At 72.1% G+C, this 57,671-nt stretch carries 41 protein-coding genes (1 of these 41 running past the window's edge); 19 read left to right on the top strand and 22 right to left on the bottom strand.

Annotated elements, in window-relative coordinates:
- Together ACIREE_RS19840 and ACIREE_RS19835 are read right to left on the bottom strand one after the other, a co-directional pair.
- Positions 1–1,142, bottom strand: the 5' portion of a protein-coding gene (locus ACIREE_RS19840) for a hypothetical protein (RefSeq protein WP_404153459.1). Its footprint begins 229 nt before the window's first position; only the first 1,142 of its 1,371 coding nucleotides appear in the window; it begins with the start codon at positions 1,140–1,142; its stop codon lies beyond the left edge, outside the window.
- Between the two features lie 158 nt (positions 1,143–1,300).
- Positions 1,301–2,281: an NADP-dependent oxidoreductase gene (locus ACIREE_RS19835; protein WP_404153457.1), complete on the bottom strand. Its 981-nt coding sequence runs from the start codon at positions 2,279–2,281 to the stop codon at positions 1,301–1,303.
- Between the two features lie 69 nt (positions 2,282–2,350).
- Here ACIREE_RS19835 and ACIREE_RS19830 point away from each other — a divergent pair, with 69 nt between their 5' ends.
- Complete coding sequence (locus ACIREE_RS19830; protein WP_404153454.1) at positions 2,351–3,340, top strand: GlxA family transcriptional regulator; 990 nt, start codon at positions 2,351–2,353, stop codon at positions 3,338–3,340.
- A gap of 10 nt (positions 3,341–3,350) precedes the next feature.
- Here the strand turns inward: ACIREE_RS19830 and ACIREE_RS19825 are convergent, their stop codons facing one another.
- Entirely contained in the window at positions 3,351–5,393 is a 2,043-nt protein-coding gene (locus ACIREE_RS19825; protein ID WP_404153451.1) for an NAD(+) synthase, read from the bottom strand.
- 114 nt (positions 5,394–5,507) lie between these two features.
- Between ACIREE_RS19825 and ACIREE_RS19820 the strand changes: the two genes are divergently transcribed.
- Positions 5,508–6,578 carry a DUF4037 domain-containing protein gene (locus tag ACIREE_RS19820; protein ID WP_404153448.1) on the top strand — a complete coding sequence of 357 codons (1,071 nt, stop codon included), beginning with the start codon at positions 5,508–5,510 and terminating at the stop codon, positions 6,576–6,578.
- 3 nt (positions 6,579–6,581) lie between these two features.
- Here ACIREE_RS19820 and ACIREE_RS19815 read toward each other — a convergent pair whose 3' ends face one another.
- The gene (locus ACIREE_RS19815; protein WP_404153445.1) at positions 6,582–9,416 is read right to left on the bottom strand and encodes a glycoside hydrolase family 2 TIM barrel-domain containing protein; all 2,835 of its coding nucleotides are present in this window, start codon (positions 9,414–9,416) and stop codon (positions 6,582–6,584) included.
- Between the two features lie 182 nt (positions 9,417–9,598).
- Positions 9,599–10,867: an FAD-binding protein gene (locus tag ACIREE_RS19810; protein ID WP_404153442.1), complete on the bottom strand. Its 1,269-nt coding sequence runs from the start codon at positions 10,865–10,867 to the stop codon at positions 9,599–9,601.
- Between the two features lie 178 nt (positions 10,868–11,045).
- On the opposite strand from ACIREE_RS19810, the gene ACIREE_RS19805 reads away from it, so the two are divergent.
- Entirely contained in the window at positions 11,046–11,726 is a 681-nt protein-coding gene (locus tag ACIREE_RS19805; RefSeq protein ID WP_404153440.1) for a pyridoxamine 5'-phosphate oxidase family protein, read from the top strand.
- Positions 11,727–11,879: 153 nt separating this feature from the next.
- Positions 11,880–13,202, top strand: coding sequence for a radical SAM protein (locus tag ACIREE_RS19800; RefSeq protein ID WP_404153436.1), 1,323 nt, complete (start codon positions 11,880–11,882; stop codon positions 13,200–13,202).
- A 91-nt stretch (positions 13,203–13,293) separates the two neighbouring features.
- Here the strand turns inward: ACIREE_RS19800 and ACIREE_RS19795 are convergent, their stop codons facing one another.
- Positions 13,294–14,328, bottom strand: a complete 1,035-nt coding sequence (locus ACIREE_RS19795; protein WP_404153433.1) for an asparaginase — start codon at positions 14,326–14,328, stop codon at positions 13,294–13,296.
- Between the two features lie 146 nt (positions 14,329–14,474).
- Here ACIREE_RS19795 and ACIREE_RS19790 point away from each other — a divergent pair, with 146 nt between their 5' ends.
- From ACIREE_RS19790 to ACIREE_RS19775, 4 genes are all read left to right on the top strand, one after another.
- The gene (locus ACIREE_RS19790) at positions 14,475–14,933 is read left to right on the top strand and encodes an Lrp/AsnC family transcriptional regulator (RefSeq protein WP_404153431.1); all 459 of its coding nucleotides are present in this window, start codon (positions 14,475–14,477) and stop codon (positions 14,931–14,933) included.
- Positions 14,934–15,206: 273 nt separating this feature from the next.
- On the top strand, positions 15,207–16,301 hold the full coding sequence (gene rsgA / locus ACIREE_RS19785; RefSeq protein ID WP_404153428.1) for a ribosome small subunit-dependent GTPase A: 1,095 nt from the start codon (positions 15,207–15,209) through the stop codon (positions 16,299–16,301).
- A gap of 267 nt (positions 16,302–16,568) precedes the next feature.
- A complete protein-coding gene (locus ACIREE_RS19780; RefSeq protein WP_404154241.1) occupies positions 16,569–17,975 on the top strand; it encodes a DNA-3-methyladenine glycosylase 2 family protein in 1,407 nt (468 codons plus the stop codon).
- Positions 17,976–17,989: 14 nt separating this feature from the next.
- Positions 17,990–18,490, top strand: coding sequence for a methylated-DNA--[protein]-cysteine S-methyltransferase (locus ACIREE_RS19775; protein WP_404154238.1), 501 nt, complete (start codon positions 17,990–17,992; stop codon positions 18,488–18,490).
- On the opposite strand, the gene ACIREE_RS19770 is transcribed toward ACIREE_RS19775, so the two are convergent.
- The 7 genes from ACIREE_RS19770 to ACIREE_RS19740 all read right to left on the bottom strand — a co-directional run bounded on the left by ACIREE_RS19770 (position 18,487) and on the right by ACIREE_RS19740 (position 25,877).
- Positions 18,487–19,164 carry a 4'-phosphopantetheinyl transferase family protein gene (locus tag ACIREE_RS19770; RefSeq protein WP_404153426.1) on the bottom strand — a complete coding sequence of 226 codons (678 nt, stop codon included), beginning with the start codon at positions 19,162–19,164 and terminating at the stop codon, positions 18,487–18,489. The two genes, ACIREE_RS19775 and ACIREE_RS19770, sit on opposite strands and share 4 nt — an antisense overlap.
- Positions 19,165–19,167: 3 nt before the next feature.
- A complete protein-coding gene (locus ACIREE_RS19765) occupies positions 19,168–19,812 on the bottom strand; it encodes a response regulator (RefSeq protein ID WP_404153424.1) in 645 nt (214 codons plus the stop codon).
- The gene (locus ACIREE_RS19760) at positions 19,803–20,948 is read right to left on the bottom strand and encodes a sensor histidine kinase (RefSeq protein ID WP_404153421.1); all 1,146 of its coding nucleotides are present in this window, start codon (positions 20,946–20,948) and stop codon (positions 19,803–19,805) included. Before ACIREE_RS19760 ends, ACIREE_RS19765 begins: the two co-directional genes overlap by 10 nt.
- Positions 20,949–20,959: 11 nt before the next feature.
- Positions 20,960–21,643, bottom strand: a complete 684-nt coding sequence (locus ACIREE_RS19755) for a DedA family protein (RefSeq protein WP_404153418.1) — start codon at positions 21,641–21,643, stop codon at positions 20,960–20,962.
- A 185-nt stretch (positions 21,644–21,828) separates the two neighbouring features.
- On the bottom strand, positions 21,829–24,171 hold the full coding sequence (locus tag ACIREE_RS19750) for a glycosyl hydrolase family 95 catalytic domain-containing protein (protein WP_404153414.1): 2,343 nt from the start codon (positions 24,169–24,171) through the stop codon (positions 21,829–21,831).
- 138 nt (positions 24,172–24,309) lie between these two features.
- Positions 24,310–24,792, bottom strand: a complete 483-nt coding sequence (locus ACIREE_RS19745; protein WP_404153411.1) for a DUF456 domain-containing protein — start codon at positions 24,790–24,792, stop codon at positions 24,310–24,312.
- A gap of 104 nt (positions 24,793–24,896) precedes the next feature.
- Positions 24,897–25,877, bottom strand: coding sequence for a helix-turn-helix transcriptional regulator (locus ACIREE_RS19740; protein WP_404153408.1), 981 nt, complete (start codon positions 25,875–25,877; stop codon positions 24,897–24,899).
- A 203-nt stretch (positions 25,878–26,080) separates the two neighbouring features.
- Here ACIREE_RS19740 and ACIREE_RS19735 point away from each other — a divergent pair, with 203 nt between their 5' ends.
- The 3 genes from ACIREE_RS19735 to ACIREE_RS19725 all read left to right on the top strand — a co-directional run bounded on the left by ACIREE_RS19735 (position 26,081) and on the right by ACIREE_RS19725 (position 33,166).
- Entirely contained in the window at positions 26,081–29,908 is a 3,828-nt protein-coding gene (locus ACIREE_RS19735; RefSeq protein ID WP_404153405.1) for a S8 family peptidase, read from the top strand.
- A 158-nt stretch (positions 29,909–30,066) separates the two neighbouring features.
- Positions 30,067–31,356, top strand: a complete 1,290-nt coding sequence (locus ACIREE_RS19730; RefSeq protein WP_404153403.1) for a protein phosphatase 2C domain-containing protein — start codon at positions 30,067–30,069, stop codon at positions 31,354–31,356.
- 64 nt (positions 31,357–31,420) lie between these two features.
- Complete coding sequence (locus ACIREE_RS19725; RefSeq protein WP_404153401.1) at positions 31,421–33,166, top strand: pyruvate dehydrogenase; 1,746 nt, start codon at positions 31,421–31,423, stop codon at positions 33,164–33,166.
- Between the two features lie 44 nt (positions 33,167–33,210).
- Here the strand turns inward: ACIREE_RS19725 and ACIREE_RS19720 are convergent, their stop codons facing one another.
- Complete coding sequence (locus ACIREE_RS19720; protein WP_404153398.1) at positions 33,211–36,273, bottom strand: alpha-mannosidase; 3,063 nt, start codon at positions 36,271–36,273, stop codon at positions 33,211–33,213.
- 324 nt (positions 36,274–36,597) lie between these two features.
- Between ACIREE_RS19720 and ACIREE_RS19715 the strand changes: the two genes are divergently transcribed.
- Complete coding sequence (locus tag ACIREE_RS19715) at positions 36,598–36,972, top strand: ATP-binding protein (RefSeq protein WP_404153395.1); 375 nt, start codon at positions 36,598–36,600, stop codon at positions 36,970–36,972.
- A gap of 51 nt (positions 36,973–37,023) precedes the next feature.
- On the opposite strand, the gene ACIREE_RS19710 is transcribed toward ACIREE_RS19715, so the two are convergent.
- Positions 37,024–38,115, bottom strand: a complete 1,092-nt coding sequence (locus tag ACIREE_RS19710) for a DUF2637 domain-containing protein (RefSeq protein ID WP_404153393.1) — start codon at positions 38,113–38,115, stop codon at positions 37,024–37,026.
- 220 nt (positions 38,116–38,335) lie between these two features.
- Entirely contained in the window at positions 38,336–39,190 is an 855-nt protein-coding gene (locus tag ACIREE_RS19705; RefSeq protein ID WP_404153390.1) for a (2Fe-2S)-binding protein, read from the bottom strand.
- Between the two features lie 158 nt (positions 39,191–39,348).
- Here ACIREE_RS19705 and ACIREE_RS19700 point away from each other — a divergent pair, with 158 nt between their 5' ends.
- Positions 39,349–40,131 carry a GntR family transcriptional regulator gene (locus ACIREE_RS19700; RefSeq protein ID WP_404154236.1) on the top strand — a complete coding sequence of 261 codons (783 nt, stop codon included), beginning with the start codon at positions 39,349–39,351 and terminating at the stop codon, positions 40,129–40,131.
- Between the two features lie 81 nt (positions 40,132–40,212).
- Here ACIREE_RS19700 and ACIREE_RS19695 read toward each other — a convergent pair whose 3' ends face one another.
- Together ACIREE_RS19695 and ACIREE_RS19690 are read right to left on the bottom strand one after the other, a co-directional pair.
- Positions 40,213–40,986: a hypothetical protein gene (locus tag ACIREE_RS19695; RefSeq protein ID WP_404153387.1), complete on the bottom strand. Its 774-nt coding sequence runs from the start codon at positions 40,984–40,986 to the stop codon at positions 40,213–40,215.
- Positions 40,987–41,124: 138 nt separating this feature from the next.
- A complete protein-coding gene (locus ACIREE_RS19690) occupies positions 41,125–42,801 on the bottom strand; it encodes a PucR family transcriptional regulator (protein ID WP_404153384.1) in 1,677 nt (558 codons plus the stop codon).
- Between the two features lie 272 nt (positions 42,802–43,073).
- On the opposite strand from ACIREE_RS19690, the gene ACIREE_RS19685 reads away from it, so the two are divergent.
- The 5 genes from ACIREE_RS19685 (at position 43,074) to ACIREE_RS19665 (ending at position 49,791) form a co-directional block, all read left to right on the top strand.
- A complete protein-coding gene (locus tag ACIREE_RS19685) occupies positions 43,074–43,970 on the top strand; it encodes an FAD binding domain-containing protein (RefSeq protein ID WP_404153381.1) in 897 nt (298 codons plus the stop codon).
- The gene (locus ACIREE_RS19680) at positions 43,970–44,554 is read left to right on the top strand and encodes a (2Fe-2S)-binding protein (RefSeq protein WP_404153379.1); all 585 of its coding nucleotides are present in this window, start codon (positions 43,970–43,972) and stop codon (positions 44,552–44,554) included. The genes ACIREE_RS19685 and ACIREE_RS19680 overlap by 1 nt, the downstream gene beginning before the upstream one ends.
- Before the next feature lie 4 nt (positions 44,555–44,558).
- Positions 44,559–46,961 (top strand): xanthine dehydrogenase family protein molybdopterin-binding subunit, encoded by a 2,403-nt coding sequence (locus ACIREE_RS19675; RefSeq protein ID WP_404153376.1) that lies wholly within the window; start codon positions 44,559–44,561, stop codon positions 46,959–46,961.
- Between the two features lie 181 nt (positions 46,962–47,142).
- Positions 47,143–48,597 (top strand): NCS2 family permease, encoded by a 1,455-nt coding sequence (locus ACIREE_RS19670; protein WP_404153373.1) that lies wholly within the window; start codon positions 47,143–47,145, stop codon positions 48,595–48,597.
- Between the two features lie 45 nt (positions 48,598–48,642).
- Positions 48,643–49,791, top strand: coding sequence for an XdhC family protein (locus tag ACIREE_RS19665; RefSeq protein WP_404153370.1), 1,149 nt, complete (start codon positions 48,643–48,645; stop codon positions 49,789–49,791).
- On the opposite strand, the gene eccCb is transcribed toward ACIREE_RS19665, so the two are convergent.
- Together eccCb and ACIREE_RS19655 are read right to left on the bottom strand one after the other, a co-directional pair.
- The gene (gene eccCb / locus ACIREE_RS19660) at positions 49,780–54,081 is read right to left on the bottom strand and encodes a type VII secretion protein EccCb (RefSeq protein WP_404153367.1); all 4,302 of its coding nucleotides are present in this window, start codon (positions 54,079–54,081) and stop codon (positions 49,780–49,782) included. The genes ACIREE_RS19665 and eccCb overlap by 12 nt on opposite strands.
- Positions 54,044–54,493 (bottom strand): hypothetical protein, encoded by a 450-nt coding sequence (locus tag ACIREE_RS19655; protein ID WP_404153364.1) that lies wholly within the window; start codon positions 54,491–54,493, stop codon positions 54,044–54,046. Before ACIREE_RS19655 ends, eccCb begins: the two co-directional genes overlap by 38 nt.
- Positions 54,494–54,762: 269 nt before the next feature.
- Here ACIREE_RS19655 and ACIREE_RS19650 point away from each other — a divergent pair, with 269 nt between their 5' ends.
- Positions 54,763–55,899, top strand: coding sequence for a glycoside hydrolase family 6 protein (locus tag ACIREE_RS19650; RefSeq protein ID WP_404153361.1), 1,137 nt, complete (start codon positions 54,763–54,765; stop codon positions 55,897–55,899).
- A 6-nt stretch (positions 55,900–55,905) separates the two neighbouring features.
- Here the strand turns inward: ACIREE_RS19650 and ACIREE_RS19645 are convergent, their stop codons facing one another.
- Entirely contained in the window at positions 55,906–56,946 is a 1,041-nt protein-coding gene (locus ACIREE_RS19645; RefSeq protein ID WP_404153359.1) for a saccharopine dehydrogenase NADP-binding domain-containing protein, read from the bottom strand.
- 132 nt (positions 56,947–57,078) lie between these two features.
- On the bottom strand, positions 57,079–57,510 hold the full coding sequence (locus tag ACIREE_RS19640; RefSeq protein ID WP_404153356.1) for an SRPBCC family protein: 432 nt from the start codon (positions 57,508–57,510) through the stop codon (positions 57,079–57,081).
- Between the last annotated feature and the right edge of the window lie 161 nt (positions 57,511–57,671).

Here is a 57,671-nt window from a genome sequence, read left to right as displayed (position 1 = left end):
CCGCCGAGGGTGCGCGGGGAGCAGCCGGACGGCACACCGGTGACCGTGGTGCCCTCGGGCACGATCAGCCGGACCTCGGCGGCCGGGTCGCCGGAGCCGAGGTTGCCGAACCAGGCCGGGCCGTTGTTCTTGAACGTGAGCTCGGCCGTGGCCGTCTCGCCCGCCGCGCCGGAGATCGCGTCGCCGGTCACGGAGAAGTCCGCGTTGTTCTCGGCGCCGATCTGGAGGGCCACGTAGTCGTTCGTGGAGTCGAGGTCCTGCGCGCCGTCGCCCGGCTCGACATCGATGTCGAGCCGCTCGTTCAGCGCGTGCGGGGCGATGCGCACCGTCAGCGGCTCGGGCAGTTCGAAGGAGTCGCCCGGCGCCAGCACCTGGTCGAAGGTGCAGACTGCCTTGTTCGACGGTGCGCCGTCGTTGCCGTCCGTCGTGGTGTACGCGCAGGCGTCGTACCGGGTCAGATCCGTCAGGCCGTACGAGGCGTACAGCGTGACGGAGACCCCGTTCGCGCTCTTGTTGCCGTTGTTCGTGACCTTGAACGGGATCGTCCGATCGTCACCCGGCCGAGCGCCCTCGATGTCGGCGACGGGGGCGATGGCGAGGTCGGGCCCGGCGCCGACGGTGAGCGTGGTGTCGAAGCTCTCGTGCGGCGCGGTGAGCGTGCCGTCGGGACCGCCGGTGGCCGTCGCCTCGTAGGTGATCCTGCCCTGCGCGCCGGCCTCGGCGCCGTCGGCCGCGCGCACCGTAAGGAACACCTGACCCTCGTAGTCGCCCCCGATCGTGGGCACCGTGGGTATGTCGCACACCGCGCTCGTGCCGCTCGGCGCGCAGTTGTCGGGCCAGGTCACCTCGGCGACCCCGGCGAGGCCGGAGATGTCGACGGTGAGCCTGCCGTCGGTCACCGTGAAATTCTCGTTGTCGTGGTAAATGCCGACACCGAGGGTGCGGGACTGCGGCTGACCGCCGTCGGTGCCGAGCGGCAGCGTCTGCTCGTACGGCTCGTTGACCCACAACTGGTCACTCTGCGGCGAGTCGTCGTCGGCGAGCGCGGGCGCGGCGAGGCCGGCGGTCAACAGACCGGCGGCCACCGCCACGGCGGCGCCGGATCTGAGTCGTACCGGGCGTCCAGCAGAGAACAGTCTCATTGCTACCCCCCAAGGGTGCCAAGGCTTCTGACGCGCCGGCAGCCCCGGCGCACCGGACGGATCATCACACGGCAGGGGGCCCCGCCGCGCCCAGGTTCTCCTGGCCGCGGGGGCCGGGGGCTCAGCAGGTCACAGGCTCTAAGGGGCATCCGTACCGCTCAGGGACGGACCGTGAACACCAGCTTGCCCGTGACGCGGCCCGTCTCGCCCTCCGCGTGGGCCTTGGCCGCCTCGGAGAGCGCGTACGTGCGGGAGACGTGCGCGCGCAGCTGACCGGATTCGGCGAGCGTCGCGACCGCTGTCATGCCCGCCTGGTCGTGCTCGACCAGCATGAACCTGGCGCGCACTCCCAGTTCCTCGGCCCGGTCCCGTACGGCGTCCCACCGGTCAGGGAGGATCGACACCAGGATGCCGCCGGGCTTGAGCACCTCCAGGGAGCGCAGGCAGTTCTCGCCGCCCAGGGAGTCGAGCACCACGTCGATCTCCCGGGCCTCGGTGACGAAGTCGGCGGTGCGGTAGTCGATGACCTCGTCCGCGCCCAGGCCGCGCACGAAGTCGTGCTTGGCGGCGCTGGCCGTGCCGATGACGTACGCGCCGCGCGCCTTCGCGATCTGTACCGCGAGGTGGCCCACGCCGCCGGCCGCCGCATGCACCAACACCCGCGTGCCGGGGCCGATTTGGGCGTTGTCCACAAGTGCCTGCCAGGCGGTCAGGGCCGCCAGGGGCAGCGCGCCCGCGTCCACGTGGCTCAGCGCGGCGGGCTTGGGCACGAAGGCGCGGGCAGGGCCCGTCACGTACTCGGCGTGCGAGCCGGCGCCGTACGGGTACGGCAGCATGCCGAACACCTCGTCGCCCGGCGCGAAGAGGGAGACGCCGAGACCGACGGCCTCGACCACACCGGACACGTCCCAGCCGAGCGTGAACGGCGGCTGCCCCAGGAAGGCGCCGGTCCCGCGGTGCTTCCAGTCGGTGGGGTTCAGCCCGGCCGCGTGGACGGCGACGAGGATCTGGCCGATGCCGGGCTCCGGGCGGGCGAGCTCGGCCACGCGCAGGACGTCGGGGTCGCCGAGGGTGTCCTGGGTGAGGGCGCTCATCGTGTTCTCGGTGCCGGTGTTCTTGGTGCCGCTGTTCTGGGTCATGTGATCAGCCTGCCCCGGCCGCCCGACCTCGGCAATGGCAAGATTGCCATGAACCGATAACATCGTGCCATGGGCTTCCAGGACTTCCAGGACACGCCGGCCGGCCGGCCGCACCGCGTCGTCTCCCTCGCGCTCGACGGCGTCTACCCGTTCGAGCTCGGCATCCCGAACCGGGTCTTCCCGCTGGTGCCGGGCGCGTACGAAGTGCTCACCTGCGCGGCGACGGACGAGCGCACGGTGCGGACCGACGCCGACTTCACGATCACCGTCGCGCACGGGCCCGAGGCGCTGGAGAGCGCCGACACGGTGGTCATCCCGCCCTACGACCTGCGGCGCATCTCGGCGGAGCTGTCCGACGAGGAGCGCGCCGCGTTCGCCCGGATCCGTCCGGGCACCCGCCTGGTCTCCATCTGCACCGGCGCGTTCACGCTGGCCGCGGCCGGGCTCCTGGACGGCCGGCCCGCGACGACGCACTGGGCGCTGGCCGACGCGTTCCGCCGGATGTTCCCCGGGGTCGACCTCGATCCCGAGGTCCTGTTCGTCGACGACGGTGATGTGCTGACCTCGGCGGGCGCCGCGTCCGGCGTCGACGTCTGCCTGCACGTGGTGCGCTCCGACCACGGCAGCGCGGTCGCCAACCGGGTCGCCCGGCACTGTGTCGTACCGCCGTGGCGCGACGGCGGGCAGGCCCAGTACATCGAGCAGCCGGTGCCCGAGGAGGGCGACACCGGTACGGCCGGCACCCGCGCCTGGGTCCTGGAGCACCTCGACCGGCCGCTCGCCCTCAGGGACCTGGCGGTGCACGCGCGGATGAGCCCGCGCACGTTCGCCCGGCGCTTCCAGGAGGAGACCGGCATGAGCCCGGGCCGCTGGCTGATCCAGCAGCGGGTGCATCGGGCCCGGCACCTCCTGGAGTCCACCGATCTGCCGGTCGACCGGATCGCGGCGGAGGTCGGCTTCGCCACGGGCACCTCGCTGCGGCAGCACCTTCAGGCAGCGATAGGGGTGTCCCCGCGCGCGTACCGGCGGACGTTCCGCACTCTCGGCGCGGCCGTCTGAGACAGCCGCACTATTCGGTGGGCCACTCCCAGCGCTCCAGGTCCCGCAGCCACGCCCGCGCGTTGCTGTCGGACGGCGCCCGCCAGTCGCCGCGCGGCGAGAGCGAACCCCCGGCGGAGACCTTCGGACCGTTCGGCATCGCGGACCGCTTGAACTGGGCGAACCCGAAGAAGCGCTTGCAGAAGTACTCCAGCCAGTGCCGGATCTCCGCCAGGTCGTAGGAGCCGCGATCTTCCTCGGGGAAGCCCGGCGGCCACTCACCGGCCTCCTGGTCGCGCCAGGCGTGCCACGCCAGGAACGCGATCTTGGAGGGCCGGAACCCGAACCGCAGCACGTAGAAGAGCGTGAAGTCGTGCAGCGCGTACGGGCCGATCTTCGACTCGGTCGACTGCAGCTCCTCGCCCGGCACCAGCTCCGGGCTGATCTCCGTGTCGAGGATCGCGGTCAGCGTCCGCCCTGCCTCGTCGCCGAACAGGTCGCTGCTGACGACCCACCGGATCAGGTGCTGGATCAGCGTCTTCGGCACCCCTGAGTTCACGTTGTAGTGGCTCATCTGGTCGCCGACGCCGTACGTGCACCAGCCGAGCGCCAGCTCGGAGAGGTCGCCGGTGCCGAGCACGATGCCGCCGCGCTGGTTGGCGAGCCGGAAGAGATAGTCGGTGCGCAGCCCGGCCTGCACGTTCTCGAAGGTGACGTCGTACACCGGCTCGCCGGACGAGAACGGGTGGTCCATCTCCTTCAGCATCAGCCGCGCGGTGTCCGTGATGTCCAGCTCGGCCGCGGTGACGCCGAGCGACTTCATCAGCGCGTGCGCGTTGTTCTTCGTGTGGTCGCCGGTCGCGAAGCCCGGCATCGTGAACGCCAGGATGTCGCTGCGCGGGCGGCCCGCCCGGTCCATCGCGCGGGCGGCGACGATCAGGGCGTGCGTGGAGTCCAGACCGCCGGACACGCCGATGACGATCTTCGGTCCGCCGATCGCGCCGAGCCGCTGCTGCAACCCCGCGACCTGGATGTTGTACGCCTCGTAGCAGTCCTGGGCGAGCCGCTCCGCGTCGGCGGGCACGAACGGGTACCGCTCGACGCGGCGGCGCAGGCCCAGGTCGGCGCCGGTCGGCGGGTCGAGCCGGAACTCCACCGTGCGGAAGTCGCCGGTGCGCGCGGCGTGGGTGCGGCGGTTCTCGTCGAAGGTGCCCATGCGCTGGCGCTCCTGGCGCAGCAGATCCAGATCGACATCGGCCACGGCGGACCGGTCGCCGAGCGGGAAGCGCTCGGTCTCGGCCAGCAGCGCCCCGTTCTCGTAGATCATCGTCTGCCCGTCCCAGGACAGATCGGTCGTCGACTCACCAAGGCCCGCCGCCGCGTAGACGTACGCGGCCAGGTAGCGCGAGGACGCCGAGCTGCACAGCATCTTGCGGTCGTCCGCGCGGCCGACCGTGATCGGGCTGCCCGACAGGTTGAGCAGCACGGTCGCCCCGGCCAGCGCGGCCTCGGCGCTCGGCGGCACCGGCAGCCACATGTCCTCGCAGATCTCCGCGTGCACCACGAGCCCCGGCACGTCCTCGGCGGCGAACAGCAGATCCACCCCGAACGGCACGTCCAGGCCGCCGACCCGGATCGTGCCGCCGCGCTCGTCGTCCCCCGGGGTGAGCTGCCGGCGCTCGTAGAACTCCCGGTAGTTCGGCAGGTACGACTTGGGGGCGATGCCGAGGATCCGGCCGCGGTGCACGACGACCGCGCAGTTGTAGATGTTGCCCCGATGCCGCAGCGGGGCCCCGACGACGAGCACCGTCAGGAGGTCCGCCGACCCCGCGACCACCGCGGCGAGAGCCTCCTCGACCTCGTCGAGAAGGGCGTCCTGCAGTACGAGATCCTCGACGGAGTAGCCGCACAGGCCGAGCTCGGGGAAGACCGCGACGGCGACCCCCTCCTCGGCGCACCGGCGTCCCTGGCGCAGGATCGCCTCGGCGTTGGCGGGCGGGTCCGCGAGGGCGGCGTGGCCGGTGCAGGCGGCGACCCGCGCGAAACCTTGGGCATAGATCGACCGGAAGTTCACCCGTCCATCATGTCAACCGCCCCGCGGCGCTGCGCGCCGGGACCCGGGTCGGCCGACCGGCGGGGCCCGGAAATTCCCTCGCCGACGCGCACCCGCTCCGCCACAGTGATCGCCATGACCGAGACCCCCGCCTTCCTGCCCGGCCTCGAACTGTCCCGGATCCTCTACGAGGAGGGGGTGCGGCCGGTGCTCGACGCCGCGTACCCGGGTCTCGCCTACGCGGCGGCCCGCGTCGGTACGGGCTCGGAGGTGCTCGGCCTCGACACGGCCCGCTCGGCGGACCACGAATGGGGGCCGCGCCTGGATCTCTTCCTGGCGGACGCCGACGCCGCCGCCCTCGCGGAGCCCCTGCGCGAACTGCTCGCCGAACGACTCCCCAAGCACGTACGCGGCTGGCCCACGCACTTCATGCGCGACAGCGGAAACCTGCTGGATCCGGTGTCCGGACACATGACGCCGACGGACGGGCCGGTGGACCACCGGGTCTCGGTGACCGGCGTCGAGACGTGGCTCCGGCGTCAAGTAGGCAACAGCAGAGGAGAGTTGACCTCGTCGGAATGGCTCGCCGTGCCGCAGCAGCGACTCGTCGAGGCGACCGCGGGCGCCGTCTTCCGCGACGGACCCGGCACGCTCACCACGGCCCGCGCCCACCTCGCCTGGTACCCGGACGAGGTGTGGCGGTACGTCCTCGCCTGCCAGTGGCAGCGGATCTCGCGGGAGGAGGCGTTCGTCGGCCGCTGCGCGGAGGTGGGCGACGACCTCGGCTCCGCGGTGGTCGTGGCACGCCTCGTCCGCGACCTGATGCGGCTCTGCCTCCTCCTCTCGCGCACTTATGCCCCGTACAGCAAATGGCTCGGCAGCGTCTTCGCCCGCCTGCCGGTCGCGGCGCGCCTCACGCCGTCGCTCCGGGGCGCCCTCGCCGCGACGACGTACGCGGACCGCGAGCACCACCTCTGCGACGCCTACGAGACGGTGGCCGCGCTGCAGAACGACAGCGGGCTCGCCGAACACGTCGACCCGGCCCGGCGCCCGTTCCACAGCCGCCCGTTCCAGGTCCTGCACGCGGAGCGCTTCGCGCGGGCCCTCGCCCTGACGCTCACGGACCCGGAGCTGCGGAGCCGCCCGCTGACGGGTGCCGTCGACCAATGGGCCGACAGCACCGACTACTTGACGACGGCCCCTTAGCCGTTACGTGAGCTCTCGGAACGTGAAAGTGAACTCGGCCGGCGCGGGCGTCAGCCGGTACTGGGGCAGCACCCCAGGACCGCACGACTGGGAGCCGATGCCCTGCTGGGCGTGGTCGAGGTTCAGCCACACCGTCTCGGAGGGCGTCAGGTCCGTACGGTGCTCGGCCGCGTCGAGGTGCTCCGATGTCCAACGGCGGGCTGTCAGTGCGAAGTTCGGGTCGCCTTCGATGCGCAGGCCGCCGAGTTCCGCCCAGCGGACGTCGGCCCGCGCGCCGTTCTCCTGCGGCCGCACGTACGGCGTCTGCAGCGCGTCCACGTCGGAGTGCCACAGGCCGACCCGGGACGCCGCCCGCGTGTCGGGGTACGCCTCACCGGGGCCGCCACCGAACCAGCGGACGGCGTCGGCGCCGCCGGGCAGCCCGAACCGGACGCCGAGCCGTGGCAGCGGGAGCTGCCAGTCGCCCTCGGGGCCGACGGACACGGTCAGCCGCAGCCGGTCCGCGTCGGCGGTCCAGCGGTAGATCGTCCGCAGCCCGATGTCCCGGCCCGCCGGGGCCACCCGGGTGCGTACGGTCAGCGCGTCGTCGCCCGCCTCCACACCGTCCAGGCGGTGGTGCATCCGGTGCAGCCCGAACCGGCGCCACAGCGGCCCGAGCCGCTCGCCGCTCTGCCAGCTCGCCCCGTCGTCGTTGTCGGTCGGCGCCCGCCACACGTCGAGACGCGGGGCGATCACCTCGACACCGCCGATCGTGCGGAGCGCCCCGGTGCGCGCGTCGAACGCGGCCGGACCGAGCGTGATCAGCCGCTGCCCGAGTACGGGACCGGCATCAAGGAGGCGTGCTCGTACGGCCGTCGGGGCGCCCGGGGCCTGGCCCCACGCGACCTCGCGGCCGTCCGTGTCGAGTGCCCGTACCGTCCATCCCGTCTCCTTGCCGCGTCCGTCGGCGGGCGCGGGCGGCAGCTTCACTTCGGCGTGCTCGCCCGGGGTGAGCGGGGGCAGGGTGAGCGTTCCCGACGCGGCCGGCTCGCCCTCGACGTCGTACGCCCAGGTGAAGGAGAGCCCGGACAGGTCACGGAAGTCGTAGCGGTTGGTGACGCGCACCGCGCCTGCCGGGGCGTCGATGTCGATGCGTACCGGCTCGATCACCTTCTTGAGCTCGACCAGGCCGGGCGACGGCGTGCGGTCCGGGAAGACGAGGCCGTCGCAGACGAAATTGCCGTCGTGCAGCTCCTCGCCGAAGTCACCGCCGTACGCGTATCCGTACCGCTCGTCGGCGATCCCGTGGTCGATCCACTCCCACACGAAGGCGCCCTGGAGCCGGTCGTAACGCTCGAACAGCCGCTGATAGTCGGCGAGTCCGCCAGGACCGTTGCCCATCGCGTGCGCGTACTCGCACAGGATGAAGGGGAGCGCACGACGACGGGACGGGCCGCCGTCGAGACCGCGGCCGATCCGCTCGACCTCGGCGTGATCCGCGTACATCCGTGAATACACGTCCGTGTCACGGCAGTTGATGTCGCCCTCGTAGTGGACGAGCCGCTCCGGATCGCGGTCGCGGATCCACTCGGCCATCGCGGTGAGCCCGCGGCCGGTGCCCGCCTCGTTGCCGAGTGACCACAGGACGACGGAGGGGTGGTTCTTGTCGCGCTCCACCATGCGGGCCGCGCGGTCGAGCAGGGCCGGTGTCCACCGTTCGTCGTCGACGGGATTGTCGCGCCAGCCCTGCTCGACGAAGCCGTGGGTCTCCAGGTCGCACTCGTCGATCACCCACAGGCCGTACTCGTCGCACAGGTCCAGGAAGGCGGGGTGTGGCGGGTAGTGGGAGGTGCGCACGGCGTTGATGTGGTGCTGCTTCATCAACTCGACGTCACGGCGCATGGTTTCGAGGTCGAGGGCGCGCCCGCGCTCGGGGTGCCACTCGTGCCGGTTGACGCCCTTGAAGAGGACCGGCGTGCCGTTCACCTTGATCAGGCCGTCCGACAGTTCCACCGTCCGGAACCCGATGCGCAGCGGGACGCGCTCGCCGCCGGTGTCCAGCGTGCCCGCGTACAGGCGCGGCGTCTCCGCCGTCCACGGCTCGACGGGAACCGTCACCGACTCACCTGACGCACAGTCAACTGCCAACTCGGGCACGGTGATCCGGGCATCGACATCGCTGTCCACGCGCAGCGTGCCCGTGCCGGACGTGTGGTCGTACGAGGAGTGCACGAAGAAGTCGAGCGCGCAGTCGGCGGGCCGGTGCAGCAGCGTCACGTCGCGGAAGATGCCCGGCAGCCACCACTGGTCCTGGTCCTCCAGGTACGAGCCAGCCGACCACTGGTGGACCCGGACCGCGAGCACGTTCCCGGTCGGCTTCAGCAGCCGGCCGACCGCGAACTCGTGGGGCAGACGGCTGCCCTTGAACTCGCCGATGTCCGTGCCGTTCAGCCACACCCGCGCGCAGGACTCCACGCCGTCGAACCGGAGCGTGGCCGCACCGTCCGCGGGCCAGGAGTCCGGCAGGTCGAACGTCCGCAGATGGTCGCCGGTCGGGTTCTCGGTCGGCACGTACGGCGGGTCGACCGGGAACGGGTAGAGGTGGTTCGTGTAGATCGGCGCGCCGTGCCCCTGGAGCACCCAGTGGCCCGGCACCGACACATCGGCCCACTCCCCGGCCTCGGACTCCGTGTACCCCTCCGCGGCGAAGGACTCGTCCTGCGCGTCGGCTGTCGGCGACAGCCGCAAGCGCCACCTTCCGTTCAGGGACAGGGTGGTGGCCGAAGAGTCGGCGTACCAGGCGCGCGGCGGCAGCGCGCCGCTCCCGGGCAGGACATCGTCGACGTACGAGAAGGACACAGGGTCTCCTAGCGACGGGTTCTGAGAAGGAAAGGGCGAAGGGAAGCGTGACCCGTCGAGCCCGGCCGTCGCCACGGCATTGCCACCAATGGTGGCGAAAGTCCAACAACCCACGCGAAAGTCCTGGCAGCGCGTCCAAGCCGGGGCACGAAAGTCCTCGTCCAGAGACAGGTTCTCAGCACTCAGCGGGGCAGCAGCGCCCGCACGAACGCGTTGCTGAACGTGCCCCGCGGATCGAGGCGCCGGGCGAGCGCGGCGAACTCGGCGGCGTGCGGATAGAGGGCGGCGACCCGGTCCGGCGCCGCGGTGAACACCTTCCCCCAGTGCGGTCGCGGCGCGAAGTCCCGCAGCCGGTCCTCGACCAGCGACACCACCGGCAGCACGCGGGGCGCGTCCGCGACCCACGTGAAGTGGAAGGCGACCGTGTCCCGGCCGTACGCGGGGCTCAGCCACTGCGTGTCGGCCGCGACGGTCCGCACCTCGCACACCTGGAGCACCGGCGCGATCCGCTCGCGCACCGCGTCGAGCGCGTGCAGCGCGGCGACCGCGTGCTCGCGCGGCAGCAGATACTCCGACTGCAGCTCGTCACCGCTGCTGGGCGTGAACTCGGCCCGGAAATGCGGCAGCCGCTCATGCCACGGCCCCGGCACCCCGAACTGCTCGGTGCAGTGCACGGCGGACATCCCGGGCACCGGGTGCTGCGCCTCGACCGCGGGTTCGGCCCACGGGAACTCCACCGGCTCGGGCAGCCGCTGCTTGACCCACACCTGGTCGAAGTGCGGCCCGCGCCACTTGGTGAACAGACTCACGCTGTACGCGGCCGAGGAGACGGCCGCGAAGTCAAGGCCCTGGAACGGCAGTTCACGGAACACGTGCTGCGCGACCTCGAAGCCGGGCTCCACGTCGAGAGTCAGCGACAGGACGACCCCGAGCGCGCCCAGTGAGACGACGGCGCCCTCGAACCCGGCGTCGCCGCGCGCGAGCGTGACCGTCCCGCCGTCGGCGGTGAGGAGTTCGATGGCGCGGACAGCCTCCGCGAGGGACCGGTTGTGGACGCCGGAGCCGTGCGTGCCGGTCGCCACGGACCCGGCGACCGAGATGTGCGGCAGCGACGCCATGTTGGGCAGGGCGAGGCCGTGCTTGTGCAGCTCGGCGGCCAGCTCGGCGTAGCGCACCCCGCCGCCGACCCGCACGGTTCGCGCGGCGGCGTCGACCTCGATGCCGCCCGGCAGACCGGCGAGCGACAGGAGGACGCCGGACCGGTCGGCGTCCACGTCGGCGATCCGGTTGAACGAGTGGCCGCTGCCGAGGACCCGTATGTGCGGGCTCTCGGCGATCAGGCCGCGCAGTTCGTCGAGGGAGGCCGGGCGATGCACCTTCGGGACGGAGAAGGTGATGTTGCGGGCCCAGTTGGTGGGGGCGGCGGGTTCGGTGGCGCGGGCTTCGGGCATGGTGTGCTGCCTTCCTGCGAGGGCGGGCTTCCCGCAGATTGGATCACGGCGGATTTGCTGTGCGCCCCGGGGCCCGCTCCTCGATCGCCGGCGGGGGTCGGCCGGTGCGCGCCGGAGGGACCGGGCGCCCAACAGCCGGTGAGGGCCGGGTGATCACGCGGGAGTACTGTTCCGGCGCATGACGCACACCGAGCCGACGAGCACTCTCAGCCCCACCGACCGGACCCGGCCTCGCCGTATGAAGGAGAACGCCAGCTTCGAGCGGGGCGATCTGGAAGCGATCCTCGACGCCGGGTTCGTCTGTCATCTGGGAGTGGTCGTCGAGGGGACCCCCATGGTCGTCCCCACCGTCTACGGACGCGATGAGCGGTACCTCTACGTGCACGGGTCGGTGGCAAGCCGCAGCCTGGCCGCCGACCCGGACGCGGAGATATGCGTCACCGTCACGCACGTCGACGGCCTCGTCCTCGCCCGCTCCGTCTTCGAGCACGGCGTGAACTACCGCTGCGCGATGATCTACGGCGTGCCGCGCACCCTCACCGACGACGCCGAGAAGACCGAGGCGCTGCGCATCCTCACCCATCACTCGGCGCCGGGCCAGTGGGACTATGCCCGCCGCCCCGACCGCAAGGAACTCGCGGCCACGACCGTCCTCGCCCTGTCCCTGGAGGAGGCCTCGGTCAAGATCAGCGCGGGGCCGCCGGACGACGGGCGTTCGCCGGACGCGGAGCGCGGCCGGTGGGCCGGCACCCTCCCGCTGACCGCGCGCTGGGGCGCCCCCACCGCCGACCCGCTCCTGCCGCACGGCATCACCGCACCCGCGCACGTCGTGGCCCGAGCGGGGACCCGCCAGGGCTGAGCGACAAGCGGGGGCATACCGTGAGGTGTCGAACTGTGACTGTCGCAGGGTCGTCGTAGTGGCCGGTCGTGGTGGCCGGCCGTAGATGCACGTTGTAGATACATGTCGTAGAAGCAAGTCGTAGATGCACGTCGTAGAGGCAAGGAGACCGGGATGCAGAGCCGTACGGCACTCGTCGAGGACCTGATGGAGCGCTTCCCGCACGTTCCGAGGGAAGCGGTCTTCAAGGAGGACCTGCTCCGGGGCGGTCTGGCCTTCGACCCGTCGGCGCTGAGCGACAACGAGGACGGCGAGGTCAAGCCGAAGTCGTACTTCATCTTCTCCTTCGACCACGGCACGCTGCCCGAGCTCGGCGAGGCCGCGCTGCGCCGTCCGCCCGAGGAGATCGTCCTCACCGGCGGCCCCTACGACCTGCGCCGCACGGTCGTCTCGGTCCGCGTGAACCCGTCCTCCCCCTACCGGGTCGCGGCCGACGACGCCGGCATGCTCGGCCTCTACCTCGACGGCAAGCGCATCGCCGACGTCGGCGTGCCCCCGATGCCGGAGTACTACCGGCACAAGCTCTCCAACGGGAAGTCGGTCATGGAGGTCGCCCCGACCATCCAGTGGGGCTACCTGATCTACCTGACCGCGTTCCGCGTCTGCCAGTACTTCGGCGCCAAGGAGGAGTGCCAGTACTGCGACATCAACCACAACTGGCGCCAGCACAAGGCGGCGGGCCGCCCCTATACGGGCGTGAAGGACGTCGACGAGGTCCTTGAGGCCCTGGAGATCATCGACAAGTACGACACCGCGAAGACCTCCACCGCGTACACGCTCACCGGCGGCGCGATCACGTCGAAGGTCCAGGGCCTGGACGAGGCGGACTTCTACGGGCGGTACGCCAAGGCCATCGAGGAGTACTTCCCCGGGCGCTGGATCGGCAAGGTCGTCGCGCAGGCGCTGCCCAAGGACGACGTCCAGCGCTTCAAGGACTACGGCGTGCAGATCTACCACCCCAACTACGAGGTGTGGGACGAGTACCTGTTCAAGATGTACTGCCCGGGCAAGGAGCGCTACGTCGGCCGCGACGAGTGGCACAAGCGCATCCTCGACTCCAGGGACGTCTTCGGCGCGCGCAACGTGATCCCGAACTTCGTCGCGGGTGTGGAGATGGCCGAGCCCTTCGGCTTCAAGACCGTCGACGAGGCCATCGCCTCCACGACCGAGGGGCTGCGCTTCTTCATGTCGAACGGGATCACCCCGCGCTTCACCACGTGGTGCCCGGAGCCGACGACGCCGCTCGGCAAGGAGAACCCGAACGGCGCCCCGCTGGAGTACCACATCCGGCTGCTCGAGGCGTACCGCGCGACGATGGACGACTTCGGTCTCTCGTCCCCGCCCGGCTACGGCCCGTCGGGCGCGGGCCGCGCGGTCTTCTCGGTCAGCTCCTTCATGGACAGCCTCGCGCCCAACGAAGAGGCGGTGGAGGTCTGAGGCCGAAGCTCTCAGTGCCGCGGCGCCGCGGCACTGAGAGCCTCGGTACTGAGAGTCGAGGTACTGGGTCCGGGCGCCGGGTGCCTCGGGCTCAGGCGGCCTTCTCCGCGGCAGCGTCGTCCTGGGGGAGCGGCGCGGCGATCAGCCGGCGCAGCAGGTCGGTGCGGGCGGCGGGCGCGGCGTCCGTCAGGAGCGCGGCCAGTACGGCGATCCGGGCCTGGCCCGCACGCAGCGTGCCGGAGAGCACGGCCCCCGCGGCGACCAGGTCGACGGCGCCGCCACCGGTGTAGATCTCGGCGAGCGGCCCGGCCGGGACCCGGGTGCTGACGGCGACCAGGACACCGCGGCGGACGGCGGCGGAGACCGCGTCGACGAACTCGGGTGTCGCGTTGCCCGCCCCCGTGGCGACGAGCACGATGCCCTGCGCGCCCGCGGCGAGAGCAGCCTCGAAGAGAGCCGGGTCGGCGTCGCTGTGATGCATGACGATGTCGACGCGCGGTATGCGGGCCCCGTCCTGCGGCGCGGGCAGCGGGGCCGGGCGCTGCGGCGTGTTGCGGATGTCCACCCGTCCGAAGCCGAGGCGGCCGAGGGGCCCGGCCGACGGGTCGGCGAACGCGTTGGCGGCGAGGGTCTGCGTCTTCACCGTGCCACGCGCGGCGTGCACGCTCCCGTCGAACACGACGAGAACGCCCAAGTCCCGTACGGACGCGGCAACTTGAAGCGCGTCGTACATATTGCCCGGCCCGTCGCCGTCGGTGGCGCCGAGCGGCTTCTGCGCGCCCGTGAGCACCACCGGGCGCGGGTCGTCATGGTGCAGGTCGAGCAGGAACGCGGACTCCTCCAGGGTGTCCGTACCGTGCGTGACGACGATGCCGTCCACGGCCGGGTCGGCGAGAACCTCGCGGACGGTGCGCAGCAGGGTCAGCTGCCGCTCGGTGGTCATCCGCGAGCTGTTCACGTTGAACAGGTCGACGACCTCGACCTCCACCCCCTCCGGCACGGCGGCGCTGGCCAGGACGGTGTCCCCGCCGGCGTCGGCGGCGTAACCGGTGCCCTGCCAGCGGCTGGCGATGGTGCCGCCGGTGCTGATGAGAATGACGCGCTTGGGCGTGCGGATGCGTTCCATGGGGGCTGCCTCGCGTGGGGGTCGGGTGCGGCGCCTGGGCGGGGGCGCATGCATGTTCGATCTACAGCAAGGATAATTCGAGAAGGGCGCAATCGGATTGCGAATCCTGGCCGATGATCGCGCGATGTGTAGCGCACAATTGCGTCATGGACCGGATCGACTTGCATATCTTGCGTGAGCTGCAGAGCGATGGGCGTCTCAGCAACCAGGAACTGGCCCAGCGGGTCGGCCTGAGCCCGTCGCCCTGCATGCGCCGCGTCCGCCAGCTGGAGAACGACGGCGTGATCCTCGGGTACCGCGCGGTCGTGGACCCGGACGCCGTCGGCCGTGGCTTCGAGGTCCTCGTCTCCATCGAGGTGCGCCGCGACCGCGCGACCGTCGAGGCTTTCGAGCGCGCCCTCCAGGACATCCCGGACGTCATCGAGGCCTACCGCCTCTTCGGCAGCCCGGGTTGTCTGCTGCGTATCGCGGTCGCCGACCTGGCCGCGTACGAACGGCTGTGGATCGAGCGGCTCACCACGCTCGACGGGGTGACCGAGGTGAACTCGCAGATCATCATGAAGCGCGTGAAGGAACCGCGGGGTCTGCCGGTCGGACCGGCCTGACCGGTCCGCCTCGGCTGAGAAACCGGGACGGAAAAAAGAAGTGGCGGGCCGCCGGTGCTCGGGACTACCGTCGTCCTCGTTCGCCGGGTGGTCCGCCGCCCGGGGAGACCGACCGAGCGCTGAGAAGTGAGAAGGGGGAGGTGTTGACCGATGACTGTCGCTGCGATGGGCGTTGCCCGCATCCGGAAGTTCGTCACGTCCACCTCCCTGGCCACCGGCTGAGCCGATCCGCTCCCTTCACATCGCCGGGGCCGCCCTTCGAAGGGTCACCCCTTGTCTCTCCACGCCGACCACCCCGTCCTCGCCTCCTACGGCTGGGACCCCCAATGGGCCGCCGAGTTCGCCCCCTATGCCGAGCGCGGCCTCGTGCCCGGCCGGGTGCTGCGCGTCGACCGCGGGCGGTGCGATCTCGTCACGCCCGACGGCACCGTGCACGCCGACACCGAGTACGTCGTACCGCGCGACCCCATGAAGGTCATCTGCACCGGTGACTGGGCCGCCGTCGACCCTGCCGACCGCGACCCGCGCTACGTCCAGGCGTATCTGCCGCGCCGCACCGCGTTCGTGCGGTCCACCTCCTCCAAGCGGTCCGAGGGGCAGATCCTCGCCGCGAACGTGGACCACGCCATCATCGCCGTGTCCCTCGCCGCGGAGCTCGACCTCGGGCGGATCGAACGGTTCCTGGCGCTCGCCTGGGAGTCCGGGGCCCAGCCGCTGGTCGTCCTCACCAAGGCCGACCTGGTGCCCGACCCCGTCACGCTGTCGTACCTGGTCTCCGACGTGGAGACCAGCGCGCCCGGCGTCCAGGTGCTGCCCGTCAGCGCCCACGACGGCGACGGCACCGATGTCCTGCGGGCCGTCGTGGCCGACGGCACATCCGTGCTGCTCGGCCAGTCCGGTGCCGGGAAGTCCACGCTCGCCAACGCACTGCTCGGCGCCGACCTGATGGACGTACAGGCGGTCCGTGACATGGACGGCAAGGGGCGGCACACGACAACCACCAGGAACCTGTTCGCGCTGCCCGGCGGAGGCGTCCTCATCGACACGCCGGGCCTGCGCGGTGTCGGCCTCTACGACGCCGAGGCCGGGGTCGGCCAGGTCTTCTCGGAGATCCAGGAACTGGCGCGGGACTGCCGCTTCCAGGACTGCGCGCACACCGTGGAACCCGGCTGCGCGGTGCTCGTCGCGCTGGCCGACGGAACGCTCCATCAGCGTCGGCTGGACAGCTACCGCAAGTTGTTGCGGGAGAACCAGCGGCTTGCCGCCCGTACGGACGCCAGGTTGCAGAGCGAGATGCGGAAGGTGTGGAAACAGCGAGGCGCGCAAGGCCGCGCCGCGCTGGAGGCGAAGCGGGGGCGCCTCATGTAGGGCCGTCGTTTCGTCGCCGGGCGCGGGCCGGTGGGGACTTCTCGCGCAGTTCCCCGTGCCCCTGAAATGCGCACTGCGTGTGCCATTTCAGGGGCGCGCATCACACGCGCCCCTGGGGCTGCGGCGAAGCCGCATGCTTCAGGGGCGCGGGGAACTGCGCGCTCAGCCCCCACCGGCCCGCAGCCGACCCTACGACCCCCGGAGGGAAACGCCGCGTCCGAAATCCGCCAGCCCCCAGCGGAGCGCAAGCGCACACTGGAGGGCGTGATGATCGACGAGGACACGCGGTACGAAGCCGTGCGGAGCCGGGACGCCCGGTTCGACGGTGAGTTCTTCTTCGCCGTCGAGACCACCGGCATCTACTGCCGCCCGAGCTGCCCCGCGGTCACCCCGAAGCGGCAGAACGTGCGGTACTACGCGTCGGCCGCCGCCGCGCAGAGCAGCGGGTTCCGGGCGTGCCGGCGGTGCCGGCCGGACGCCGTGCCGGGGTCCGCCGCCTGGAACGTGCGGGCCGACGTCGTGGGCCGCGCGATGCGGCTCATCGGGGACGGCATCGTCGACCGGGAGGGCGTCGGCGGCCTCGCCGGGCGGCTCGGGTACAGCGCGCGACAGGTGCAGCGGCAGCTCACCGCCGAGGTGGGTGCCGGGCCCGTCGCCCTCGCCCGCGCCCAGCGCGCCCACACCGCGCGGGTGCTGCTGCAGACGACGCCGCTGCCGGTCACGGAGATCGCGTTCGCGGCCGGGTTCGCCAGCGTGCGGCAGTTCAACGACACGATCCGCGAGGTGTACGCCCGCACGCCCACGCAGCTGCGCACCGACGCGCCCGGCCGCGCCGAGGAGCGCCGCGCCGTCGCCTCCACCGCGGGGATCCCGCTGCGCCTCGCCCACCGCGGCGCGTATCAGGCCGGACCCGTCTTCGACCTGCTCGGGCATGAACTCCTCGACGGAGTGGAGGAGTTGACCGGCGACCGCGGCTCGCGCATGTTCCGGCGCACGCTGCGGCTGCCGTACGGCACGGGCATCGTCTCCGTCGACGAGGCGGGGCACGAGCAGCCAGGGCTGCGGGCCGAGCACCGCGGCGGCTGGCTGGACGCCCGGATCCATCTGACCGACCTGCGGGACCTGACCACGGCCGTGGGCCGGCTGCGGCGCCTGTTCGACCTGGACTCCGACCCGTACGCGATCGACGAGCGGCTCGGCGCCGACCCGCGGCTCGCCCCGCTGGTCGCCGCAAGGCCCGGCCTGCGCTCGCCCGGCGCAGCCGACCCGGAGGAGCTCGCGGTGCGGATCCTCGTCGGTGCTGGGGAGTCCGCGCGGCTGGTCGAGCGGTACGGAAAGCGGCTCGACGCCCCGTGCGGCGGACTGCACCGGCACTTTCCCGCACCGGACGCCCTCGCCGACGAGCCGGGTACGCTCGGCGCCCTCGCCCGCGCGCTGGCCGACGGCGCGCTGCGCCTCGATCCGGGCGCCGACCGCGATGATGCCGAGGAGGCGCTGCGGTCCTTGCCCGGTATGAGTGCGCGCGGCGCGGCGCTGATCCGGTTGCGCGCCCTCGGCGACCCGGACGTGGCCGTGCCCGGTGACGCCGTCTCCGGTGACGGGACCGCCGGTGACGCATGGCGGCCCTGGCGCTCGTACGCCCGTCAACACCTCATCGTAGAAGGACAGTTGTGAGCACACCCAGCGAGATGACGAAGTACTGCACCACCGTCGGGAGTCCGCTCGGTGAGCTGCTGCTGACCGCTGACGCCGACGGGGCCCTCACCTCCCTGTCCGTGCCCGGGCAGAAGGGCGGGCGGACGGTCCAGGGCCTGCCGGACGGATGCGTGCGCGACCCGGCGCGGTTCGCTGAGGTCACGCGGCAGCTCGACGCCTACTTCGCCGGTGAACTCAAGGAGTTCGACCTCAAGTTGCGGGCCGAGGGGACGGAGTTCCGGCGGCGCGTGTGGGGCGCTCTCGACGACGTGCCGTACGGGGCCACCACCTCCTACGGTGCCGTCGCCGCCGCGATCGGCGCCTCGGGCGTCGCCGTGCGGGCCGTCGGCGGCGCGATCGGCGCCAACCCCCTGCTCATCGTGCGCCCCTGCCACCGGGTGATCGGCGCCAGTGGTGCGCTCACCGGATACGCGGGCGGCCTGGAGCGCAAGGTGCGGCTACTCACCCTTGAGGGCTCCCTCCCGCACTTTTAGGCCGGGCCCAGGGCGACCGCTGCCGCGTACCCCTCCGGGACCGCCACGTCGCGCACCGACCAGCCGCCGGGTGCGCCGGGGGAGTCGGGCAGCGTTCCGACGTAGTCGAGGTCGGCGGCGCGGGACAGGCCCGTGCCGATGCCCTTGAGGTACGCCTCTTTGCGGACCCAGACGCGGGTCACGGCGATCCGGCGGTCCAACAGGTCGTCCAGCGCGGCCAGTTCGGCCTGCTCCCGGGGGTGCAGCACGGTCGTCAGGTCCTCGGCGGCCGCCGGGTCCGTCAGCTCCTCCACGTCCACGCCGACCGCCGCCGGGGCGAGGGCCACCAGCGCGAGGTCGCCGCCGTGGGAGAGGGAGAAGTGCAGCTCCGGCGCGTCCGCGACAGCCGGGCGGCCGTGCAACTCGCCGCACCCCGGGCACGGTTGACGCACGAACCGCACCGCGTCCGGCGTACACCCGAGCCGGTCGCCCAGGATGCCGCGCAGCGCCACGTGCGCGGTGATGTACCGCGTCCGGTGCCGGTCGAAGGCGAACGCGGCGGCCCGCCGCCGCTCGTCCGCGTCGAGGACGCCCGCGCCGCCGGAACCGCCCGCACCGTCTCGGGGACCGGCGTCGGTCCGCACCAGCCACAGCCCGACGGGCCCGGAGCTCGGCAACTCCCGTACGTGGTCCATGAGTCACGCCTCCAGATAACGCAGGACCGCGAGGATCCGCCGGTTGTGGGCGGCGGTGCGCGGCAGATCCAGTTTGTCGAAGACCGTGTTGAGGTGCTTCTCCACGGCGCTGAGGGAGAGGTGGAGGCGTTCGGCGATCCCCGCGTTCGTATGGCCCTGCGCGAGCACCTCCAGGACGTCGCGCTCCCGCGGCGTGAGCCGGCCCAGGAGGTCGGTGTGGGAGGAGCGCCCCACCAACTGCCGTACGACGTCCGGGTCGATGACCGTGCTGCCCGCGCGGATCCGCTCCAGCGCGTCCAGGAACTCGTCCACCTGCGCCACCCGGTCCTTGAGCAGATAGCCGATGCCTTCGGCGCCGCCCGCGAGCAGCTGGGTGGCGTAGCGGCGCTCCACGTGCTGCGACAGCACCAGGATGCCCGTCGACGGGCGCCGCCCGCGGATCTCCAGGGCCGCGCGCAGGCCCTCGTCGGTGTGTGTCGGGGGCATGCGGATGTCCACGACCACGACGTCGGGCGTGAGCGCGTCGACGGCGTCGGGCAGCGTCAGGGCGTCGCCGAGCGCGGCGACGACCTCGTGCCCCTCCTCGGCGAGCAGGCGGGCCAGGCCCTCCCGCAGCAGGGTCGAGTCCTCGGCGATGATCACGCGCACGGCAGCTCCGCGATGACGACGGTGGGTCCCCCGAGAGGGCTGGTGACACGCAGCCGGCCGTCGAGCGCCTCGACGCGGCCGCGCAGACCGGCGAGACCGGTTCCGGTGCCCTCCGAGGCGGCGCCGCCGCGCCCGTCGTCCCGTACGGACACGGTCAACACGCCCTTCACCGCGGACAGTTGAGCGGTGATCGTGTCGGCCTGTGCGTGTTTGGCGGCATTCGTCACGGCCTCGGACACGACGAAGTAGGCGGCGGCCTCGACGGGCGCGGGCAGCGGGTCCCGCACGTCGTACGCGAGGCGCAGCGGCACCGGGCTGCGCTCCGCGACTCCGCCGAGCGCCTCGCGCAGGCCGAGTCCGTCGAGCGCCGACGGATACACCCGCCAGGCCACTTCGCGCAGTTCGGTCAGGACGGCCCCCGACTCCTCGTGGGCCTGGCGCAACAGCGCCGCGGCCTGCTCGGGGGTGCGGCCGGGCCTGCGGGCCCGGCCGAGCAGCATGGCGAGCGCCACGAGCCGCTGCTGGAGACCGTCGTGCAGATCGCGCTCGATGCGGCGGCGCTCCGCGTCGACGGCGTGCACGATCGCGGCGCGGCCCGCGGCGAGTTCGTCGATACGCCGCTGGAGCCGCTCGCGCTCGGAGGGGCCGAAGGTGTCGCGGGCCAGGCGGGCGTCGAGGGCGTACAAGGAGAGGAAACCCTGGACGCCGAGGAAGAGGAAGACGCCGCCGAGGGCGGTCTGGCCGAGGAGTTGGGGCACGCCCACGCCACCGTGGGCCAGGGCGGCGACGAGGACCGCCGCGAGCACCGCGCCGAGCGCGAACAGCGCGAGGACGACCGCTGTCAGGAGACCCGCGTAGGTGTGGGCGGCCAGGTAGCGCAGGGCCTTGTCGCCCTCCGGTTCGTACAGTGCGGGGAAGCGGTCGCCGAAGCAGGCGGTGCGGCGGTGCCGGTCGAGCGCGGTGACCCGGCGGGCTCCGCCGGTCAGCGCGTGCCGGGCCCGCGGGCGGGTGCGGCGGACCAGGAGAAAGGGCCCGAGGACGGTTCCGGCGACGGCCAGGTAGCCGAGCCCGGCGACCGCGGTGGCACACCCGATGAGCACCCCGGCCCCTGTGCGCCCCACCCGTTTCGCCCCCACGTCGGCCGAGCCTACCGGCGCTGCCGGGCAGCCGGCCGCTGGTCGCCGTCGCGATGGCGACGGCGGCCCCGCAGGCGTACGGCCAGGTAGGTCACGACCGCGACGATCACCGCGGCCAGCACGATCTTCGAGAGCACGCCGACATATGTCTCCACCAGATCCCATTGGTCGCCCAGCCAGTAACCGGCAAGCACCAGAACCGAGTTCCAGACCAGGGAACCGAGGGCCGTCAGGGAGAGGAACACCGGCAGCGGCATCCGCTCGACGCCCGCAGGGACCGAGATCAGGCTGCGGAAGATCGGCACCATCCGGCCCAGCAGGACCGCTTTCGTGCCGTGCCGCTGGAACCAGGCCTCCGTGCGCTCCAGGTCGGAGACCTTCACCAGCGGAATGCGGGCCCACAGCGCGTACATCCGGTCGCGGCCGACGACGCGGCCGATCCAGTAGAGGATCGCGGCGCCCACGACGGAGCCGAGCGTCGTCCAGAACAGCGCGGAGGCCAGGGAGATCGCGCCCTGGCCCGCCGCGAACCCGGTCAGGGGCAGGATGACCTCGCTGGGCAGCGGCGGGAACAGGTTCTCCAGGGCGATCGCGAGACCGGCGCCGGGACCGCCGAGCACATCGACGAGGTCGGCGGCCCAGCCCGCGATGCCGCCGGTCGGCTCCGCGGCGGCGGCCAGGGTCACGAGAGGCATACGAGGTCTCCAGGCGTGGGCGATCGGATCGTCCGACGCGGCTGCCCCGAACTCCACCCAGGCTAGAAACCGCAGCTCAGCGCCACCACGAGGGTAACCGTTCGGCAAAGTGCGGCTTTCCGTGCCGGTGCCCCCGCGGTTTTCCGCAGGAGCACCGGGAGTCAAGTGATCCCAAAGACAGGCTCTTACGCGGGCATGCCCCAGCGCGCCGCCCGCGCGTTCGGCGTGACCGGCTCGATCCGCAGGTCCGGGCGGTCGCCCGCGGCGGTGACCAGTGCGGACTCGCCCTTGCGGAGCCTGATCCGGATGGCCCCGTCGCCCGTGCCGGCGTCTTCGTAGGAGAGTCGCCGACCGTGCCCGTCGCGCACCTCGACCGGGCCCGCGATGCCGTGACGCACCACACACGGCGCCCCCGCCTCGCTGACCAGGCGCACCCAGCGCGTGACGCCCTTCTCGCGGACCGCGCTCAGCAGGAAGGCGCCCTGGGTGCGGAAGTCGTGCACGGTCAGGTCCGCCCACGTGGCCGGCAGCGCCGGGAAGACCCGGACGACACCGCCCCACGACTGGCACACCATGTCGTGCAGCGACTGAGCCGCCGACAGCGGCGTCTCGATGACGGGACCCGACTCCTTGTACATCGTGTTGGCCTGGATGAAGCGGCTCATCAGCTCGCCCAGGTACTTCAGCGCGTCCTCGCCCTTGCCGAGCAGCGCCGACATCGAGGCCGCGCCCGTGAACGTATAGCCCTGCAGGGCTCCTTCGAAGCCGACCCAGTGGGCGAGGGACTTCTCGATCAGGGCGCGCTCGTCGGCGTCGCGGCCGGTGAGTTCGTACAGCGGGTAGACGGCGAGCATGTGCGAGTAGTGGCGGTGGGACTTGGCGAACGGGATGTCCGCGCCGATCATGAAGCCGTTCCCGTCGGTCGGATACGCGACGCGCTTGGTGAGCACCTCGCGCCAGCGAGGCGCCGACTCGTCCTCGATGCCCAGCAGTTCGGCCGATTCGAGCAGCGTGCGGCAGCCCCAGCTCAGCAGCATCAGGTCGTAGTTGCAGTCGCGGGTATTGCCGCCGTACTCGGGCGAGAACGTCGCGGGCAGGTGCAGTTTGCCGTCGGCGCCCGGCTCCAGGAAGTGCAGGTAGTAGGCGATCGCCTTGCGCAGCAGCGGGTAGAGGGTGTCGCGCAGGATCGACTCGTCCATGGTGTGGCGGTAGCTGAGCCACACGTTGTGCAGCGCCCAGGTGAGGTTGCCGACCTCGGGGGTGGGTGGGTCCTGGCCGGGGATGCCGACGCCGTAGCCCTGGGAGGTGCTGGTCGCGCCGCCGTTGACCAGGCTGACGTCCGTGGTGCGCGGGATGCCGAGCGAGTCGGCCCGGTACGCCGGGGCCATCTCGGCGGTGAGGTTGTCCCGGAACTCGCCGAGCGCCCGGGTCACGGCGTCGAGTTCGAGGTGGTTCGAGCCGTGGATCAGCCAGTACTCCAGCTGCACATTGAGGTTCCACCAGGTCGCGGGCCATGGCGTGGGCTCGAGCCAGGGGCCGCTCGTCGCCATGACGGGGGCGTCGCGGCGGGCGGCGGCGGCGACCTTGTAGAGCTGGATCCAGTAGAAGCGCTGGATCCGGGCGTCCGGCACCGACAGGAAGCTCTTGCGGTAGTACGCGTGCCACCAGGCGCGGTGCGGGACGGCGAGGGCGTCGTAGGGCAGGTTCGACACGAGGCGGACCGTGGCGAGGGCCTTGTCGCGGGCGGTGCTCTTCGGATACGAGTGCTCGACGTCGACGTACAGCGTGCGCGCCGCGCCGCGGGTGCGCTCGCGCCACGCGGTGACGTGCTCGCCGCCGGAGAGCAGCGACTGCACGGACGCGGACACGTCACCGGCGTACCGGCCGACCTCGGCCGGCGGGTTGGCCGTGTAGCCGTCCGGTATCGGCTTGAACGCGGCGCGGGGGCTCGTCGCCTCCGCCGGGTGGAACACCCACCGGAAGCCGCGTTCACCCGCGCTCGGGGTCACCTCGACGGCGAGTACGGACCGGGCGTTGTCGACCTGCGCGCGCAGCGTCAGGGTGCCTTTGTCGGTGGTGAGGGTGCCGGTCAGCTCCGCGTCGCGCAGCCGCAGGCGCCAGTCGAGGCCGGTGATCGTGCCGACGGGTTCGAGGGTGAAGTATCCGATGGGCAGCCGCGCGAGCCCGAAGAGCGAGCCGAATTCGGGGCGGTGGTCCTGCACTTCGGAGTGCTGGATGTTGAAGCGGACCGCGTTCTTCCCTGGCTCCTGATAGATGCCGGAGCCGAGGCGGCCGTTGCCCAGGTACGGGCCCTCGTACCAGGTCGTCGGCATCTTCTGCCAGACGAGGTCGGCGTCGTCGAGCACGCTGCGCCAGGCATCGGCCTCGGCCCGGGGGCCGACGGGGCGCACGGGAGGCTGTTCGGCGGTCGTGGCCGCGGTCGCCTGCGCGGGCAGGGTGCCCACGAGCGCGGCACCGCCGAGCGCGGATCCGGTGGCCAGCACGGTTCGTCTGGACGGGGTTGGCATGACGTCGCCTCCTGGCGGCTCGGCGGCTCAATGATTCTCACGATTCATCGGAGCTATCCCGCGCAGCAAGCTAGAGAAGTGACGCGATCGCGTCAATAGGGAGGGATCAAGCAGAATAGATCCGATGGATCGGCTGGATCAGCCCCAGATCTCGGCCCCGGCCCACGCCCCCACGATCAGCAGGCACGCGAACAGTTCGGCCAGGACGCTGGAGCCGCCCGCCCGCATGGCCGTCCGGGTGGAGGCCACGGCGTCCCCGTGACTGCCGAGCCGCCGCCGCTCCGATACGTAGATGCCGCCGACGAAGCCGGGAAGCGCGCCGATCACCGGGACGACGCAGAACCCGACGAGCGCGCCGACGCCCGCCCAGACCGCGAGCCTGCGGGTCGCCCCCGCCTGCCGCAGCCTGCGCGGTGGCAGCTGCCACCGCAGCACCTGGGCGGCGAGCAGGGTGACGGTGGCGCCGACGAGGACGCCCCAGGCCAGACTGTCGGGGTCGCGCAGCGCCCAGACGGCGACCGCGGCCCACACCAGCCAGGACCCGGGCACACCCGGCACCAGTACCCCGCACAGGCCGAGCGCCAGCACGGCCCCGACCAGCAGGAGTTCCCACGCTCCCATGGCCCAAGGGTCTCCCAGGCACGGCGAACGCGCAGTTCAGGTCGGAGCGAGCCGGAGATCGGGGCGCGGTGAGCCGGAGGCCGGTGCCCGCGCCGGGCCGGGCGTCAGCGGGCCACCCAGCCCCGCTCGTACGCGTGCCAGCCGAGCTGCAGCCGGGTCGTCACCCCGGCCAGCTCCATCAGCCGCTTGACCCGCCGCTGCACCGTGCGCAGCCCCAGGTCCAGCTGCTTGGCCACGCTCACGTCGGTCAGCCCGGCCAGCAGCAGGGAGAGGATCTCCAGGTCGGTGCCGTCGGGCCCGTCGCCGCCGACCTCCTCCACCCGGCCGCTCTCCCCGAGCCGTAGCGGCAGCGCCTGGCGCCAGACCGCCTCGAAGAGCCCGGACAGGGATTCGAGCAGCCCGCTGGCGTGCACGACGAGCGCCGCGGGTTCCGAGGTGCGCGAGGTCAGCGGCACCAGCGCGAGGGTGCCGTCGGCGATCACCATCTTCGTCGGCACGGCGTCCACGACCCGCACCTGCTCGTCGCGGCCGATCGCCGCGGACAGCTCGGTCAGGCCGGTCGGCAGGGAGAGCACCTCCCGCTCGATGACGACGCGGTAGCCGACCCCGCGGCTGACGGCCTGCGGCTCCGCCTCGTTCTCCAGGCCTGTCACGGCGATCGGATTGCCGGTGACCAGGGCGCAGACCTCCGAGGTCGCGCCCAGCTGGATCTGCAGGAAGCGCTGCGAGACGGCCGCGGCTCCCGTCACCACCTCGACCAGGTCGTGCACCGCGGGCTCGGACGCCTGCGCCCGGTACTCCTCCGCGAGCAGCGCCGCGGCCAGCTCCGCCTTCTCCAGCTCGTGCCGGCGCTGGGTGAGCAGCGCGCCGAGAGCGACGCCCGGCGGGGCGGCCACCCACCGGCCGGGCCGCGCCGACGACTGGGCGGCGAGGCCGTGCCGCTCCAGGATGCGCAGGGTGAGCTCGGCGTCGTACTCGGCGAGTGTCAGCCGCCGGGCCAGATCGGACACATCGGCCGCGCCCACCGACACCAGGGCGCGATACGCCGACTCGTGCACCTCGTCCAGACCTATCGCACCCAGCATGCGGCGACGCCCCTCCCGACTAGTCCCACGCAGTCCCTTCCGACACCCCCCGTGGCGGGAACCGGCCACGGCACAAACCCGCCGCGCCCATCTTCCCCGTACCGACCGTCACTCTGCCAATGTGGCGCCACCGCAGCACCAACACCCGCCGGGAATATGCCGTTTGGGCCATATTCACCTGCGCTTTCACTTGGGGGAGAGCGATGCGTCCCACAGCGCGCACGGTCCTAGGGCGTGTCCGCGAAGTCCCGCCCTCCGGGCGGACGGCGGGACTTCGCGGACACGCCCTGGGCGCGGCGATCGCCGCCGTCCTGGCCGTCACCGCGGCCGCACCGGCCGGGGCACGAGAGGGGAGTGCCCCGGCCGACGGTCGGCCACTGGCGGGCAGCGCCGCCGCGGCCTCGGCCGCCAAGGGCACCACCGCCACGGTGACCCTCGTGACCGGCGACCGCGTCCTGGTCACCACCGACGCCAAGGGCAACAGCGCGGCCACCGCCCTGCCCTCCGCGGACGGCGGCACCCCGGCGGTGCTGCAGACCCGGCAGTCCGGCAAGGACCTGTACGTCTACCCGGACGGCGCGCTGCAGGCGATCGCCGCGGGCCGCGTCGACGAGCAGCTCTTCAACGTCACAGGGCTGGTCCGGCAGGGCTACGACGACGCGCACAGCGCGACCTTGCCGCTCATCGCCACCTACGACGCCTCCGTGGACGTCGCGCGCGCAGTGCCCGCCACCCCGCGCGGCGCCGCCCGCGGAGTCGTCCTCGACCCCATCGATGGCGTCGCCCTGAAGGCCGACAAGAAGAAGGCCGCCGACTTCTGGGCCGACATCACCACGCGCCGCTCCCGCGCGGCCGGTGACCTGAAGAAGGTCTGGCTCGACGCCAAGGCGCGGTCGCTGCTCGAGGAGTCGACCAGACAGGTCCACGCCGATCAGGCCTGGGCCGCGGGCTACGACGGCAAGGGCACCAAGGTCGCCGTCCTGGACACCGGCGTCGACACCGAGCACCCCGACCTCAAGGGCCGGGTCACCGAGTCGAAGAACTTCACCGACTCCGCCGACACCGACGACCACCAGGGCCACGGGACGCACACCACGTCCACGGTCGGCGGCACCGGCGCGGCCAGTGGCGGCAAGCAGAAGGGCGTCGCGCCCGGTACCACGCTGCTCAACGGCAAGGTCCTCAACGACGGCGGCTCCGGGGCCACTTCGTGGATCATCGCCGGTATGCAGTGGGCCGTCGACGAGGGCGCCGACGTCGTCTCCATGAGCCTCGGCAACCCTGACGAACTCGACTGCTCCGACCCGATGTCGCAGGCCACGCAGGAACTGGCCCGCTCGGCGAAGAACACCCTGTTCGTGATCGCCGCGGGCAACTCAGGGCCGACCCTCAACACGGTCTCCTCGCCCGGCTGCGTCCCCGAGGTGCTCACCGTCGGCGCCGTCGACAGCGACGACTCCACCGCGAGCTTCTCCAGCCGCAGCCCCGTCCAGCGCACCCACACCCTCAAGCCCGAGATAGCCGCCCCCGGTGTCGGCATCCTGGCCGCGGCCGCGGGCGGCCGGGGCGTGTACGCGTACCAGTCCATGAGCGGTACGTCGATGGCGACGCCGCACGTCGCGGGCGCCGCCGCCCTCGTGAAGCAGCGGCACCCCGACTGGGACGCGCAGGAGATCAAGACGGCCCTCGTCTCGTCCGCCGACGCCGACATCCCCGGCGACGTGCGCGAGACCGGCGGCGGCCGCCTCGACGTGAAGGCCGCGATCGACGGGACGGTGCTCGGCGCCGGCGCCGTCCAGGGCGGCACCTTCAACTGGCCGCAGGACACCAGCGACCGCACCACCGTCGACGTCCCCTACACCAACACGACTGACAGAGCAGTCAAGTTGAGCCTGTCCGTGGACGGCGTCACCGGCAACGACGGCTCCACGGTCCGCTCCTCCGTGGCGAAGCTCGGAGCGCGCACGGTCACCGTCCCGGCGGGCGGCACCGTCCAGATCCCGCTGAAGCTCGACCCCACGGCCTCCCTCAAGGCGGCCCAGTACGGCGACGTCACCGGCCGCGTGCTCGCCACCGGGCCCGGCGGGACGCACGTCTCCACCCCGTTCTCGCTCTACGTGGAACCCGAAACGGTCACCCTGCGCGTCAAGTTGATCGACCGTCAGGGCAAGCCCGCCGACGGCCCCTCCTCGCTCGACGTCATCGGCACCGACACCGCGTCCGGTGAGCGCAGGCCCAACGAGGGCGCCGCCGACCAGACGTACCGGCTGCGCCCCGGCGCCTACTTCCTCTCCAGCTTCATCGGCACCCCGGAGACAGCGGGCACCCTCCTCAACTCCCTTACGTACATGGCCCGTCCGCAGCTCGACCTGCGCAAGGACACCACGGTCGTGCTCGACGCCCGCACGGCGCACAAGCTGAGCGTCAAGACCGACAAGGCGTCCGAATCGCGCGGCGTCACCCTCGGGTTCGCCCGCAGCTGGGACGAGACCTGGCTGCACGCGGGCACCGCGGCCGGCAGCCGCTCGATCCGCTCCTACTACGCCGACGTGGACGGCCGGGCGAGCGACGGCACGTTCGAGTTCGACAGCTTCTGGCGTGCCGCCGCCCCGCAGCTCGCCGAGTTCGCCGTCGCCGGAGGCCCCGCGCTGCACCCGGCGACCGGCTCCACCGGCTCCAACAACCTCGACGGCACCGGCAGGGCGCGGCTCGTCGACGCCGGGTCCGGCACCGCCGAGGAGCTGGCCGCGGCCGGCGTCAAGGACAAGCTGGCCCTGGTCGAACTCCCGGAGGGCGCCAGCACCGGCACCATCGCGAGCGACGCCGCCGAGGCCGGTGCCAAGGCCGTCGTCATCTACCGCGCGGAGGCGGGGCGTTGGTACCCGTCCGCGGGGCTTGTCGGCGGCCCGCTGCCGATGATCGGCCTGGAGACGGCGGAGGGCACGGCGCTCGCCGCGCGGATCGCGGCCGGCACCACCACGCTGCGCTGGAAGGCCACCGCGAACAGCCCCTACATGTACAACCTGGCCTTCCCCGAGACCGGCCGGATCCGCTCGGACCGCACCTACCGCGTCCACGACGCCGACCTCGCCGCGAACAGGGCGACCTACCGCGCCATGGGCACCGCCACCGACTACGTCGACCTTCCCTCGGCGGTCCGGCCCTCCGGCCTCGTCGCCTCCTTCGGGGACATCGACACCGTCGCGGCACCTTCGCGGCGCACCGAGTACTACTCGGCGGCGGGCGGCACCGGCTGGGGCCACCAGGTGTCCAGCAGCTTCCCGTGGGGCGAGTTCATGATCGACCCCGTGCGGACGTACAAGAAGGGCGAGCACCGCACCGAGGAGTGGTACGGCGGCGCCCTCGCCCCGACCACCCCGCTCGACGCCTCCGGCGCACCGACCCTCGCGGCCGAACGTCAGGGCAACCTGATCGGTGTCGCCCCCGGCTTCTGGGGGGACGGCCAACACCAGGGCGTGCAGGGCGGTTTCGGTGACATCGGCGGAATGCAGCTCAAGCGCGACGGCGAGAGCGTCGGCGACACGGGCGTGCCGTTCGGCGTGTTCGAGGTCCCGGCGGACGACGCGGCGTACGAACTCACCCTGCACACCGCGAAGATCGGCTCCAAGGTCTGGAACCGCTCACCGGAGACCCTGACCACGTGGTCGTTCCGCTCGCACCTCGACGAGGACACCTACTCGCAGGGCATCCCGCTGCTCTTCCCGCACCTGACACTGCCGGAGGACGGCCTCAAGACCCTCGCCGCCGACGACGGCCAGGAGATCGGCCTGACGGCGACGGGACACGCCGGGTACGCCCCCGGCGAGCTGACGAAGGCCGCGCTCTCCTACTCGTACGACGGCGGGGAGACCTGGACCGAGGCGAAGACCTCGCGGCACGGCGGCAAGTGGACCGCGACCGTGGACCACGCAGGGGCCACCGGCAAGCAGGTCACACTCAAGGCGGAACTGACCGACTCGAAGGGCGCCTCGGTCACCCAGACCGTGACCCGTGCGTACGACGTGCGCTAGTTCGGCGACGTGCGCTAGTTCGGTAGTTCGACACTTCACCTGATCCGGTCCGCCGGGCGTCCTTCCCGTGGGGGGTGGGGCCGCCCGGCGGACCTATTGCGTGGGGGATTTTCCCGATGCCCCATTTTCGTACGGCCCGTGACGTGGACAATGTGGATATGAGCCAGCAGGGGGAGAAGCCCACCCGTCGCCCGGCCCAAGAGGACGACTGGTGGGGTCAGCTGTACGAAGACGCTGCAGCCGGCGACACCGGACCGGCCCCTACCGCGGACACCCTGGACGACCGGTTCGCCTCGGCCGGAGCGGTGACCGCTCCGCCGGGTCCCGTGCCCGCGCCCCGCGCCCCGGACGGCCTGTCCCGGCTGCCGTGGGAGGGCGTGCCGGGCGCTCCCGGCACGGCTGAGATCCGGGCCTCCAAGCCGTCGGAGCCGGATCCGGAGCCCGACCCCGAGCCCGCCGCGCCGGAGGCCCCCGCCTCCCTCACCGTGTCCTATGTGGGCGACGGCCCGCCCACCTACGACGCCGAGCCCACCGCGCTGCCGCCCGCCGACCCGGACGAACTGGAGGGCCTCGTCGCCGACACCGTGCTCGACGGGGCGCACTACGGCAGCAGCACCCTGCGCGCCGCCTCCGTACGCGGCGACTCCGCGCGCTACCGGGGCGAGCCGCGCCGCGACAGCCTGCTCACCGCCCGCTTCGGCAGCGGCCCCGGCGCGCTGATCCTCGTCGCCATGGCCACCGGGGCCCGCGCGACGCCGGGCGCGCACCGGGCCGCCGCCGAGGCCTGCGACTGGATCGGCCGCGCCGTGGGCCTCAGCTACGCGCGCCTCGCCGAGGACATCAGGGCGGGCCGCCGCGGCGACCTCAAGTCGGGCCTGCACCGGCTCACCGACCGCAGCCTCGGCAAGCTCCGGGCCGGCGCCGCCGAGCGGGGCCTGGACCCCGGGGAGTACGCGGCGGGCCTGCGCTGCCTGCTCGTGCCCGCCGACCCGGAGTGCCGCACCCGGGTGTTCTTCGGCGTCGGCGGGGGCGGCCTGTTCCGGCTGCGGGACGGCGAGTGGCAGGACATCGAGCCGAGCGTCGGCGAGCAGAGCGGCGCCCCGCTCATGAGCTACGGATCCCTGCCCGCCGCCGAGACCCCGGACGGCGACCGGCTCACCATGGACCTGGGGATCACCACGCCGCCCAGCCCGTACGAGCCCGCGCCCGAGCCGCCCCGCGACCCGTTCCGTTTCCGGGCCTCCGTCGCCCGACCGGGTGACACGCTGCTGCTGTGCACGGCGGGCCTGGCCGAACCGCTGCGCGGCGAACCCGATCTCTGCCGCCACCTGGCGCGCAGGTGGGCCGGAGCGGAGCCGCCGGGCCTCGCCATGTTCCTCGCGGACACCCAGGTTCGCGTCAAGGGATATGCCGATGATCGGACGGCAGCGGCCGTTTGGGAGGCGTAACGGCGCCCCTTGTGAATTCATGGAACCGACAAGCAGCGATCGGTTCCGAAGGGGCGCGTGAGTCATGGCCAAGCAGAACGTCGCCGAGCAGTTCGTCGACATCCTCGTCCGCGCGGGCGTCCAGCGCATGTACGGGGTGGTCGGTGACAGCCTGAACCCGGTCGTCGACGCGATCCGCCGCAACAGCGCCATCGACTGGGTCCACGTACGCCACGAGGAGACCGCGGCCTTCGCGGCGGGCGCCGAGGCGCAGATCACGGGGAAGATGACCGCCTGCGCCGGCTCCTGCGGGCCCGGCAACCTGCACCTCATCAACGGGCTCTACGACGCCCACCGCTCGATGGCCCCGGTCCTCGCCCTCGCCTCGCACATCCCGTCCAGCGAGATCGGGCTCGGCTTCTTCCAGGAGACCCACCCCGACCGGCTCTTCCAGGAGTGCTCGCACTACAGCGAGATGATCTCCAGCCCGAAGCAGATGCCGCGCGTCCTGCACACGGCCATCCAGAACGCGGTCGGGCGGTCGGGGGTCAGTGTCGTCACGCTGCCCGGTGACGTCGCCGACGAGGAGGCCCCCGACCAGGGCACCGAGACCGCCCTGGTCACGTCGCGGCCCAGTATCCGGCCCGGCGACGCCGAGATCGACAAGCTCGTCGAGATGATCGACGAGGCCGGCAAGGTCACCCTGTTCTGCGGCAGCGGCACCGCCGGGGCGCACGCCGAGGTCATGGAGTTCGCCGAGAAGCTCAAGTCCCCGGTCGGGCACGCGCTGCGCGGCAAGGAGTGGATCCAGTACGACAACCCCTTCGACGTCGGCATGAGCGGGCTGCTCGGCTACGGTGCCGCCTACGAGGCCACCCACGAGTGCGACCTGCTGATCCTGCTCGGCACGGACTTCCCGTACAACGCGTTCCTGCCGCAGAAGGACGTCAAGATCGTCCAGGTCGACGTGCGGCCCGAACACCTGGGCAGGCGCTCGAAGTTGGACCTCGCGGTGTGGGGCGACGTACGCGAGACGCTGCGCTGTCTGACCCCGCGGGTGCAGCCGAAGACGAATCGCCGCTTCCTCGACAAGATGCTGAAGAAGCACGCCGACGCTCTCGAAGGCGTCGTGAAGGCGTACACGCGCAAGGTCGAGAAGCACGTCCCGATCCACCCCGAGTACGTCGCCTCCGTCCTCGACGAACTCGCCGCGGACGACGCCGTGTTCACCGTCGACACCGGCATGTGCAACGTGTGGGCGGCGCGCTACATCTCGCCCAACGGGCGGCGCCGCGTCATCGGCTCCTTCTCGCACGGCTCGATGGCGAACGCGCTGCCGATGGCCATCGGCGCCCAGTTCGTCGACCGTAACCGCCAGGTGGTCTCCATGTCGGGCGACGGCGGCTTCTCGATGCTGATGGGCGACTTCCTCACCCTGGTCCAGTACGACCTGCCGGTGAAGGTCGTCCTGTTCAACAACTCCGCGCTGGGCATGGTGGAGTTGGAGATGCTGGTCGGCGGCCTCCCCTCGTACGGAACCACGAACAAGAACCCCGACTTCGCCGCCGTCGCCCGGGCCGCCGGCGCGTACGGCGTCCGCGTCGAGAAGCCCAAGCAGCTCGCGGGCGCGCTCAAGGACGCCTTCAAGCACAAGGGCCCGGCGCTCGTCGACATCGTCACCGACCCGAACGCCCTGTCCATCCCGCCGAAGATCAGCGCCGACATGGTGACGGGCTTCGCGCTGTCCGCGTCGAAGATCGTGCTCGACGGCGGGGTGGGCCGCATGGTGCAGATGGCCCGCTCCAACCTGCGCAACGTGCCGCGCCCGTGACCACGTGCTGCCGCCCGGCGGGTCCGGGCGGCAGCACACGGCACTCACACGGGACGCAGCCGCAACGTCAGGATCTGGAACGGCCGCAGGGACAGCGCGAGCCCCGTGTCCGAGGTCTCCGCAGGCTTCAGCGGACGCTCCAGGAGATCCGTCTCGTCGGCGCCCGACACCGGGAACGACGCCGTCAGCGTCGCGGTCGCGCGCCCGCCCCGCGACTCGTAGAGCCGCACCACGACATCGCCGCTGCGGTCCTCCGCGAGCTTCACCGACTCGATCGTCACCGCCGGGTCGTCGACCGTGACGAGCGGCGGGGCCTCACCCGACTCCGCGACCCGCAGCGGCAGATTCAGCGCGAGCCCGCCCGCCACCGCGTCGCCCGTCGAGGCTCCGGGCGCCAGCGCGTACGTGAAGCGGTGCGTGCCGAGATCGGTCTCGGGGTCGGGGCTGTGCGGAGCGCGCAGCAGCGTGAGCCGGACGGTGGTGCCGAGCCCCTCCTTGTGCGGGGTGCGGGTCACGTCGTGGCCGTACGTCGAGTCGTTGAGAAGGGCGACCCCGTACGTCTCCTCGGCCACGCGCAGCCAGCGGTGCGCGCAGATCTCGTAACGGGCCGCGTCCCAGCCGGTGTTGGCGTGCGTCGGCCGGTGCACGTGCCCGAACTGGATCTCGGCGGCGGACCGCTCCGCGTGCACGTCCAGCGGGAACGCCGCCTTGAGCACCTTCTCCGACTCCTGCCAGTCGATGTCGGTGACGACGTCGAGGCGGCGGCTGTCCGCCGCGAGCCGGTACTCCTGCGTGACGCGGGAGGCGCCGAAGGAGCGGACGACGCGGACCGTGACCCGCAGCGGCCCGTCCTCGACCAGCTCCACCGACTCGGCGTCCGTGAGATCGGTGCGGGTGTGCCGGTAGTGCGCGTCCAGGTCCCAGGCGTCGTACTGGGTGGGGTGGTCGGGGTGCAACTGGAGGAGGTTGCCGCGCGTCCCCGGGGCCAGGACCTCGCGGCCGCCGTGCCCCAGGTCCCGTACGGAGGCGAGCAGTCCGTCGCTGTCGACGGTCACCGTCAGATGCTCGTTCGCCAGCACGATCGCGTCGCCCTCGCGGGTCGCGGCGGCGTGGGCGCCCGGGCCGCGGGTGTGAGCGGCGGCCTCCGTCAGACTCCGGGACCCGAGCCCGTCGACGTTCACGTGCACCAACTGGTCGCCGTGCGCGATCACTTCACTGCGTGGGTACGGCGAGGCGTTGAATGCCGAGGCCTCGCCCGTGCCGAGCCGGCGGACGGCCTCGACCGTGATCTCGTCCAGTTCGGCCAGGACGCGCGCGTAGGTGTCGCGGGCCTCCCGGTGCACCCAGGCGATCGAGGAGCCGGGCAGGATGTCGTGGAACTGGTGCAGCAGGACCGTCTTCCAGAGGCGGTCCAGGGCGTCGTACGGGTAGGTGTACGTGGCGTCGCGCAGGGCCGCGGTGGCGCACCACAACTCGGCTTCTCGCAGGGCGTGTTCGGAGCGCCGGTTGCCCTGCTTCGTCTTCGCCTGCGTCGTGTACGTCGCCCGGTGCATCTCCAGGTACAGCTCACCGGACCAGACGGGCGCCTTCGCCCCGTACTCCTCGTACGCCGCCTCGAAGAACGCCGACGGCTTCTCGATCTCGACGCGCGGCGAGCCCTCCAGGGAGCGCAGCCGCCGCGCCTTCTCCAGCATCTCGCGGGTCGGACCGCCGCCGCCGTCACCCCAGCCGAACGGGACGAGGGAGCGCGAGGCACCGCCCTTCTCCGCGAAGTTCCGTTCCGCGTGCGCGAGTTCACGGGCATGGAACTGCGCGTTGTAGGTGTCCACGGGCGGGAAATGGGTGAACACGCGCGTGCCGTCGATGCCCTCCCACCAGAAGGTGTGGTGCGGCATCTTGTTCGTCTGGTTCCAGCTGAGTTTCTGCGTCAGGAACCACCTGGCGCCGGCCAGTTTCGCCAGCTGCGGGAACGCGGCGGTGTATCCGAAGGAGTCCGGCAGCCAGATCTCCTCCGTCTCCACGCCCAGCTCGTCCCGGAAGAATTTCTTGCCGTGCACCAGCTGCCGCGCGAGCGCCTCGCCACCCGGCATGTTCGCGTCGGACTCCACCCACATCGATCCGACCGGCGCCCAGTTCCCGTCCGCGACCGCCTTTTTGATCCGGTCCCAGATGTGCGGCTGGTGCTCCTTCACCCACGCGTACTGCTGCGCCTGTGAGCAGGCGAAGACCAGCTCCGGGTAGTCGCGGGCCAGCGCCGTGACGTTGGCGAACGTGCGCGACGCCTTGCGGACCGTCTCGCGCAGCGGCCACAGCCACGCCGAGTCGATGTGCGCGTGCCCGGCCGCCGAGATCCGGTGCGCGCTCGCGGATGCCGGGCGGGACAACACCTCGGTGAGCTCGGCGCGGGCCGCGGCCGCCGTCGCGGCCACGTCGTGCAGATCCAGTACGTCCAGCATCCGCTCCAGGGCCCGCAGGATGTCGTGCCGCGCGGCACGCTCCGCGTCCAGCTCGTGCATCAGCTCCGACAGCACCTCGACGTCGAGAACCAGATGCCAGACGTCCTCGTCGAGTACGGCCAGGTCGGCAGAGCGGAATCGGTAGATCGGGCCATCCCCTGCGGTCAGGACGTCGCCGAGGGGGGTCGGCTCGAAGTCCTCGAGCACCGCCGGATTGGCCGCGGCCTCCAGCAGCAGATGCACCGGCTCCCCTCCGACGGCGGGCGCCGCGATCGTGAGGTGCCGGTTGCGCGGATGGATGCCCTTCAGGGGCACGCCCGAGGCGTCGTACAACAGCCCTTCCGCCTGAAACCCGGGCCCCTGCCCCGTGAATCCGGGGTCCACCACGACCTCGACGCGCCGCCCCGCCCACTCCGCGGGCACCTCTCCCTGGATGCGGAACCAACTGGTCGACCAGGGTTTGCCCCACACGGAGCCGGATGCGAAGGGCTCGTACGTTCCTGTAAGTGCCTCGGCCACGGGTACGGGCTCGCCCGGCGCGTGCCAGACGCTCAGCGTCAGCGGCATCCGCGCGGCGTACTGCGCCGGTCGTACGAACTGGCGCATCGCCCGCTCGAATCGGCCCTCCACGAGCTGTCGGTCGTCGTGCACAACGGCTCCTTCCGGTCCTCGTCCTACTGGAATCCCAGCTTCCTTCCCCGCCCGGCCGGTGGACACCCGTGACAGGTCGACGAATCAACAAGAGTGCCGACATTCCCAATGGGCATGCATCCCCGTGAACGCGTTCGACAGATTCGACAGACAGGCCGAAGAGCACGAGTCCAGAGCGAGGAAGGCATAGGGATCGGCGTGTGGGCGGGGGTCATGAAAAGGCAGGTACAGGGGGGCGGCCCGAAAAGGGCCGGAGCACCCATCGGGCATAAAGAGAAAACCGGGGCCGCACGGGGGGACGGACCGCCGTTACAGCTCAAGCGGATGCTGGGCAAGGCGGACTTACGGGCCGTACCGGAGACCAGGCGCGCACTGCGTGAACTGCTCCGTCAGTGGGGCCGGCCGGGCAGGTCGGAGATAGCCGAGCTGCTCACCAGTGAGCTGGTCACCAACGCGCTGGTGCACACGGACCGCGACGCGGAACTCACGGCGACGGTGGGCCCGCGCGGCCTGCGGGTCGAGGTCAGGGACGATACGTCGCGCAGGCCGAAGCTGCGGGTACCGATCGCCGACGACGGTACGAACGGCAGAGGCCTGCTCCTCGTGCAGTCCCTCGCGGACGCCTGGGGCGTCGTGATGCTCGGGGCGGGCCGGACGGGGAAGGTGGTGTGGTTCGAACTGGACGGCGGCACCGTGTGACCTTCACGTCATCACGGCACCGCCGTACCACCCGTCCGGCAGGACGGGGCGTCAGCCGAACTGCTGCTCAAGGTCCTTGAGCTTTCGCTCGAGCGAGTCGAGCCGGGGCAGCGCCTGCGTGTCGTCCTCCGCCGTCAGATCGACGGAGGTCGTCGGGGGCGGTTCAGCGCCGCTCCCGACGGCCTGGAGCGAGGGCCGGGCGCGCAATGGAAGCTGGTCCTGCGAGAGATCGGAGGGCGTGCTCCCGGGCGATATGGCAGGCTCCGCGCCGCCTTGCGCGGAGCCTGCCGAGGCTGTCACGGCGGGCACCTCCACCTGGCGTCCGCCACGCCCGCCGAACGAGCGCTGGCCACGGCTGAGCGCCCGCAGCTGCGCCCGCTCCAGCTTGCCGTGCTCGCGCCGCCGCATCCGGTTGTGCGTCTTCTGCCGCTTGTCCTCGCGCACCTCGTCGACGGCCTCGTCCAGGGTCCGTACGTTCTCCAGGAGCATCAGCGACCAGGCGCTGTATGTCTCCCGGGGCGCACGCAGCCACCGCACTATCCGGATCTGCGGCAACGGCCGTGGCACCAGGCCCTGTTCGCGCAGCGCCGCGCGGCGCGTCTGCTTCAGGGCGCGGTCGAAGAGCACCGCCGCCGACAGGGACATCCCCGCGAAGAAGTGCGGGGCGCCCGCGTGGCCCAACCCCCGTGGCGCATGGACCCAGTTGAACCAGGCGGCGGCGCCCGCGAACGTCCACACGAGTATCCGGGAGCCGAGCGCGGCGTCACCGTGGCTGGCCTCGCGCACCGCGAGCACCGAGCAGAACATCGCGGCACCGTCGAGCCCGAACGGGACGAGGTACTCCCAGCCCCCGGACAGGTTCAGGTTCTGCCGGCCGAAGCCGACCAGGCCGTGGAAGGAGAGCGCGGCGGCCACGGCGGCGCAGCAGAACAGCAGCACGTACGAGGCGGAGCCGTAGACGGTCTCCTTGCGCCTGCGGCGCTCCTCGCTGCGCTCCCACGACTCGTCCTTCGACGACCCGCCTTTCTTTCCGTGGTCCCCGGCGCGCTTGCCGCGCGCGAGCACCGCCACCGCCGCCAGCAGGCCCAGGAGCAGCACGGCGCCCGGAAGCAGCCAGTCCAGCGATATGTCGGTCAGTCTCATCTGGGGTCCCTTGCAGAGCGATAGGGCGTTTCGGGCGCCATATTGGCCCAGCTGCCCGAGCCCGCAGGGGGTTTCGGGACAAGACAACGCCATTGGAGTGCAAGGGGGCGCGTAAAACGGCCGTACGCTCGAACTCCCGCTGTGGAAAAGGCGGTTGAGTTCGATTTACGTCACTCGTACGAGTGGTTCAGGCGGGTGGTTCAGAAGAGTGCGGTGGCGCTCAGGTCGCGGGGGTCCCCGTGAGTCGGGCAATACGGTCCGCGTCGCAGGTGCGCGGGCAGGTCACGCAGGTGTCCTCCGGGCGCAGCGTGTAGAAGAGGCAGCAGCTCGCGCGGTCACGGGTCGGCAGCAACTCCCCGGCGGGTCCCGTCAGTTCGCGGAACGCGGCCTTGCCCACGTACGGCTTCGTCGTGCCCGGCAGCAGCTCCGCCAGTTCGGCCATCGCGCGGCGCTCCTCGCCGAGCAGGTGGCCGATGTACCAGAGGCCCTCGACGATCTCGTCCGTGGCCATGCCCCACAGGGCCCGCGGCCCGCGCCGCATCCGCGGCCCGAAGCCGCTGAGGACCGGCTCCAGATGGTCGGCGACGGCCGCCCGCAGTTCGGCGCGCAGGGCCTCCTCGTCCGGGACGACGTGCGCGCCGGGCAGGCTCGCCGCCGGGTCGCCGGGCAGGCAGGCGAAGTCCGTGACGCGTACGGCCATCCGGCCCAGCGCCCGCTGGAACGAGACGTGGGCGGCGGGCAGACGCGGCACGCGGCGGTGCAGGAACCAGGGGACCGTGATGAGCAGGCAGGCGGGCCACGCGTACCGGTGCAGGCCGAAGCTGGCGACGACATCGGGGCGGGCCTGCTGCCCGTAGTCCTTGAGGACCTGCGCGTTGTCCCAGGCGAGGAACGCGTCGAGCGCGGCGCCGCCCTCGGCGAGCTGGCTGGTGGCGACCCAGCCCGCGCCCTCGGGCAGCGGCTGTCCGGGTCCGAGCTCGTCGATGCGCAGGCTCGGGAACACCTCGGTGAGGCGGGCGTAGGCGGCGGAGACCGCGCTGTGCGTCGCGGCAGGCGCCGGGGTGAGGAGAGGCATGCAATGACCACCGAATCACGATCGTTTGCAGGTAAGCCTTACCTTACCCGAAGGAATCGGGGTTTGAACTGCGGCCCGGGCGGCCTAAGGTGCCACGTTGAGCCAGGGACAAACGGCCGGTAACGGCCAGGAACGGCGGCGAAGGGGATGACCGGGTGATAGAGGCCGGAGAGCAGGCCGGTTCGCGTCCGGCGCGCGGCTCCGCGGCGGCTTTCGGGGTGCCCGAGCAGCGGTCCGCCGGATGGGCCGCGGCGCCGGTGCCGGCGCCCGAACGGAGCCGGGGTGAGCACACTCACAGTGAGCCGCCCGCGCCGCGTGCCGCGGTGCGCGGGACGGTCGAGCGGACCTCGGTGCGCGGCCAGGTGCTGGACGCGCTGCGGGCCGCACTCGTCTCCGGCGAGCTGGCGCCCGGCGAGGTGTACTCGGCGCCGGCCCTGGGGGAGCGGTTCGGGGTCTCGGCGACGCCCGTGCGCGAGGCGATGCAACAGCTCGCCGGGGAGGGCGCCGTCGAGGTCGTGCCGAACCGCGGGTTCCGCGTCGCCGAGCGGACCGCAAGGGAGCGGGCGGAGCTGGCCGAGGTGCGCGGGCTGATCGAGGCGCCCGTCGTGCTGCGCCTCGCCCGGACCCTGCCCACGGGACGCTGGGCCGCCGTACGGACCCGCGCCGACGACACCGTCGCCGCGGCGGCCTCCGGCGACCGCGCGCGGTACGCGGACGCCGACCGGGCGTTCCACCGGGCCGTCCTGTCACTCGCCGGGAACGAGCAGCTCGTGCGGATCGCCGACGATCTGCGGCGCAGGGTGGTGTGGGCCGGCTGCGACCTCGCGGCGGACGCGGCGCAGCATGTGGCGCTGCTGGACGCGCTGGAGGCCCAGAATCTGGGCGCCGTGAACCTCCTGGTACGGGAGCACTTCGGCACGTCCAGCCCCTCCGGCGATTGAGGAGCGGGGTCCGGGGCGGAGCCCCGAGGCCTCGGCGAAGTCACCGCTGAACCTCCGGACAGGCCACCCCGGGGCGGAGCCCTACGCCGCCGCGGCCAAAGCTCCGGCCAACCACGTAGGCACACCCCCGAGCAACCGGAACAACCGCCCCGCCTCCGCGAGGAGCCGCGCGGAAACCTCCGGCTCGGGCTCCGCCTCCGCCAAGGAGACCAGCGCCGGAGCCGTGCCCACCAGATATCCCAGCTCCTCGCGCAGCCGCAGGGACTCCGCGAATCCGTGCCGCGCCTCCGCCAACTCGCCCTCGCGCAGCGCGAGTCCGGCCAGATGACGCCAGGTGAAGGAGAGCAGCAGCACGTCCTCATGGGCCGTGGCACCCGCATGTGCCCTGCGGTACGCCGCGCGTGCCGCCTGGGGCGAGTCGGCCAGGTTCTCCGCCATCAGGCCGCGGCGGAAGTCGAGCAGCGCGCGGGCCGCCGCGCCGGGCGCGATCAGCGCCGCCGCCCGGCCGAACGCCGAGCGGGCCTCGTCGACCCGGTCCTGGACCTTCAACAACGTAGAGGCATAAGCGAGTTGGCCGCGCTCGCAGGCGGCCGCGCCGCGTTCCTCGTCGGTGTGCGTGACGGCCTCCGCGGCGCGCAGCGCGTCCTCCGCCTCGGCCCAGCCCTGCTCCGTGTACAGGCAGCGCTCGCCGAGCAGCGCCGCGCGCTGCAGCGCGGCGGCGGGATCCGCCGCGTGCGGGTCGAGGAGCGCGGCCGCGTCGGCCCAGCAGCCGCGTGAGCGCAGCCGCCATACCGCGGTCTGGAGTGGATCGTCGCCTGCGTTCGTTCCCGTACCAGACATGGCGGTATGCGCCACGTTGCCCTCCCCGAGCACGCCATCGAGCCGAGTTGTCGTGGGGCATCTCAGCACGGATCACGGCGCCCGGCCAAGGGGGTGGGTGAAATTTTTCACAAAGGGAGAGGGTTCCGGGCCAGGGCCGGCACCGTCTGGGCGTCAGCTCATGCGCAGGGCCAGGAAGAAGTCCAACTTGTCCTCCAGGCGCGCGAGATCACGGTTCGTCAGCTGCTCGATCCGGCCCACCCTGTAGCGCAAGGTGTTGACGTGCAGGTGGAGGCGGGCGGCGCAGCGGGTCCACGAGCCGTCGCAGTCGAGGAACGCCTCCAGGGTCGGGACCAGCTCCGCGCGGTGCTTGCGGTCGTAGTCGCGCAGCGGGTCGAGCAGCCGGGCGGTGAACGCGCGGCGCACATCGTCCGGAACGAAGGGCAGGAGGAGCACGTGCGAGGCCAGCTCCTGATGGCCCGCGGCGCAGACCGAGCCCGTGCGGGCGGCCGCCACCCGGCGGGCGTGCCGGGCCTCCTCCAGGGCGCCGCGCAGCCCCTCCGCCGAATGCACGGCCGCGCTCACGCCGATCGTCAGACGCCCGTCGTCCGCGAGCCCCGACGAGAGCGGATCCCGTACGGCCGCGAGGAGGGAGTCCGCGATCAGACCCTGCTCCGAACCGTCGTGCTCCGTGGAGACCGCGGGCAGCGGCACCAGCGCGATCGCCTCGTCACCCGTGTGGGCCACCGCGATCCGGTCGGACGGCTCGGGGCCGGAGACGAGCGGGTCGACCAGGATCTCCTCCAGGAGCGACTGGGCCACCGGGCCGCCCTCGATCTCGCCGCCCGCCCACTCGACGCGGGCCACGACGACCTGCCAGTGCGGGGCCGCGCCCAGGCCGGGCAGCAGCACGGGGGCCGCCACGCGCAGGCGGGCGGCGATCTCGGCCGGCGCCGCGCCCGTCTGCACCAGCTCCAGGACTTCCTGGGCGAGCCGGCGCCGTACGGTACGGGCCGCGTCCCGGCGCTCGCGCTCCACCGAGATCAGCTGGGTGACGCCCTGCAGCAGGTCGAGCCGCTCCTCGGGCCAGTCGCCCGCGTCCGCCTCGACGGCGAGCAGCCAGTCGGAGAGGACCGTCTCGCGCACGTCTCGCGCGCCCGGCGCCGTGTTCCGGCCACCGGTGCGGATCCCGAACACGGAGTACGTGGTGGTGTCGATCGTGACCCGGTGCGGGGCCCGGCGGCCCGCGCGGGTGGCCGAAAGGTGCTCGGCGGCGAGGCGCGCGCAGACGGCTGCGGGCAGGTCGGGCCCGGCCGAGTTCGATCCCGCGATGGCGCGGCCCGCGGGGGAGAGCACCCAGGCCCGCAGGTCCAGGTCGCTGCCGAGCAGGTCCAGGACGACATCCGGGCCGCCGCCCGTCGGGCCCGAGGTCATCAGGCGCCGGTGCCGGTCCACCACCGCCGCCAGGTCACCGGCGCGCTCGCCCGACACCTGCCGCACGACGTGCTCGGTGATCGTCGCGAACGCCACCGACTCGTTCACCGCGAACAGCGGCAGCCGGTGCCGGACGCAGGCCTCCACCAGGTCCTGGGGGACGGCGCCCAGCTCGGCCTCGCCGGCCGCGAGCGCGGCCACACCCGCCGTGGACAGGATCCGCACGAACGGCTCGGAGTCCGCGGCGTCCCGGCGCCAGGCGAGACCCGTGAGGACCAGCTCACCGCCGGACAGATAGCGGCTGGGATCCCGTAGATCCGTGGTCATCACACCGCGGACGGTGCGGTCCAGCTCGTCGTCGCCACCGAGGAGCCTGAGGCCCAGCGCGTCCGTGTCCAGCAATGCGCGCAGCCGCATGTCGTCGTCGCCGCCGATCTGTCTCGAACTGTTTCCTGGGTGTCAGCAGGAAAACGAAGAGGTTACTGATGTTCTCCGTTCATACGAATCTACAAGACACCTGTGTTGGTCAGCCAACTCCTTCATGGTTTCCGTGACTGACCCTGGTGGAGCACAGGGCGGTGTACTGGGCCCACTCCGCGTTAACAGCACATGAACGAGCCCCCGCGATCCGCACATCCGTGGCTCGAAGTGATCCGACGAACCACGAACGACGAAGAAGAGAGCCGCTCATGGACTTCCTTCGCCCCGCCAGCTGGGAGGAGGCGCTCGCCGCCAAGGCCGAGCACCCCACAGCTGTGCCGATTGCGGGTGGCACCGATGTGATGGTCGAGATCAACTTCGACCACCGGCGACCCGAGTACCTCCTGGACCTCAACCGCATCGGCGAGCTGAGCGAGTGGGAGGTGGGCGAGGGTCCCGCGGGCACGGTCCGGCTCGGCGCCTCCGTCCCGTACGCCGACATCATGGAGCACCTGCGGACCGAGCTGCCGGGTCTGGCGCTCGCCTCGCACACGGTCGCCTCGCCGCAGATCCGCAACCGCGGCGGCGTCGGCGGCAACCTCGGCACGGCCTCCCCGGCCGGTGACGCCCACCCGGCGCTGCTCGCCTCCGGCTGCGAGGTCGAGGCCGAGTCCGTACGCGGGTCACGGCGCATCCCGATCGACGAGTTCTACACCGGCGTGAAGCGCAACGCGCTCGCCCCGGACGAGCTGATCCGCGCCGTCCACCTGCCGAAGGCCGACGGTCCGCAGCAGTACTCGAAGGTCGGCACCCGCAACGCCATGGTGATCGCCGTGTGCGCCTTCGGGCTCGCGGTCCACCCCGAGACGCGGACCGTGCGCACCGGCATCGGCTCCGCCGCGCCGACCCCGATCCGCGCCAAGGAGGCCGAGCAGTTCCTCAACGCCGCGCTCGACGAGGGTGGGTTCTGGGAGAACGGCAAGATCATCACCCCGTCGGTCGCCAAGCAGTTCGCGGACCTGTGCTCCGCCGCCTGCAACCCGATCGACGACGTGCGCGGCACTGCCTCGTACCGCCGTCACGCGGTCGGCATCATGGCCCGCCGCACGCTCACCTGGGCCTGGGAGTCGTACCGCGGCACCGCCCGTACGGAGGGAGTCGCGTAATGCGCGTCAATTTCACGGTCAACGGCCGTAAGCAGGAAGCCGACGACGTGTGGGAGGGCGAGTCCCTGCTGTACGTCCTGCGCGAGCGGATGGGCCTGCCGGGCTCGAAGAACGCCTGCGAGCAGGGCGAGTGCGGTTCCTGCACCGTCCGTCTCGACGGCGTGCCGGTGTGTTCGTGTCTGGTGGCCGCCGGACAGGTCGAGGGCCGCGAGGTCGTCACGGTCGAGGGCCTCGCCGACTTCGCCAGGAACCGCGCGTGCGGCGGCGACCACGACCGCGGTACGTCGCTGCAGGACGCGCAGGGCTGGAACGCCGCGAAGGGCACCGACTCGCAGACCGGCGAAGGCACCGAACTCGCGCCGATCCAGCAGGCGTTCATCGACGCCGGCGCGGTCCAGTGCGGCTTCTGCACGCCGGGCCTCCTGGTCGCCGCCGACGAGATGCTGGAGCGCACCCCGGACCCGTCCGACGCGGACATCCGCGAGGCGCTCTCCGGCAACCTGTGCCGCTGCACCGGCTACGAGAAGATCATGGACGCGGTCCGGCTCGCCGCCGCGCGCCAGTCCGCGTCTGAAGGGGTCTGAGGTCATGGCTGATACCCGCACCACCGGTATTCCCTTCAACGTGACCCAGGGCGCGCAGACCAAGGGCGGCATCGGTGAGTCCACGCTGCGCCCGGACGGCACCCTCAAGGTCACCGGCGAGTTCGCGTACTCGTCCGACATGTGGCACGAGGACATGCTGTGGGGCCAGATCCTGCGCTCCCCGGTCGCGCACGCCGAGATCGTCTCGATCGACACCGGCGAGGCGCTCGCGACTCCCGGCGTCTACGCGGTCCTCACCTACGACGACCTGCCGACCGAGGTGAAGAACTACGGCCTGGAGATCCAGGACACCCCGGTCCTCGCGCACGGCAAGGTCCGCCACCACGGCGAGCCCGTCGCGCTGGTCGCCGCCGACCACCCGGAGACCGCGCGCCGCGCCGCCGCCAAGATCAAGGTCGAGTACCGCGAACTGCCCGTCATCACCGACGAGGCGTCCGCGACCGCGCCGGACGCGATCCTCGTCCACGAGAACCGCGACGACCATCACATCGGCCACGTCCCGCACCCCAACATCGTGCACCGCCAGCCGATCGTGCGCGGCGACGCGGCCGCCGCGGCCGAGCGCGCCGACGTCATCGTCAAGGGCGAGTACTACTTCGGCATGCAGGACCAGGCGTTCCTCGGCCCCGAGTCGGGTCTCGCCGTGCCGTCCGAGGACGGCGGCGTCGACCTGTACGTCGCCACCCAGTGGCTGCACTCGGACCTCAAGCAGATCGCCCCCGTCCTCGGCCTGCCCGAGGACAAGGTGCGCATGACGCTCTCCGGCGTCGGCGGCGCGTTCGGCGGCCGCGAGGACCTGTCGATGCAGATCCACGCCTGCCTGCTCGCCCTGCGCACCGACAAGCCGGTCAAGATCGTCTACAACCGCTTCGAGTCGTTCTTCGGGCACGTCCACCGCCACCCCGCCAGGCTCACTTACGAGCACGGGGCGACCAAGGACGGCAAGCTCACGCACATGAAGTGCAGGATCGTCCTCGACGGCGGGGCCTACGCGTCCGCGTCGCCGGCCGTCGTCGGCAACGCCTCGTCCCTGTCGGTCGGCCCGTACGTCATCGAGGACGTCGACATCGAGGCGATCGCGCTCTACTCGAACAACCCGCCCTGCGGCGCCATGCGCGGCTTCGGCGCGGTCCAGGCGTGCTTCGCCTACGAGGCCCAGATGGACAAGGTCGCCGACGCGCTGGGCATGGACCGGGTCGCGTTCCGCCAGCTCAACGCCATGGAGCAGGGCACGCTCATGCCGACCGGGCAGCCGGTCGACTCCCCGGCCCCGGTCGCCGAACTGCTGCGCCGGATCAAGGCGATGCCGCTGCCGCCCGAGCGCCAGTGGGAGTCGAGCGAGGGCTCCGATGTGCGCCAGCTGCCCGGCGGCCTCTCCAACACCACGCACGGCGAGGGCGTCGTACGCGGTGTCGGATACGCGGTCGGCATCAAGAACGTCGGCTTCTCCGAAGGATTCGACGACTACTCAACTGCCAAGGTGCGCATGGAGGTTGTCGGCGGCGAGCCCGTCGTCACCGTGCACACGGCGATGGCCGAGGTCGGCCAGGGCGGCGTCACCGTCCACGCGCAGATCGCCCGCACCGAGCTGGGCGTCGCGCAGGTGACCATCGCGCCCGCCGACACCCAGGTCGGCTCGGCCGGTTCGACGTCCGCGTCGCGTCAGACGTACGTCACCGGTGGCGCCGTCAAGAACGCCTGTGAGCTGGTGCGCGAGAAGGTCCTGGAGATCGGGCGCCGCAAGATGGGCACCTACCACCCGGCGTGGGCCACGGCCGAGCTGCTGCTCGAAGGCGGCAAGGTCGTCACCGACGGCGGCGAGGTCCTCGCCGACCTGGTCGACGTCCTCGAAGGCGAGGCCGTCGAGCTGGAGGAGGAGTGGCGCCACCGGCCCACCGTCCCCTTCGACCTGCACACCGGCCAGGGCAACGGGCACGTGCAGTACTCGTTCGCCGCGCACCGCGCCGTCGTCGAGGTCGACACCGAGCTCGGCCTGGTCAAGGTCATCGAGCTGGCCTGCGCCCAGGACGTCGGCAAGGCGCTCAACCCGCTCTCCGTCATCGGCCAGATCCAGGGCGGCACCATCCAGGGCATGGGCATCGCGGTGATGGAGGAGATCGTCGTCGATCCCGTGACCGCGAAGGTCAGGAACCCCTCCTTCACGGACTACCTGCTCCCCACCATCCTCGACACGCCGACCATCCCGGTCGACGTGCTCGAACTCGCCGACGAGCACGCCCCGTACGGGCTGCGCGGCATCGGCGAGGCCCCGACCCTCTCGTCCACCCCGGCCGTCCTCGCGGCGATCCGGAACGCGACGGGTCTGCAGCTCGACCGGACGCCCGTCCGGCCCGAGCACCTGACGGGCACGGCCGCTTCGAAGTAGCCGTGTGCGACCCGGCCCCGCGTGGGCCGGGTCGCGTCAAGAACACGGGGGGCCTTCCGTCCCCCGGAACCACAGTTGCCGTCCGTCTCGGGCCGTCCCCCGGGTCGTGCAGCGATCCCAAATCCCGCACGCGCACGAGTAGTTCGCGGGTGCCCCTTTGAACCTTGGGAAACGAGGCACCATGACCCAGCAGTCCCTGGAGCCGAAGACCGCCGACGACGCGGGCGCGGGTTCGCGTCAGCCCGCCGGCAGATCGTGGCTCGACCGGTACTTCCATATATCCGACCGAGGATCGACGGTCGCGCGCGAGGTGCGCGGCGGCGTCACGACCTTCATGGCCATGGCGTACATCCTCCTGCTCAACCCGCTGATCCTGTCCGGCAAGGACGCCGCGGGCGACATCATGGGCCAGAAGGCCCTGATCACCGCGACCGCCTTCGCCGCCGCGTTCACCACGCTCCTGATGGGCTTCGTCGGCAAGGTCCCGCTCGCCCTTGCCGCCGGTCTCTCCGTCTCCGGCGTGATCTCCTCGCAGGTCGCGCCCCAGATGACCTGGCCGCAGGCCATGGGCATGTGCGTGATGTACGGCGTCGTGATCATGCTGCTCGTCGTCACCGGGCTACGCGAGCTGATCATGAACGCGATCCCGCTGGCGCTCAAGCACGGCATCACCATGGGCATCGGCCTGTTCATCGCCCTGATCGGCCTCTACAAGGCCGGTTTCGTGCAGGTCGGCAAGGCGACCCCGCTCACGCTCGGAGGCGGCGGCGAACTCGCCGGCTGGCCCGTCCTGCTCTTCGCCGGCACCCTGCTCCTGATCTTCATGCTGCAGGCACGTAACACCCCCGGCGCCATCCTGATCGGCATCGTCACCGGCACCGTCGTCGCGATGATCCTCAACGCGCTCGACGTGATCGACCCGAAGCAGTGGGCCAACGGCGCCCCCGAGCTGCACGGCGGCGCGGTCTCGTCGCCCGACTTCTCGCTCTTCGGCAAGGTCGAGTTCGGCGGCTGGGGCGAGGTCGGCGCGATGACGGTCGGCATGATCGTCTTCACGCTCGTGCTCGCCGGCTTCTTCGACGCGATGGCCACCATCATCGGCGTCGGCACCGAGGCGAAGCTCGCCGACGACAAGGGCCGTATGCCGGGCCTGTCCAAGGCGCTGTTCATCGACGGCGCCGGCGGCGCCATCGGCGGCGTGGCGGGCGGCTCAGGCCAGACCGTCTTCGTCGAGTCGGCGACGGGCGTCGGGGAAGGCGCCCGTACGGGTCTCGCCTCCGCCGTCACCGGCCTCTTCTTCGCGGCCTGCCTGTTCTTCACGCCGGTCACCGCGATCGTCCCGCAGGAAGTCGCGTCCGCCGCGCTCGTCGTCATCGGCGCCATGATGATGATGAACGCCCGGCACGTCGACTGGGCCGACCGCGCCACCGCGATCCCGGTGTTCCTGACCGTGGTCCTGATGCCCTTCACGTACACCATCACCACCGGTGTCGCCGCGGGCGTCATCTCCTGGGTCGCCATCAAGATCGCCCAGGGCAAGGCCCGTGAGATCGGGGCCTTCATGTGGGGCCTCACGGTGATCTTCGTCGTGTACTTCGCCCTCAACCCGATCGAGAGCTGGCTCGGCGTCCACTGACACCGCCCGACCGCCCTTCCTCGTCACCGCCAAGGAGACCGATCCATGCTGGACATCGCCGAACAGCTCGACCGGTGGTTCCGTGAGGGACGCGACTTCGCCGTGGCCACCGTGGTGGCCGTCGGCGGCAGCGCGCCCCGGCAGCCGGGCGCGGCGCTCGCCGTCGACAGCGAGGGCACCGCGATCGGCTCGGTCTCCGGCGGTTGCGTGGAGGGCGCGGTCTACGAGCTGTGCCGCGAGGCGCTCCAGGACGGGCAGCCGGTCCTGGAGCGCTTCGGGTACAGCGACGACGACGCCTTCGCCGTGGGTCTCACGTGCGGCGGCGTCATCGACATCCTCGTCATGCCGGTACGCGCCTCGGACGAGGCCGTACGCGGCGTGCTGGCGACCGCGCTGGCCGCCGCCGCCACGGGGGAGGCGGCGGCGGTCGCGCGGATCGTGTCGGGACCGGCTGAACTCATGGGCCGCGCCCTGCTGGTGCGCCCCGACGGCTCGACCGAGGGCGGCTTCGGCGCCCACCCCGAACTCGACCGCACGGTCGCCGGCGAGGCGCTCGCGTATCTCGACGCGGGCCGCACCGCCACCCTCGAGATCGGTGAGCAGGGCTCTCGTTGCGGAGCACCGCTCACGCTGCTCGTCGAGTCCTCCGTCCCCGCTCCCCGGATGATCGTCTTCGGCGCGATCGACTTCGCGTCGGCCCTCGTCCGCATGGGCAAGTTCCTCGGCTACCGCGTCACCGTGTGCGACGCGCGGCCCGTCTTCGCGACGGCCGCCCGTTTCCCGGACGCCGACGAGATCGTCGTCGAATGGCCGCACACCTACCTGGAGCGGACCGAGGTCGACGGCCGCACGGTGCTGTGCGTGCTGACGCACGACGCCAAGTTCGACGTCCCGCTGCTCCACCTCGCGCTGCGCCTGCCCGTCGCCTACGTGGGCGCCATGGGCTCCCGCCGCACCCACCTGGACCGCAACGAGCGCCTGCGCGAAGTCGGCGTCACCGAACTGGAGTTGGCCCGCCTGCGCTCGCCCATCGGCCTCGATCTGGGAGCGCGTACGCCGGAGGAGGTGGCGGTGTCCATCGCCTCGGAGATCGTGGCGCACCGGCGGGGCGGCAGCGGGGTGTCGCTGACCGGCGCGCACACGCCGATCCACCATGAGGCCGCGGCCGCCCGGCGGATCGGGTCAGTCGCCTGACCTCTCGAACTCCGAAGGAAGATAGGCGAGTTGAACCTCGCCGGTCCACTTGCGGCTCACCAGGGTGCCGCGCCCCGGCGGTTTGGACATCGCCCGGGTCTGCCCCAGGAGCATGCCCTCCTGCGGGTCGCCGGACAGGACGACACCGTGGCCGCCGTGGTCCCGCAGACGCTGCAGGAAGGGGTCGTACAGGGACCGGGACGCGCCCACCGTGGTGCGGGTCAGTACAACCCGCAGGCCGATGTCCCGGGCGTACGGCAGCAGGTCGAGCAGCGGCAGCAGCTCGTTGCCCGACGTTGCGTCGACCAAGTCGTAGTCGTCCACGAGCAGATGGACGGGCGGTGCGGAGTACCAGCTCCGGTCCCGCAACTGCTGCGGCGTCACATCCGGTCCGGGCAGGCGCCTTTCGAGGGACGCCCGGATCATCGCGACGGTTTCCCGGAGTGTGCCGGGCGACGTGCAGTGCGCCGACATGTGCGACTCCGGAAGGTCGCCGAGCAGAGACCGACGGAAGTCCGCCACGAAGATCACGGCGTCCCCGGCCGGGTACTTCTCGGCGATCGAGCGGGCCAGGAACCGCAGCAGCGACGTCTTGCCCGACCCCGGCTCGCCCAGGACGAGGAGCAGCGGGTCCTGGGCGAAGTCGACGATCACCGGGGCCATGGACGTGCCGTCGATCCCGATGGCCAGGGAGTCCGCCGGAGTGTCGGCCGGGGAAGGCAGCCCGGCCGGGGTGAGGACGCGCGGCAGCAGCCGGACCGGCGGCGCCGCCGGACGGTCGCCCCAGGCGGCCAGGACCCGGCCCGCCAGGGTGGCCGTGGCCCGGCCGAGCGGCAGGTCCCCGCTGTCTCGCAGCCGGGGGAGCGCCGTGAGGAGAGGGCGCCGGTCCGGCGCGAGCCCGTGCCCCGGCCTGCCCGCGGGAACCCGGTGGGCGGCCCTGCGGTCGATCTCGGATTCCGAGGGGTCGCCCAGACGCAGTTCGACGACGTGGTGCAGCTGCTCCCGCAGGTTCGGGCGGACCTCCACGTACCGGGTGGCGGTGAGGATCAGATGGATGCCGAACCGTTGGCCCCGATGGGCGATGTCGAGGACGGCGCGCTCCAGCTGCTCGTACTCGGTGCGGAGCGTGGCGTACCCGTCGATGACGAGGAAGACGTCACTCCATGGAGCTGTGGACGCCTCGTCCGCGTACCTCTCGCGGAACTCCGCGATCGAACCGACATCGCGTACAAGGCATGCGTTCTCCCGCCACGCCAGGATCTCCACGACCTCGGCGAGGGTGCGCCGCACCAGTTCCTCTTCCGCGCGGCGGGCGATCTGGCCCACATGGGGCAGACCGGCCAGGTCCGTCAACTGCCCGCCGCCGAAGTCGAGTACGTAGAAGCGGGCCTCCTGCGCGGTGTGGGTCAGCGCGAACGACGTGATGAGGGTCGCGACCAGCGTCGATTTACCGGACCGCGGACCGCCGACGAACAATGCGTGCGCCCAGTCCTCCTCGGAGAAGTCGAGCAGAAAGGGATCGCGCCGCTGCTCCTCGGGCACGTCGCACAAGCCCAGCGGGACGCACAACTGGTAGGCGAATGGAGAGGGTTGCGCCTGAAGGCCGCGCTCCGGGTCCACCGTGGCCGGGGGCAGCAGCTCGTCCAGGGTCGGCGGCGCGTCCAGCGGCGGAAGCCACACCGGGCGGCTCGCGGGGCCGTACCGCGCGATCCGGGCCACGACCGCGTCCAGGATCGAGGCGTCCTCCTCGGCCTCCTCGGGGCCCGGCGCCGAGGCGAAGGCGGCCTTGAAACGGACGAGGCCTTCGGAGCCGGTCCGCAGGTAACCGACGCCCGGGTCGAGGGGCACCCGGTTGGCGTCCGAGACGCCGATCACTGTCCGGGACTCGGTCGCGGAGGCGGTGCGCAGCGCGATCCGGTAGGAGAGGAAGGTCTCCAGGCCGCGCAACGAGGTGTCGGGCAGACGCCGTGCGGCCAGCAGCATGTGCACGCCGACGGAGCGTCCGACGCGCCCGACGGAGATCAGCGTCTCGACGAAGTCCGGCGAGGCGTCCATGAGTTCGGTGAAATCCTCGAAGACCACGAGCAGCGTGGGCAGTGGCTCCAGCGGGGCGCCGCGGCCATGGGCGTCCCGGTAGTCGCCGAGCGAGGAATAGTGCCCCGCGGTGCGCAGCAGGGTCTCGCGGCGCTTGATCTCGCCGTTCAGAGAGAGCGCGAGCCGGGCGACCCCCGAGGCGTCCTCGCGTCCGGCCTCGGGCACGGCGGAGGTGTGCGGCAGCGCCGACAGGCCCCGGAAGGTGCCCCGTCCCGGTGAGCCGACCAGCAGGAAGTTCAGGTCGTCGGGCGCGTGCGTCGCGGCGAACGAGAGGATCAGGGTGCGCAGCAGTTCGGTCTTGCCGGAACCCGCCGTGCCCACCAACAGCCCGTGCGGGCCCGCCCCGCCGGCCGCCCCTTCCTTGATGTCGAGCAGGACCGGCGCGCCCGCGGCCGTCGCGCCGAAGGGCGTGGTCAGCCGGGCGGCCGGCGGCCGGTCCCGCCAGAGGTGGGCCGGGTCCCAGTCGGAAGGCCGGCCCAGCTCCAGCAGGTCGGTGAAGGAGACCCGGCTCGGCTCGGGCCGCCCCGCCGAGGAGTCCCTGCGCCAGCCCGCCCGGATCCGCTCCACCGTGTCGGCCAGCGAGCTGCGCGCGGCCACATGGCCCGTGACGTCGTCGAGGCGGGGCACCGCCACCCGGAACCGGCGGCGCCGGGACAGCGCCCAGCCGACGCCCACGCTCGACGCGAGCACCGGATCGACCTGCGAGTCCTGGGCGTGGTCGAGAGCCAGCTCGATACGGGTACCGAGCAGCCCGAGCAGGTCGGGGCCGAAGTCGCTCCAGCGGCGCGCGGTGACGCACAGGTGGACGCCGTAGTTGAGCCCGGTGTTCGCCAGCCGGTGCACGTCGTCCGCGAACCTGTCGTGCTCCCAGCAGAAGTCGAGCCAGCCGTCGATGACGAGGATGAGGTCGCTGGTCTCCGCCGTGCCGAGGGCGCCTTCCGCGCGCAGCGCGCGAAAGGCCTCGATGGAGTCGATGTCGTGGTCGCGGAAGAGGGAGCGGCGGGCGGCGATGGCGTCCTTCACCTCGGCGAGCGCCTGACTCACCCGGACCTCCTCGTGCGGCGCGGCGAGGCCGCGGACGTGGGGCAGCGTGCGCAGGACCCCGAGCCGGTTGACGGCGCCTTCCAGGAGGACGAACTCGACCTCGCCCGGCGTGTGGGTCAGCGCGAGGGACAGGACGAGGGAGCGCAGCAACGTGGTCTTGCCGCTGCCGAGCTTGCCGACCACCGCGGCATTGCCCTCCCGGCCGGAGAAGTCGACGCACATCAGCTCGCCGTCCGCCGAATGCTCCAAGCGGCCGACAGGTGTGCGCAGTTGGGCCGAACCTTCCCAGGCGTCGCAGGTGAAGCCTCGGTCGGTGGTCTCGATCGGGGGCGGAAGCAGTGTGCCGAGAGGCAGTTCATGGGTGGCCGCTGCGCGTCCCGCCGGGCCCGCGGTGACGTCCAGTTCCGGCGCGTAGGCGAGGGCCACGTCCCCTTCGCAGTGGCCGGACTTGGTGGGCGTCTGGTCGGGGCCCGCCTGGTTCCGGACGGCGTCGTGGACGTAGGTGTACAGCTCGTCGGGGGTGATCACACCGTCCCGGTTGAGATCGGCGAGGCCGGTGCTGAGCCCTTCGATGACGGCGTTGGTGAAGCGCGGCGCGGAGACCCCGTTGTCGATTTTCAGCTGGTCGCCTTCGTAGGCGTACTCCAGTGCCGTCGTGGCGGTGATGACGAACGTGCCGCGCCCGGCGAGCGCGGCCTCCACGTCCACCGGGGCGGGCGACATGGGTGTGCCGCGGTGGAAGAGGCCGCTGTAGCAGCAGTCGAGCAGGACGACCTTGGTCCCGGCCTGACTCTCGTCGAGCAGGCCGTGCAGGAACATCGACGACACCGCCGTGGCGGCGGGCCGGCTCAGGCGGGTGCCGAGGGTGGCGAAGAACAGCCGGTCGCCGTCGTTGCGGATGCCGTGGCAGGCGAGGTAGAGCAGGACGAAGTCATCGGGTTCCCGGTCGGCGAGGAGGTCCTCGATGGCACCCTCCACCTCCTCCTTCGGCCGGTTCAGGAGGGCCCGTACCTCGTCGAACCGGCCGATGGCCGGGTCCCGCAGCAGCGCCTGCAGTTCAGCGGCCCCGCGGGCCGGTGCCCGCAGCTGGTTGAGTCCCGGGTCCTGGTAGCCGTCAGTCGCGATCAGGAGTGCGAGCCGGCGCCCCGCCATCGGTCTCCTCCGCCTCGTCCGTACCGTCCCCCGTTGCCGCCGTGCCTGCCGCGATCCGGGCGCTCACCACGTCCACGAGGGTCTGCTGATCCTTCGCGGACAGAGCGGTGAACGAGCCCTTGTTCCCGTCGAACTCCCACTCCACGGCGCGCGCCTTCGAGCGGTTGACGTACGCGATGACGACATTGCTCACGGCCTTGAGGGTGGCCGCGGAGAAGGCGCCGCTGAGGACCAGGACGGCGATGTCGTGCCCCGCGCCTGCCATCGATCCGGCCGGGGCCGGCTGCGCCCTGCGCTCCACGCGCAGCACGCCGAGCCTGCGCAAGTCCTGGAAGAGGGAGCGTACTTGGCGGTCCAGCTGGTCCGCGGGCGCGCCGTCCCCGATGTCGACGCGCAGCTCCAGTTCGTGCACGGCCCCTCCTCCTGCCCCGCGCGCCCGGTCCGGAGCCCGCCCGGCGATCGTATCCGCAGCCGGTGTGCGACGCACGGGAGACGTGGGACGACGAACGCCTCGTGCACCGTACTTGACGCCGTGCGCCCCGTCCCCGACCCTCGTTTGGGAGCGCTCCCATTCTCCGCGAGTCCCCCGTGCCTTTGCGACCCAGGAGTGAAACCGTGCGAGGTCCCCTCAGACGTGTCCGAATACGTGGCGCCTCAACTGCCCTGGCCACGCTCTCCCTTGTGCTGTCCGCACTGCTCGTCGGCGGTCCCGGCGCCGCCGCGGACGAACCGGCGGAGGCCGCCGCCCGTGCTCCCCGCCTCTACACCCCTGAGCCCAACCCGGATGCTCTCCGGCAGGTCCTCGGCCTGGTCAGGGCCGGGCAGTACCGGGACGCGGCCCGCGTCACCGCCATGGTCGCCACGCCGCAGACCGTCTGGTTCGGCGACCAGAGCCCGGCCGAGGTCGAGAAACTCGCCCGGGACGTGGTCAAGGACGCGACCCGGGCCGGCGCCGTTCCCACGTTCGCGCTCTACAACATTCCCGGCCGCGACTGCGCCAACTACTCGGCGGGCGGCGCCGCGAACACCGCCGAGTACGAGGCGTGGATCGACGCCGTGGCCCGCGGCATCGGCACCCGGGACGCCCTCGTGATCCTGGAGCCCGACGCGCTCGCCCTGCTGCCCGCCGACTGCGGGCAGGACGACGCCGAGGGCACGAAGACCGCCGCCCGGTACGCCGAGGTGAACTACGCCGTCGACGCGCTGGAACCGCTGCGCGGCACGCGGGTGTACCTCGACACAGGACACCCCGGCTGGCATGCCGTCGGCTCGATCGTGCCGCGCCTCGTCAAGGGCGGCGTCGCGCGCGCCTCGGGCTTCTACACCAACGCCTCCAACTACCACACCGACGACGCCAACTCCTGGTACGGCAAGCTGATCTCGTCGTGCATCGCCTACGTCGACGGGGGAGGGGACGCCGCGGACTGCCCGAACCAGTACGCACCGAGGGCCGAGGCGCAGGCCTGGATCGACGCGCACGTTCATGTGCCCGCCTCCCGGATGGCACACTTCGTGACCGACTCCAGCCGCAACGGGCAGGGCCCGTGGACCCCGCCCGCCGGCAAGTACACCGACCCGCAGGACTGGTGCAACCCGCCGGGCCGGGGCCTCGGCGCCCGCCCGACCCTGCGCACCGGCGACCCCTTGCAGGACGCGCGCCTGTGGATCAAGACGCCGGGAGAGTCGGACGGGCTGTGCCTGCGGGGGACGGACGGGCCCGAGGACCCCGAGCGCGGCGGCCTCGACCCGAAGGCGGGGGACTGGTTTCCGCAGCAGGCACTTGAACTGGTGCGGTACGCCAACCCGCCGCTTCTGTAAGGAGGTTCAGCCCTCCGGGAGCTTCAACGTCTCGAACGCCTCCTGGTCGGCCAGCGACCGCAGGAACGGGGCCGCCTCGAACGCCTCGGCCGGGCTGAACACCCCGGCTTTGCGCGGCCCCTCGCCGCCGGTGAGCCGGAGCACGGCCTCCACGGAGACCAGTGCCCCGGCCCGCCAGATGTCCCGGCCGCGCACATGGGCGTTGCGGTTGCCGCCTTCCGCGCGGACGAGCTGGACGGCGACCGTGAACTCGGTGCGGGCCCGCTCCTCGGGGCTCGCGTCGACGCTGCTGAAGGTCTGCGCCTCCTCGAACGTCGAGGCGGTGAGCTGCACTTCGACCGCGCGGGCCGGGACGTGCCGGGGCACGGTGACGACCTCCCCGGAGGGGAACGGCACGATCGTGGTGCGCGGCCCGACCGGCGGCGGGAACGGGAAGACGGAGTTGCGGACCTCCACGGGGCCGACGTGCTGCATCCCCTGCGCGTAGGAGATGCGGTCGGTCTCCCCGGTGAGCAGGTTCGCGGTGTCCACGGCGCCCCGCGTCATCCGCCAGCCGGTGACGGCGTAGCCGACGGTGACCTTCTCGATGCCCTCCGCGGACGGCAGCCCCGCGGCCGCCGCCGAGGCGAGCAGGTCGCCGAGGCCTCCGTAGAAGCTCATCTGCGGGACCAGGACGGCCCCGGTGCGCTCGGCGATGCCCTGGTACGCGTCGAAGAGATGCTTGACCGGATGCGGCTCGATGGCGTGGTCGACGTACGGGATGCCGGCCTCGGCCGCGGCGGCGGCGACCGGGGCACCCGTCGTGGTGTAGGGGCCCGCGCAGTGGTTCACCGCGTCGGCCCGCTCGGCAAGCCGGCGCAGGGCGACGGCGTCGTCCAGGGGTGCGGCATGGACGGTGACGCGGTGCGGGGCGGCGAGTTCGGCGGCCAGGGCGCGCAGGCCCGGCTCACCGCGCCCGGCGAGGATCACGTCCTGGCCGCGGGCGAGGAGTTCGGCGGTGACGAGGCGCCCGGTGTGTCCCGTGGCGCCGTAGACGGCGATGGCCATGAGGAGGCTCCCTTCGTGCGGAGGAGGGTGACCGAGTGGGTGACCAAGTGAGTGACCACGTGGGTGACCAAAGGGGTGACCAAGTGGGACAAGATACAACTCATCCGCGTTGCCGACGAGTTGTCCGGCTCCTTAACTCCCGTCCCGCAGAAGCCCGTTCACCACACGACCGAACATGAGCCGCCCTGCCGCCGCGAGCACCGGGTCCGCGAGCGCGGGCACCCCGCGCACCCGCAGCTCCTCGCGCCACTCCACCCGCGCCCCGCCCGCGCCGAGCGGCCGCACCTCGACCTCGGCCCAGCCGGTGACGAGACGGCCGCGCTTGACGAGCCGGCAGCGGCGCGGCGGCTGCCATGCGACGACCTCCATCGGATCGTCGAAGCCGAACCGGGAGCCCACCCCGGTGCGCGCCACGAACACGGTGCCCGCGGCCGTCGGCGGCGGCGTGGTCACGGTGACGTGGGTGAGCGGTACGAGCTCGCCGTGCCGCTCCCAGTCGGTCAGGCGCCGCCACGCCTCGGCGGCGGACAGCGGGGTCTCACGGACGATCCGGACATGGGCCACGCCGCGAGCGTAGGCCGCCGAGCTGTGCTGCGCGCCGCATCCGGCCGGGCGTGTCGTGGTGCGCGGGCCCTAGGTGTATTGACCCGTGAGGTTGGGGACGCGGCTGACGGGTGGTTGGCCTTTCAGCGCGGTGTGTCCGCGGTGGTGATTGTAGGTGTGCA

It is taken from the genome of Streptomyces sp. NPDC102467 (assembly GCF_044765445.1).
GTDB lineage: Bacteria > Actinomycetota > Actinomycetes > Streptomycetales > Streptomycetaceae > Streptomyces.
This window is presented reverse-complemented; position numbering and strand designations above follow the sequence as displayed.

Excerpts from the sequence above, each read along its gene's own strand:
- ACIREE_RS19835 (WP_404153457.1), bottom strand. The coding sequence starts at position 2,281 with ATGACCCAGAACAGCGGCACCAAGAACACCGGCACCGAGAACACGATG.
- ACIREE_RS19830 (WP_404153454.1), top strand. The coding sequence starts at position 2,351 with ATGGGCTTCCAGGACTTCCAGGACACGCCGGCCGGCCGGCCGCACCGC.
- ACIREE_RS19820 (WP_404153448.1), top strand. The coding sequence starts at position 5,508 with ATGACCGAGACCCCCGCCTTCCTGCCCGGCCTCGAACTGTCCCGGATC.
- ACIREE_RS19810 (WP_404153442.1), bottom strand. The coding sequence starts at position 10,867 with ATGCCCGAAGCCCGCGCCACCGAACCCGCCGCCCCCACCAACTGGGCC.
- ACIREE_RS19805 (WP_404153440.1), top strand. The coding sequence starts at position 11,046 with ATGACGCACACCGAGCCGACGAGCACTCTCAGCCCCACCGACCGGACC.
- ACIREE_RS19800 (WP_404153436.1), top strand. The coding sequence starts at position 11,880 with ATGCAGAGCCGTACGGCACTCGTCGAGGACCTGATGGAGCGCTTCCCG.
- ACIREE_RS19795 (WP_404153433.1), bottom strand. The coding sequence starts at position 14,328 with ATGGAACGCATCCGCACGCCCAAGCGCGTCATTCTCATCAGCACCGGC.
- ACIREE_RS19790 (WP_404153431.1), top strand. The coding sequence starts at position 14,475 with ATGGACCGGATCGACTTGCATATCTTGCGTGAGCTGCAGAGCGATGGG.
- ACIREE_RS19780 (WP_404154241.1), top strand. The coding sequence starts at position 16,569 with ATGATCGACGAGGACACGCGGTACGAAGCCGTGCGGAGCCGGGACGCC.
- ACIREE_RS19775 (WP_404154238.1), top strand. The coding sequence starts at position 17,990 with ATGACGAAGTACTGCACCACCGTCGGGAGTCCGCTCGGTGAGCTGCTG.
- ACIREE_RS19770 (WP_404153426.1), bottom strand. The coding sequence starts at position 19,164 with ATGGACCACGTACGGGAGTTGCCGAGCTCCGGGCCCGTCGGGCTGTGG.
- ACIREE_RS19755 (WP_404153418.1), bottom strand. The coding sequence starts at position 21,643 with ATGCCTCTCGTGACCCTGGCCGCCGCCGCGGAGCCGACCGGCGGCATC.
- ACIREE_RS19750 (WP_404153414.1), bottom strand. The coding sequence starts at position 24,171 with ATGCCAACCCCGTCCAGACGAACCGTGCTGGCCACCGGATCCGCGCTC.
- ACIREE_RS19745 (WP_404153411.1), bottom strand. The coding sequence starts at position 24,792 with ATGGGAGCGTGGGAACTCCTGCTGGTCGGGGCCGTGCTGGCGCTCGGC.
- ACIREE_RS19740 (WP_404153408.1), bottom strand. The coding sequence starts at position 25,877 with ATGCTGGGTGCGATAGGTCTGGACGAGGTGCACGAGTCGGCGTATCGC.
- ACIREE_RS19735 (WP_404153405.1), top strand. The coding sequence starts at position 26,081 with ATGCGTCCCACAGCGCGCACGGTCCTAGGGCGTGTCCGCGAAGTCCCG.
- ACIREE_RS19730 (WP_404153403.1), top strand. The coding sequence starts at position 30,067 with ATGAGCCAGCAGGGGGAGAAGCCCACCCGTCGCCCGGCCCAAGAGGAC.
- ACIREE_RS19725 (WP_404153401.1), top strand. The coding sequence starts at position 31,421 with ATGGCCAAGCAGAACGTCGCCGAGCAGTTCGTCGACATCCTCGTCCGC.
- ACIREE_RS19715 (WP_404153395.1), top strand. The coding sequence starts at position 36,598 with ATGCTGGGCAAGGCGGACTTACGGGCCGTACCGGAGACCAGGCGCGCA.
- ACIREE_RS19710 (WP_404153393.1), bottom strand. The coding sequence starts at position 38,115 with ATGAGACTGACCGACATATCGCTGGACTGGCTGCTTCCGGGCGCCGTG.
- ACIREE_RS19705 (WP_404153390.1), bottom strand. The coding sequence starts at position 39,190 with ATGCCTCTCCTCACCCCGGCGCCTGCCGCGACGCACAGCGCGGTCTCC.
- ACIREE_RS19690 (WP_404153384.1), bottom strand. The coding sequence starts at position 42,801 with ATGCGGCTGCGCGCATTGCTGGACACGGACGCGCTGGGCCTCAGGCTC.
- ACIREE_RS19685 (WP_404153381.1), top strand. The coding sequence starts at position 43,074 with ATGGACTTCCTTCGCCCCGCCAGCTGGGAGGAGGCGCTCGCCGCCAAG.
- ACIREE_RS19680 (WP_404153379.1), top strand. The coding sequence starts at position 43,970 with ATGCGCGTCAATTTCACGGTCAACGGCCGTAAGCAGGAAGCCGACGAC.
- ACIREE_RS19675 (WP_404153376.1), top strand. The coding sequence starts at position 44,559 with ATGGCTGATACCCGCACCACCGGTATTCCCTTCAACGTGACCCAGGGC.
- ACIREE_RS19670 (WP_404153373.1), top strand. The coding sequence starts at position 47,143 with ATGACCCAGCAGTCCCTGGAGCCGAAGACCGCCGACGACGCGGGCGCG.
- ACIREE_RS19665 (WP_404153370.1), top strand. The coding sequence starts at position 48,643 with ATGCTGGACATCGCCGAACAGCTCGACCGGTGGTTCCGTGAGGGACGC.
- eccCb (WP_404153367.1), bottom strand. The coding sequence starts at position 54,081 with ATGGCGGGGCGCCGGCTCGCACTCCTGATCGCGACTGACGGCTACCAG.
- ACIREE_RS19645 (WP_404153359.1), bottom strand. The coding sequence starts at position 56,946 with ATGGCCATCGCCGTCTACGGCGCCACGGGACACACCGGGCGCCTCGTC.